This window comes from Enterococcus sp. E4-150, assembly GCF_035726465.1.
Classification (GTDB): Bacteria; Bacillota; Bacilli; order Lactobacillales; family Enterococcaceae; genus Enterococcus_B; species Enterococcus_B faecium.
The window spans coordinates 57672-110538 of record NZ_JAPRGK010000009.1; the positions used below are offsets into that span (position 1 = coordinate 57672).

Consider the following 52867-nt stretch of genomic DNA (forward strand, 5'->3'; position numbering starts at 1 on the left):
AATCAAAAAATATGCAGCCAACGAAGATGAGATGTTAGGTCACTACGAGCTTGTAGATGAATATACATCTGGTTCGAGAGTCGGCGGACCGGAAGGTAAAGATCCGAATTCCTATTATGAAGGAGAATATCACAAGCTTTCTGTTGTACAAGAGCCCAACATAGAAGGCACAGAGTATGATGAGTTGTATGTCAAACTGGAAATGCGAAATGAATTCAAGCCAATCCACATGAATATCAATAAACTAATTGAAGGAAGTAATATGCCAATCAATGGCGCAGAGTTTGAACTTTATGAAACAGATGGTAACGGACTGGAAATCGGATATCCAGTAGCGAAAGGGCTTTCTGGTGTGAACGAAGTGGAGGAAGAGAAAGGGAGGCTCACGTTCTATTCAGTAGATGAAGACGGGAAATATGTAATCGTGGATGGTGAGAAAGTTATTCATCCAATCGGAGAGCCAGATTCATTTGTTTATAAGGATAGTGAAGAAACTACTAACTATGCAGAATACAAAATCATTGAGAGCCAGAACCCAGAAGGTTTCAAAGAACCTGACGAAAATGACACATGGATCTTGCGAATTTACGATAATGGTATAGGGACTATCCAGCTCAAGCAAACAGGTGAAGAAAATTGGCAATATCTCACGTATACAACAGATGAAGAGGATCGTTTATGGGTAGCATTCACTGCTTACAATACGTTTGATTATCGGGAGATCCGAGTGAGAAAATTAGACCATGAAGGCCATACATTAGATGGTGCAGGTTTCGATATCAGGAAAGTGGGGGATTCTTCCTTCCCGCTGTATCGAGCATACACTGGTAATCCGTTAGAACCAGAAGAATCGAAACGTTTGCCTGGGATCGGATACTTCTATTCTCGTGCCGTAGGAGTAGAAAAGTATGTCGATTTAAATTACGACCAACCCCTGCATCTGTCTATCGGTGAATATGAGGTCTCGGAATCTGTCGCACCAAATGGGTATCGGCTATCTGATCAAGTGTTCCAGTTTGCACTGAATGAAGAAGGTAAGTTTATCATTGAAGATACGGTCATCGAAGACGAAACTGCTCCCTTGCCGGAAGGCTATGAAATCATCGATGGTGTACTACAAGTAACCTTAGAAGATGAACTAGCGCCAATCGATTTGGAACTTTTGAAAATTGACAGTATGAATAGCCGACGTCTCGAAGGCGCAGAATTTTCAATTGAGAAACAAAATAGTGCAGGAGAGTATGAAATCATCGAGGGAGGCTTGGCACCAGATCCAAACGATTCTTCCCTATTCAATGCTTCAGACTTGTTGGAAGGGGTCTATCGGATCAAGGAAGTGAAGTCACCTGACAGCTATAGAAAACTTCCAGGTTACTTTATTTTAGAAATTAGTTATCGAGAAGAACCTGACATAGAAAATGATCGGGTAGTTCCAGGAAAAGAAGCGGGTACACTAAAAGTTGAGATTTCGTATTATCCAAACGAAGAAGCAGAGACGCCTGATCTACAGCAAGAGTTAGAATATGAACTTTTGGAGACAAATCGAATCAGATTACAGCTTAGTGTCGGGAACGATCCTGAAAATCCGTTGCCTGCTACAGGAGGATCCGGACGATTATTCTATATCCTGCTTGCTGCATTCTTCATGGCGCTTGCAGGAGCAGCCTATGGTTTGTTTGTCAGACAATCTAAAAAGGAGGGAGCAAGGTAATGAAAAAGCTGTTGTGTTTGATGCTTCAATTACTTGTTTTACTACCGCTTGCAGCAGTCCTTCTTCCACAGGCGATGTCGGCAGAAGAATCAGGGGAAGATGTCGTGGAATTCGTGTTGCATAAACGGATGATTCGAGATATCGATTATAACGATCAATTTGAATACCATGAAAATGATGGCTTGGCTATCTCTGAGGAAGCAGGGGAAACAGCAGATATCATTTCACAGACGGTGCCACTAAATGGAGCGACATTTGCCATTTACGACATGACCGATTATTATCATGAAAAAAAAGCTGCTGAAAACATGACTCCTAAAGAATTCGTCCAGCAAATCGCTGAAACGAACAGAAACAATATCCGTCAGCTAATCACAGAAGAAAGGCTTGTCCAAATAGGGACTTCGGTAACAACTGGGAAAGATACGGTTGGCGGATTAGGAGACGGGATTGCACGTATCAAAGCACCTAAGAAAAACCAAGATCGGGATGCAGTTTATTTGATTTTCGAAGAATCGATTGATCCAGAAGTTGGATTGGATGTTGATATCGATCAGACAGCTATCCCAATTGCTGCTATTTTGCCAATTTATCACCCGACAGAATCAACCGAGGAACTGCAAGAGATTCATATCTATCCTAAAAATGTCGGTTATCTAAGAGATCCATACTTCTTCAAGTATGGACGTCAAAGAGGAACAACTGAAAAAGGAAAACCATTAGAAGGTGCTGTTTTTGCTCTATATCAGATGATAGAAGGGGAGAAATATTATTTAGATATGGCTCCTGCTAATGACTTGAAAAATCAATGGATCAAACCAGCAGACAATGATCCTTTGAATGACAAAAATGTAAGCAAATTCATTTCGGATAAAGAGGGCCTTGTTACGACAGGACAACGTTTCTTGCCTTCTGGCACCTATTATTTTGAAGAATTAAAAGGTGTGGAAGGTTACGAGATGGATGAAGCAAGTAAGAGAATCGAGGTCATCATCCCTGAATTTTGGGTGGATGCAAAAGGCCAACCACAATATGTAGTAGTTAACGGACAGGAGATGGCTGAATTAGAATCCGGGAAAGTTCCAGTCTCTGCCTATGAATCCGCAACACCACGTGTTTATAACGAGACCGTAAAAGAAACAACGGACAACCCGAAAGAGCCGAGTGGTCCAAGCAATCCAGGTCAATCAGGAAAATGGTCCGTATTCCCGCAAACGAATGAAGCAAGAACGTTGATTTCTTTACTAGGAATTCTTTTATTGTTAGGTGCTGTTTTATTAATAAAAAAAGAACGGGGAGAAAAAAATGAATAAAAAAATGATTGTCACGGGAATGAGTGTACTGTTACTCGTTACTGCGGGAATAGGGATTTTCGGGAACGGAAAACTAGTCCAAGCCGAAGAAGTCGCACAAAAACCAAGTGAAGTGACGATTACATTACACAAAAAAGGTTTCTCATCTGTTCCGGAAGAACGACCGAATAGCGGATTGGTTTCTACGGATTTTGGTGAAGAAAATATTCCAGGAGTCGATTTTGATTTGTTTGACGTAACGGAAGTATATTACGATTTGATTCGAGATAATCCTTTAACTCCGGAACGAGAAGACGGTCTTAATTCTGCCGAAGCGATTGAATGGATTCAAAAACGGCACACAGAAAGTTGGTTTTTAAAATATCGACTGACAAGTATTGACAAACAAACAACGAATGAAGCTGGAGAAGCGGTATTTTCTACCGTCCAAGTGACGGAAGAAGCACCTTCTTCTAGAGATAAAGTCTATCTTTTCTTAGAAACTTATTCGCCAGCTCATATTTCCAGAATCGCGTCTCCAATGGTTGTTATGATGCCAGTGATGATGCCTGATATGGTGGATGGTGTGTGGTATGGTTCTACATGGAAAGACACATACAATACAGATGTGCATTTGTATCCGAAAAACGAAATCAGAGAAGCAGATAAACAGATGAATGTAGAGGAAAGCGACCTTAGACAAGTAACGATTATTAATGAAGCTGGAGAACAAGAAACGATTTCTTATATTGATCTAGAAAGAGGAAAAACGGCTTCTTACACGATCACAGCACCTATTCCTTATTTCATCGATTCTGTCCTTGAAAACGGAAGCGCTGTTATCAAAAATTACAAAATCACAGATACGCCTACAGTTGGTCTAACTTATTATGATCAGGAAATAGAAGTGCGAGCCGGCGAGACGATTTTAACAAAAGGACAAGATTATATAGTAGAAGTAGTAAACAACGGGTTTGTCGTGACGATTTTGACAGAAGAAAATGGAGTAGCCAAAGTAGATACTTTAGGTAGATTAGCAGATGCACGTGGAGGAGATTTAACGATCACGTATAATTTGAAGGTTTCCACAGAACTAGAAGCGGATGATTTCCATAACAACACAGCGGTTATTGAAATCGGACGAAATGATGAATTTGATTATGAAGAAGGAGTAGAGCCGCCAGAGAAAGTCACAACAGGTGGAAGAAAGTTTGAAAAATATGATGCATCAAGCAGTGAATTGCTTAAAGATGCAAGATTCGAATTGTGGAATGAAGACCGTTCTGAATACGCAATATTTTATAAAGGGGAGTCGCCTTTAGCTGTTTATGAATCAGGAGCAGATAGAATTGAGTGGGCAACAAGCGGACAAGCAACAGAATTTGTCGCAGATGGAAATGGATACTTTGAGGTTCAAGGGTTAGATTATGGAACCTATCAAATGAAAGAGACCATGGCGCCAGAAGGTTATGTACTTCCAACAGGTGAGGCAGCCTTTACTGAATTTATCATCTCTTATGGAAGCTATAATGAAGAAATTCAGATCGTAGGAGTAGAAAATCCAGGGCCAGAAAGAGTACCGAATATGAAACGCGGGTCACTTCCTGCTACTGGTGGGAACGGGCTCTTGGCATTCTTACTAATCGGAATAAGTTTGATGATTGGAGCGTACAGCTGGTACCGTAAATCTAAAATGAAGTCTGAAGTATAAGCAACAAAAATAAGCTGCAGCAATCGGTTTTATAAAGGTTGCTGCAGTTTTTTTAAATAAGAAGGTGAAGAAAATGAAAAAGAAAACAGGTAATAGACCTCAAGCCCAAATCAGTCTTTTATTACAATTATTTATGGCAGTGATGTTTCTTGCCGGAGCTGCAGTTTTTACATATCCATTTTTAGCAGATGCTCTCAGCAATTATTTGGATCAAAGAAGGATCGAGAATTATCAAAAGCAGCTTGAACGCGATAAAGAAGAAAAACATGAGCAACAATTAGCAGTGCATGAAAAGAAAAATCAGACGCTTGCTCATACATCAGTAATCCCAGGAATGGGACAAGTCAAAGATCCTTTTGAGCAAGCGGTTAGAAATGTCCAAAATCCAGGAAAAGAATATTACGAACAACATATGATCGGAGCCATCTATATTCCGAAAATCAATGTTAGCTTGCCTTTATTTGATGAAACGAATGATCTTTTGTTAGATAGAGGAGCGACAGTCCTGCAAGGCACCTCTTTTCCAACTGGAGGAGAGAGTACACATTCCGTGATTACCGCCCATAGCGGTATTGCTGAGAAAAAACTCTTTACGGATCTTGAAGAAATGGAGCAAGATGACCGATTCTATCTTGAAGTGTATGGTCGGATGCTCGCTTATGAAGTCGTTGAGAAAATTGTTGTCCTTCCAACAAAAACAAATACATTAGCAATCAGAGAAAAGCAGGATCTAGTCACACTTATCACTTGTACACCTTACACCGTGAACACTCACCGATTACTAGTGACAGGAAGGCGAGTTCCCTTTACAGAAGAAGTCTCTTCAAAGATAGAACAGACAAAAAAATACCATCTTTATCGATTACTTATACTCCTTCTAGGTATATTGCTAGTGCTAACGCTTTTCGGTTATTGGTGTTATCGAAAATTTAAAAGACAAAAACAACTAAGGAAAAATAACAGATAATAGACCAATTATTAAGAATAACATAATAAATTTAAGCTGCTTGGAAGAGACAAACGCGATTAAATCGCATATTTCCAGTTTTTTTTAACGTTTGCTAAAATGACATTTTCCAGGTAAGCCAACTTGTTTCACAAGGGCTTCTTTGATATTGTAGTAGCAAGAAGAAAGATGGAGGGATTTTTTATGGCAAAAATCATGGTAGTCGAAGACGAAGAGATCATTCGACAATTGATCATGGAGGAACTTGAGAAATGGCAATTTGAAACCTTTGGAACGACCGATTTCAATCAAGTGTTCTCAGACTTTGAAAGAGAAGAACCACAGCTTGTAATACTAGATATTAATCTTCCCGTTTTGGATGGCTATTATTGGTGTCAAAAAATACGTGAAGTATCGAAAGTACCGTTCATTTTTATCTCCAGCAGGAATACGAATATGGATATGATCATGGCTATGAACATGGGGGCAGATGATTTTGTGACAAAACCTTTCCAAATCGATGTACTGATTGCAAAAATCAATGCATTACTTCGCCGTTCTTACAACTACACAGAATTATCTAGTGAAATGATGAGCCACAATGGCATTACGTTGAATGTTGACAACGGAAGTATGGAAATCAACGGAGAGATCATTGATTTGAGCAAAAATGAATATCGTCTATTATTTATTTTGATGAAGCACAATGGAAAGATCTTAAGTCGGGAAAAATTGCTGCGAGCACTGTGGGATGACGAACGATTTGTAGATGACAATACATTGACAGTCAACATAAATCGGTTACGCCGAAAAATCGAACAGGCAGGTATCCAAGGATATATCGAAACAAAAGTAGGACAGGGATATATCGTTCCCTGAAAGGATGAGCGGTTAAGATGAATTTTTTTAAATATTTGAAAGATCAGTGGACATTGATCTTGGGATGGCTGTTTTTTATTGCATTGACGATCTTTGTGATGTGGCTGGCGCCAAACATCAAAGTGGATTTGAGCACAATTGCTTATTTAGCTTTGATTGAGGGCGTCTTTCTGATTTTTTATCTGCTGGGTGGTTACTTGAGCAAGAGAAGATGGTGGGGAAAATTAGCCGACATACAAAAAACTTCCCCTTTGCAAAACTATTTGAGCGGTGGACGAACAGAAGAAGAAAAACTTGTGGAAGAATATATCAATCAGCTGATCCGTGAACACCAAGAAGTAATGCAATCAGCAATCAGTAATCAACAAGACCAAAAAGATTATATTGACTCATGGGTCCATGAAATCAAAGTGCCACTTTCCGCTTCTAAATTGCTAGTTCGTTCGATCGAGTTCGATATTGACGATCAAAAGTATACATTACTAGAAAATGAATTATCAAAAATCGATGAATACGTAGAACAAGTTTTGTATTATGCAAGACTCGACAGTTTCTCGCGGGACTACCTCATCCAAGAATATGGACTAAAAGGAATCATTCAGCCTGTGATACGCAGTCAGGCAAATTATTTTATCCAAAAAAATATTCGCTACGAGATTGTTGGTGAGGATCATACTGTTTTGACCGATGCTAAATGGATCGCTTTTATCTTCAACCAATTGCTTAGTAATGCCATCAAATATACGCCGGATCACGGAAACATCATTGTGAGCATAGAAAAGGAAGCACAAGGAGTCAGCCTTTCAGTTAAAGATTCAGGGATCGGTATCCCAGCGGAAGACTTGAAACGGATCTTTGATAAGGGATTTACTGGGAGAAATGGTCGACTTAGCAAAACACATTCAACAGGATTAGGACTTTATTTAGCAAAAAATCTGGCCGAAAAATTAGGTATCCATTTGACGGCTGAATCAACTGAAGGAAAAGGGACAACAATGACTTTATTTTTCCCAATCTTAAATTTTTATAATGAAAAACGTTAGAAAATCGTTAGAAACGAAAAAAAGTGCTTGTGTTGTTAACGTTTTCGCTGATAAGTTTCTTATCATGTGAAATAAAAGGAGATTGGTTATGGAAATTTTAATAGCATTAGTCCCTATGTTGGCATGGGGTAGTATTGGTTTAGTAAGTGGTAAAATTGGTGGCGATGCCAATCAACAAACACTAGGAATGACGATCGGTGCATTTCTGTTTTCTTTAGTTGTCTTTTTCGTTGTTAGTCCTGTAATCACCCCTTGGATTTTCTTGATCGGATTTTTATCCGGCTTAGCTTGGAGTGTTGGACAAAATGGACAGTTCCATGGAATGAAGTACATGGGTGTTTCTGTAGGGTTACCATTGTCTACTGGTTTTCAATTAATTTTGAATACGATTGCGGGAGCCGTTTTCTTCCATGAATGGACACAAACGAAAGATTATGTATACGGTATTATTGCTTTAGCTCTTCTTGTAAGCGGTGCGTATTTGACTGCCCGACAAGATGACGAAGGAAAAATAGATACAGATAATAAAATGCTTGATTTTGGTAAGGGTTTTAGAGCATTGATCTTCTCTACGATTGGTTATGGTGTATATACCATCATCGTCAACTGGGCGAATTTGGATGCGATGTCAATTATCTTACCTCAAAGTATCGGAATGATCTTAGGCGCAAGCTTCTTTGCTTTCCGTAAAGTTAAAGTCGATCAGTTTGTGTGGAAAAACATGATCTGTGGATTATTATGGGGCTTAGGAAACATCTGCATGCTTCTAACAGTCAAATCACTTGGTTTAGCTGTTGGCTTCTCACTTTCACAAATGGGGATCATTATCTCTACTTTAGGTGGGATTTTCATCCTTGGCGAAAGAAAAACGAAAAAAGAGCTCATTTATGTTATTGTTGGTTGCCTTTTAGTCATTTTAGGTGGTATCCTTTTAGGGTATATGAAAACAGTTTAATCGCTGTTTTCCAACCTAAAATGGGGAGGAACTTCAATGGATTTGTTTCGTAAGAAAGAGATCAATCTCAATCATACGAGTGAGATGAAAAAAGAACTAAAAACGTCTGATTTGATCATGCTTGGAATTGGTGCGATCATCGGTACGGGAATATTTGTGGTGACAGGGGTTGCGGCCAATCAAAATGCTGGTCCAGCACTGTCACTTTCATTTGTCTTAGCTGCAATCGTTGTCATTTTGTCTGGACTAAGTTTCGCAGAATTTGCTTCGCGAGTGCCAGTGATTGGTGGGCCATATGCCTATCTGTATGTTGTATTTGGTGAATTTGCTGCCTGGCTGACAGGGTGGTTGTTGATCGGGGAATTTTTACTAGCAGTTTCCTCTGTTGCTTCCGGATGGTCTGGCTATATGCAAGGTTTTTTGAAAAGTTTAGGGGCCGAACTTCCACAAGCATTAACTGGCGGGTACAATCCGGAAAATGGTACATACATTGACTTGATTGCGGTGCTCGTAGTGATATTCGTCACTTACATCGTGTCGCTTGAAGCCAAGAAAGCATTACGTTTGAATAATGCCATGGTATATGTCAAATTTGGTATCATCGCGTTGTTTATCATTGTAGGAATATTTTTCGTTAAACCTGATAACTGGCAGCCATTCATGCCTTTTGGTTTTTCCGGTGTGCTAGATGGTGCAGCTCTTGTGTTTTTTGCTTTCTTGGGATTTGATGCCGTTGCAATGGCAGCCGAGGAAGTCAAAAACCCGCAAAAAGATGTGCCAAGAGGAATCATTGGTTCGATACTGATTGCTACTGTCCTTTACATCATCGTGACGCTGATCTTGACAGGAATCGTTCCGTATACTGAACTAGGAGTCAATGACCCAGTGGCTTTTGCAATGAGGTATGTAGGACATGGAACAGTGGGCGCGGTGATCGCTGTAGGGGCAATTTTAACGCTACTGACGGTAACGATCTCGATGATGTATTCACTTGCTCGTTTACTGTTTGCTGTCAGCAAGGATGGCTTACTTCCTAAGTTTATGACAGAAATCGATCAAAAGCATCGTACACCGAAAAAAGCGACTTATGCCGCTGGTGTGGCAGCTGTATTCTTTGCCGGATTTTTCCCATTGAATGTATTAGCGGAACTAACGAATATCATGGCGCTCGCCTATTTGATGCTTGTTAGTCTAGGCTTACTGAAGTTGAGAAAAATGTTTGGCAAACCAAAAGCTGGAGAATTCAAAGTGCCATTCGTTCCGCTATTGCCAATCGTCTCCATCTTGACTTGTATTGTATTGATGCTTCGTCTGCAAACTGTGACATGGATCGTGTTCGGTATCGTAATGGTTATTGGACTGATCATTTATTTTGGCTATGGCTATGGACACAGCAAGATGAATGAGAAATAGACTCCAATGGAGAAGTTAGAAGAAAGATAAGAAAAACGCCCATCAACAGTTGTAATAAACTGTTGTTGGGCGTTTGTTTTAGTAACAAGCGAAAGGTGATCTATTGGGTTAAATCCAACAGTTTTTGTTTCAGATCTTCTTCCATGTGTCCAAGCTCTACTTCTGCATGACGACGTTTTTCTTTTCCTTCTTTTTGGATACGCAATGTCTCTTGGATTGTTTCGATCAAATCATTTTGAGTGGTTTGAAGGGTCTCGATATCCACGATTCCACGTTCATTTTCTTTCGCTGTTTCGATGGCTGAGATTTTCAGCATTTCTGAATTTTTCTTCAATAAGTCGTTTGTTGTTTCAGAGACTTGGCGTTGAGCAGTTACTGCATCTTTTTGACGAAGCAAGGTCAATGCGATCACGACTTGGTTTTTCCACAGCGGAATGGCTGTAGCGATAGATGCTTGGATCTTTTCAGCCAAGGCCTGATTTGTGTTTTGGATCAAACGGATTTGTGGTGCTTGCTGGATCGTGATCTGTCTAGCTAAGCGAAGATCATGCGTACGTTTATCTAGACGATCTAGGAATTGCGTGTAATCATTGGCAATCTGAACATCCATCTGATCGCCAGTTTCTTCTGCTCTTTTCATCGCTTCTGGAATGATCGTTGTTTGAAGTTCTTCCATTTTCAATTCTCCAGCAGCGATATAAATATTCAGTGCATCAAAGTAGTCTTTGTTTTTCTGGTAAAGCTGTTCTAACATCAGATTATCTTTTAGCAGACCGTCTTTTTCTTTATCTAATTTCACTGAAATCTTGTCAATTTGTGCACCAATCTTTTGATATTTTGCTGTCACTTCATAGATCGATTGTTTGACCTTCCCGAAGACACGCTGGAAGATGTTCCCTTCTCCGGCACGCAGTTCGTCAGGATTGGCTTCTTGGAGACGATACATCAGTTCAGTTAAGGAATCTCCTACAGGACCAATATCTTGTGCTTGCACATGATTCAACATCGATTGTGAGAATTCACTTAATTTTGCTTGGGCAGCCGATCCGTAGCTGATAACAGACTGTGCATCATTAGCATCGATTTTTGCTGCTAGCTGTTTAGCTTGTTCTTGGCGTTCCGCCGGTAGTTTGTCAATTAAACGAGCAGCTGTCTGTTGCTCTTGGAGCTGATCAATCTCCGCTTGTTGTGAAGTGGTCAGCGTATCTGTTGGAGTTGAAAACGGGTTGTTCAATAAATCTTCAAGTGTATCGTTAACTGGTGTAACATCTTTTGTTTCAGTCGGTTTATGATCCATAAAAAATTCCTCCTTGTTGAATCTGTTCTCGATTCTTACATGAATGTCTCTACTTTAGAAAAAGTACTCGAAACAGCCAGACATCATCTGAATGTTCCGAGTCTTCTTTTATGAACAAAAGAGTTAATCCTTTTGTTCTGGTTCATATTTATTATCACGCTTTAAGCTCTGTTTCGCAACAGATATCTCTACGTCGATATCATCTAGATCCTCAGCAACGAATTTTTGATAATCTTGTGCGATTAAAGCTGACAGCTGGTCGATGATCTGCGCGCTTTCTTCTAGTTTTTCATAGGTCTGTTTGTTTTTGATCTCATGGTCATTGATCTCATTATACTTATTTGTCAAATCAACTAGATTCGGCAGATGCGTATAAAGAAACTGACTTGCTTCATGCAGTCGGTTTGGTTCTTTCACCAATTCTTTGAATAAAGCTTTTGCTGCTTTGACTGGATCATGGCGGAGATCGATTGCTTTAAGTTTGGCTGTCTGCTGCATATTCATTTGCAATTGATTGATCTCATTTTTTGTTTGATTCATTGTTTGCCGAAAAAATGAAATTTCATTCGCTGTCATACCGCTTTTTTCATAGTGAGTTTCAAGTTCGTCAGTCAGTGCAGGAATTTCTTCTTGTTTTCCCTTTTTCCTGCGCGAACCAAAGAGTCCCCACAAAACTAAAACTACACCTATCAATAAAAGTCCTAGAACAAAAGAAAAACTATTGTTTCGGACAAAGAGAAATAGCAAGACCAATGCTAGAAGCCACGGCCAATTTCGTTTTATCATAATAAACCCTCCATGTCATTTATCGTTGAGTATTGAATTCTTTTCGTTATTCGATTACATACTTATTTTAGCATACGGACTACTAGAAAGAGTATCGGACTAAAGAAGGATTTTCTATATTTAGAGAAAATCTAAGGTTTATCTATGGTAAACTAATAAGGAGTTTTTGAGAAAAATTGAAAAATGAAAAAAAAGCAGTTATGATTACAAAGAAAGCAGGAGAAGATATGCTGAACAATGAGCAATTTGAAGAAAAAACAATCAGTCGCAAAGAAATCTATAGCGGAAAAATTATTGATGTTGCTGTAGACGAAGTTCGTTTGCCAGATGGAGGAACTTCGAAGAGAGAACTGGTATTTCATCCTGGCGGTGTTGGGATCATTGCTTTTGACGAACAAGATCGTCTGCTTCTTGTCAAACAATTTCGAAAACCTTTAGAAAAAGTGATTTTGGAGATTCCAGCTGGAAAAATCGATCCAGGAGAAGGACAAAATCCCGAAATGACAGCAGCTAGAGAATTAGAAGAAGAAACTGGCTATCGTGCGAAGTCGCTGAGCCATCTTACTTCGATGTATCTTTCACCAGGTTTTGCAAATGAAGTCCTTCATATTTATCATGCACAAGGGGTAGAGAAGGTCGAGAATCCTTTAGCACAAGATGAAGACGAAGTACTGGAGTTGTATCATCTAACTCTTGAAGAGGCGCAACAAGCGATGAAAGATCAGTTGATTTGTGATGCAAAGACGATTTATGCGATTCAATACTGGGAACTATTGACCAAAGGAAAGTAGAGGGATCGGCTTATGGCCAAAGGACCGCTTATTACGCGAAGCGAACTTCGCAAGCGACAACAAGCACAAGCAAGCGAGTCATTAAAAAAACAGCGAAAAGCAGAAACAGCTTATCAGCAAGAAGAAAAAAAGATTGCCAGCTTTTATCGTAAAGAAAGCAAAAAGAATAAACCAATCACGAAAACAAGGATCAGCGAACGGGAAAAGACGACCAAATGGAACTCTTTTTTGATGAAATCTCTTATTATTGTTATCCTAATGTTATGTGTGGTTTTTTTAGCAATCGCATTTATATAGAAAGAAGGAATTAAAAAGATGAAAATCGGTATTATCGGCGCAATGGAAGAAGAAGTAAAAATTTTGAGAGAGAACCTAAGCGAACCATTATCATGGGAACGCGCAGGCGCTTTATTTATTTCAGGTTCATTAGGTAACCACGAAGTGATCGTCGTACGTTCCGGTATAGGAAAAGTCTTAGCATCTATTACCACAAGTCTGTTGATCCAACAATACGGCGTGAACATGGTGATCAATACAGGTTCAGCTGGCGGAATCGGTGAAGGCTTACAAGTAGGTGACATCGTTATATCAGACAAAGTAGCTTATTTTGATGCAGATGCAACAGGATTTGGCTACAAACCAGGACAATTACCAGGAATGCCTCTATATTATGAAGCAAGCACATATTTGCGCAGTGAAATGGTTAAAGCAGCAAAAGCAACGAATTTGAATGCAAAAGAAGGATTGATCGTTACAGGTGATACATTTGTCGACTCGCCAGATAAAATCAAAGAAATCTTAACGAATTTCCCTGAAGCATTAGCTTGCGAAATGGAAGGAGCCGCTGTTGGACAAACAGCTCGTCAGTTCAATATCCCATTTTTGATCGTACGTGCAATGAGCGACACAGCAGATCACTCGGCGACACAAAGCTTTGACGAATTTATCGAAGACGCAGGCAAACGATCAGCAGAAATGGTGATCGAATTTGTCAAACATCTCGTATAAGGAGGACTAAGATGAACGCATTGATCTCGATTGACTACACATATGATTTTGTTGCAGAGGATGGAAAGCTGACTACTGGGACAGCAGGACAAGTAATTGAAAAAAAGCTGACTGCTCATACAAAGAAGTTTATTGATCAAAAGGATTTTGTCGTTTTTGCCATTGATGCGCATGATCCAAAAGATTCCTTTCATCCGGAAAACCGCTTATTTCCTCCGCATAATGTGATAGGAACGGGTGGACGGGAATTGTACGGCTCTTTAAAAAGTTTATACCAAGACTATGAGCAAGAGGAAAATGTTTATTGGATAGACAAACGGCATTATTCCGCTTTTAGTGGAACAGATCTAGACATCCGTTTGCGAGAACGCCAGATCACAGATATTTATTTGACCGGCGTATGTACAGATATCTGTGTGTTGCATACAGCAGTCGATGCGTATAATCTAGGATACAAACTCCATATTTTCAAAGATGCCGTGGCAAGTTTCGATCCCGTTGGACATGAATGGGCATTGAGACATTTTGAATCCACACTAGGCGCAGAAATTTTATAAAAAAACAAAGTAATTTGATAAAATAAAAAACACAAAATAATAAAAGAAGAGCATAAAACAAACGACTTTGTTTTATGCTCTTTTTTATACGTTATTTTAAAAAAATCTTATTCTTTTTACGTTAATAAATCTCTTTATTATCAACAACTTAAGTTATATTTTTTCTTTTTATAAAATACACTTATTATAATTTTGTTTTTTATTGACAGTAAAAATAAATTAGGTAATACTTTAAGTGAACGCTTTCTAATTTGTTGCGGGAGGAATACACTTGTTAAAAAAACGTATAAAATACAGTGCGCTAATGATGAATCTCCTTATGCTCAGTACCCCGGTTTTAATTTCTGTCGTTGAAGTTGCTGCTAACGAACAACAGTCTGTGAACGAAGGAAATGCACACGTGAACATTGAAGGGATGTCAACAATGGAGGAAGTACCAAGAACTAGTGAAGATATGGATACGGAAGAAGGAAATGATCCTATGATGAAAGAATCAGAAAATGAAAAGACAAAAAAGCAATCTGAAGAAGCAAATGAAGAGTGGAAAGGGGTTGTTTTCGGAGAAAGCACAAGTGCTAGTAGGTATGCCATTGAACCATTAGAAGACGGCGTGCGGCTCTCTTCCACGAATAACGGCGGAAAATTCCAGTCAAGCGGATCAGATGGAATGACCTATTATTATCAAGCAATCCCCAAAGACATCAACTTTAGGATGCGGGCGACGATCGAAATAGAATCTTGGACCTATACGAATGCCCAAGAAGGATTTGCTTTAATGGTAAGAGACGCAGTACCAAAAAATCATTTGTTTGGGCAGGCATTTTATTCAAATTCATTTGCCATACTAGGCAGTCGGATCGAATATGTCTGGGACTCGGATAGACAAGAAGTGGTCAACACGAGCGGCAGCAAATATACGATGCGACTTGGATTAGGGACACGGGCAATCACAGGAATATCATCTGAAGATCCGCAAGCTGCGCCAGCTCCTGGGAGTGTCTCAGTGGAAACAACACCTTTAGAGACTTCAGCAGGGTTCTTGGAAAAAGAAACAGGTTCTTATAATATATTCGGAAACGGTCATGGGAATCTGTTTCCGGCCACGAACTCGATTACTAAACTGGACGTAGAGATGAAAAAAACGAATACTGGTTTAGAGGCATATTATTACGATCCTGAAACAGGAGAAGAAATGGCTTCTGACATCATGTATGACTGGGAAAAATTATACGCTTCAGATGAATCGGTTATTTATGCAGGATTTGCTGCAGCAAGGAATATGACGATCAAGGTAGAAGGAATCGAAGTGGCTTACTCAGATCCTGCGACAGATCCTCCTGGACAAGAAAGGCCCATTCGCTTGATTGATCCGATTTACACTGTGACCTCTAGTAATCATTCAGGAAACCAAGACCATACTATGTCCTTTAGAGCAAATGCTGACGGATTATTAACAATCAAAAATCAAGCAACAGGAGAGGTACTTGAGAACGCAAAAGACTTGGCAATCACTGCAAATCGGGAATTTGATTATCAGACAAAACTGATGGAAGGAACGAACGAATTTACTTTCAGTTTTACACCAGATAAAAACTATCCGCCAGAAGAATACGTAGAGATGGCTAGTTATGAAACAAAAGAGATTCTGCATACAGTTGACTACCGTAAACCTAACTATTCGACAGTTTATGTAACACCGGAAGGGTCAGATACAGGAAACGGAAGCAGACAAAATCCGTTATCTCTGACGCAAGCATTGAGATACGCATATGCTGGGCAGACAATCGTCCTGGCTCCTGGAACTTATTCCTTTGAAAGAGGATTGACGATTCCAAAAGGAGTTAACGGGACAAGAGAAAACCCGATTCAATTGATTGCAGAGAAAAATCCAGAAAACAAGCGACCTGTACTTGATTTTAAAGGAACTGGAAATGGGATGACACTGTTTAGTCATTACTGGATTTTACGTGGGTTTGACGTTACAAATAGTGCCGCTATGCAAAAAGGATTGCAGATTTCTGGAAACCATAATTTGATTGAAGAGATCCATGCTTATCGGAATGGAAATACAGGAATCCAAATCAGTGGTAGCTCAAATGATCCTTTCGAAGCATGGCCAGCGCATAACTTAGTCAAGAACTGTACATCTTTTGAAAATGCCGATCCAGGATTTGAAGATGCCGATGGATTTGCGGCCAAACTGACAATAGGAGAAGGAAATGTATTTGACGGTTGTATCGCGTATCATAATGCAGATGACGGTTGGGACCTTTTTGCTAAAAATGAAACAGGTTCGATCGGAAAAGTAATCATCAAAAACTCAGTTGCTTATCGAAACGGCTGGGTACCGGGAATTGAGGGAGAAGGTAACGGTAATGGATTCAAAATGGGCGGTTCTTCTTTAACGGGCCCTCATGAATTGATCAATAGTTTGTCTTTCGAAAATCTTGCGAAAGGAATCGATTCCAATAGCGGAACAGATATTATCGTCAATAGCAGTACAAGTTTTAATAACGGTTCATATAATGTGGCTCTTTATACCTCTTCAGCAGGAAACACAGACTACCATGCTTCTGGTATCTTATCTTTCCGAACAGAGAATCTTGAGATGAGAGAGCAGATCCGCCCATTGAATCAAAACGAAGATCAAATCTACCACTCGTTGAACTACTATTGGAATGAACGAGAGAAACAATCAGAAAATACTCTTGGACATACCGTATCAAAAGATTGGATCGAATCTCTAAATACACATTCGCAAGAAGGGCAGCAGCCTGTTACTCGCTATGCGAATGGAAGCATCCATGTCCATGGATTGATGCAAATCAAACCGGAGAATCGTCAAACAGAAAAGGGAAGAGTAGATGGTCTTCCATTATCTGTAGGTGCTATTTTTGACGGAGAAACCTCACCGTCTTCGGAATATCCAGAGTATGCAATCGTACAAGAACCAAATCAGACAAAACCAAATGAACAAAATAATCCGATTATTATACAAGAAGCAAATGGTGTGGCGGAGAATGCAGAAGGAAATATCATTGAACTGAAGCCTTTTACAGTTTTTGTGTCAACTTTCACACCAAATCAAGGAACGCCTGTCTTTGAAGATATGCGTTATTTCCCAGAAAAGATCCAAATCGTTGAAACACAGTCAAGTGCTCAATTTTCTAATCATACCGCTATTTTTTCAGCACCTTCAAAAGGAGAATATACGCTAGAAGTCACTTATCGTTCGGAAATATTTGATGGGGAAAAATGGTCTGCTCATACAGAATCTGTTACCCAGCAAAAAGCGATCACTGTGCGAGAAACTGCCGATGTGCCCCCGGGAAATGACAAACCAGAAAGAGAAAATTCAGGAAATGAATCACCAAATGGAAAACCAAATGGAAAACCTTCTCATCCGGATAGGACAGCAAAAGAAAGTGAAAAAAATGGCACTCAAGGACTCCCAAAAACGGGAGAATTTAATAACCCGTTGCTAGCATTAGCTGGAGGAATTTTGTTAATCGGTGTAGTTGTTTATGTCATGAAACAGCGAAAAAATAAGTGGAATTTCTCCTTTTATGATGTAAAACAATTGACTGAGGAAAGTAAAAATAGAAGGAAATGAGACCAATAGATGTCTCACTTCCTTCTATCTTTTTATAGATGAGGTTCTCCTTGCTGCTTTTGATTGGCTGTTCTTATTACTTGATGCAGGACAGCTTTTTCACAACCTTTCCACTAAACGGTGTTCAATCAGCTGACCCTCGGTATTAGCTCAACAAACGGCAAAATATGAGGAACTATTTTGCCGTTTTTTTCTCTAATACTCAGGTCAGGACGCTGATTTCACAATCTCTGATATACGGTGTTCAAAAGCCAGTTTCTCGGTAGTAAGTCAAATTTATGCAAAAATGTGGAAAGCCATTTTCACAAAATTTTTCTTACTACTTGAAACTAAGCGGCTTTTTCACAACCTCTCGATAAACGGTGTTCAAAAGCCAGTTTCTCAGTAGTAAGTCAAATTTATGCAAAAATGTGGAAAGCTATTTTCACAAAATTTTTCTTACTACTTGAAACTAAGCGGCTTTTTCACAACCTCTGATACATGGTATTCCAGAAGTAACTTCTTCGAAAAATAAGCCGAAATGTCACAAAAATTTGAGAAGCAATTTTCCCCAATTCCTTCTTATTTCTTGAAGCTGACCACTTCTGGCACAACCTCTTACCAGATTCGCACTCTTTTTTCTGGCGCTAGATACATAGCGTCTTGTTCCGTGATACCAAATGTTTCATAGAATTCGTCAAGGTTTTTTGGTTGCACGTTTGCTCGGAGTTTAGCAGGGGCATGGACATCGATTTGCAGTAAAAGTTGTTGGTATTCTTTTTTTGCTTTTGTACGCCAAATCGTTGCCCAATTGACAAAGAATTCCTCGATAGAAAGATCTGATTCCGTTTTTGCTGCTTCCAATGCACAGCTTAGACCGCCTGCATCAGCAATATTTTCCGAAACGGTTAATTTTCCGTTTACTTTTCCGTCAGCAAAAGGCAGACCATCGAATTCTTCGATCATTGCTTGTGCTTTGTTTTGAAATTGTGTAAGATCTTCTTCTGTCCATCAGTTGTTCAAGTTGCCATATTCGTCAAATAAAGCGCCGTTATTATCAAATGCATGGGAAATCTCATGAGCGATAACAGCTCCGATTCCACCATAATTAGCAGAGCTTGATTGTTCTAGACTGTAAAATGGTGCTTGAAGGATCGCTGCCGGAAAGACGATCACATTCCGAAATGGATGATAATAAGCATTGACCGTGTCAGCACTCATTTCCCATTCTGAACGATCCACTGGTTTGTTCCATTTGCTGAAACGATCTTTTAATGTGAGTTTGCTGAAAACAAGAGTATTTGAAAGCAAAGTACCACCCTGATCTGCAGGTACTGTTTTGAACTGGTCGAATAATGCTGGGATCTTATCGGGGTAGCCTACTTGGATACCTAAGTTATTTAATTTTATGACGGCTTTTTCTTTTGTTGCATCCCCAAGCCAGTCATTTTCTTCTAGACGTTTTTTATAAACGGCGATCATTTTTTTCACCATTTGTTCTACGTCTTTTTTAGCAGCTTCGCCAAAATATTTTTTTCCGTAGTAATCGCCAACTACTTGATCGAATTGTCCAGAGGCAAGGTAATACGCTGCTTTTTTCTGAGGCATTGCTTCGTCTGTTCCAGACAATACGCGAGAATAGATTCCGCTGACTTGGCGGAATTCTTCTGATAGATAACCACTAAGAGAACGTACTGTTTTAATGATCATCCAGCTTTTGAATAACGGAAAATGAGCTTCTGTCAGGATGTCATTCAAATGATCGAAGTACACTGGATCAGTTACGATCACTTTATCTGGAGTTGTCCCAATCAAACCCGTGACAAGTTTTTTCAAGTCCAGTTTATCTGTGTATTGAATAAATGTATCAAAAGATTGCGGATTATACATTTTGCTGTAATCTGCGTTTTCTTCTGCACTTTTTACATGAGGAGCAATCAATTTATCAAATTGCACTGCTTGTTCCGTGATTGCTTCTGCCTGACTTTTTTCTTTGCCGGCAAGCTCTAATAACTGAACAGCCATATCAAAGAAAACGCCTATTAGTTGTGCACCGTTGGGATGGTCTGATGCATAATACGTCTTATCTGGAAGGAATAAAGAAGGCGGATAAGCAAAGAAGGCGTTCGTTTGCGCATTCTTCATATCTGCATCTACATCCAGATTAAATGGCAATGGTAATGTATCCAACAGCCATTCTGGAAATTGCTTATTCAATTCGTCGAAAGACTGCAATGATTCAACTTTTTCGATTATAGGTTGAAGTGGTTGAGCATGCAACTCATTTCTTCGGTCATAATCGTTTGCCAGTTGATAATATGCAAGGAAATGTTTCATTTTTTCTGAAGACACTTTTTCTGGATGGGCAAGCAGATCGTCTGTTTCTCCCATCAAAAGTTGGTCGATCCCGTCAACTAAATCTTGGAAACCGCCTGTAGCTGGTTTATCTGCAGGGATTTTTGCTGTTTTTTGCCATTCTTCATTGACTGCTTCATAGAAATCTTGTTTCAATCGTTCTTTGTTCATTCATCGATCGCTCCTTTTTTGTTTCGTGTGCCCATTATCTTACAAAATGAAGGAATTAACAAATAGAACATAAAAAATTGAAAATTCGAACAATCAAACTGATTTGTTTTTTTCAATCCTTCACTTATAATGAAAAAAAGGAGGCGATCCCAACTGAATCAAGTAGTGGATAAACCTTTATATTTCAAAGTAGATAAAAAAATTAAAAAATTAGCCAGCACTCAGCAGCTGCAGTCAAGAAAAAGTAAATTGCTTTTTTTAGCTCTGGTTTTTGAAGATCAAAGTTATGTGATTATCGATCAATCAGGACATCCGGTAGAATATTCTCCAGCAAAATATACTTATCAAGAGGGTCTTTCTTGTAAAAAATGGAAGCTGATCAATGAAGAGCCAATCGAGTTATCTAGATGGATCAACAGAAAAGAAGATATTCCCGTTTTGATCGAAGAAAAAAGGTCAGGAAAGGAACTCGCAAATTGCTGGGTGGGATTGCCAGAAGAACGTTTTTTGAGGTATAAGAAATGGGCTACCCCCTCAGGCTATCTTTGTGGTACTTACGCGGCAGCAGTTCTCCTTGCCTATTATCAAGACTATCGTAAGGGGTGGATGCTTCCAAATGAGATTCGCAAGAAAAATACGGCTGATTCGTTGGTTTTGACGAAGGCATTGCGTAGCCAGATCCAACCACTAGGACTTCCTACGATTCCTTTTCAGGTTAGTACAGGGATTTCTAGTTTTTTAAAGAAGAATGGCAATCATGAGCGTGCACGAGCAACTCTTCTAGGTTCATGGCAGCGAGCTACAAAACGTATACGTGAAGGCAAACCTGTGATGATTGGTATTTTGAAAGTACTTGGCAGTACATATGGCAATCATTGGGTGACAGCGTACGCTTATTTTGAAACTGAAACAGGAGAACGTTATTACAAAGTACACGACAACTGGGGCGATTATCATAAAGTCATTCCTGCCAGTTGGAGTAACGGAACAGTTTCACTTCCTTAAGAATTTGCTGAAATTAACAGAAAATCTTGGAAAAATATGTTAAACTATCGAAGAATAGAGAAGTTTTGGGGAGGACTACATGAGTAATAAGTATCAGGATGACACGTTGAAGATTTTTAGTTTGAATGGCAACCGTCCATTAGCTGAAAAAATCGCGAAAGTGTTCGGAACAGAATTAGGTAAAAGCGTCGTGAAGCAATTTAGTGATGGCGAGATTTCCATCAATATCGAAGAAAGTATTCGAGGGGATCATGTGTATATCGTTCAATCAACGAATGCACCTGTCAATGACTACTATATGGAACTACTGATCATGATCGATGCAATGAAGCGAGCAAGTGCGAAAACGATCAATGTCGTATTGCCTTACTATGGGTATGCTAGGCAAGACCGCACGGCGAAACCTCATGAACCGATCACTGCGAAATTGATCGCTAACTTGATCGAAGAAGCAGGGGCAACTCGAGTACTGACTTTAGATCTGCACACGGTTCAAGTACAAGGATTCTTTGATATTCCTGTAGATAATTTATTTACGATGCCGTTGTTTGCTCATTATTACCGTCAATTAGGTCTGACGGGAGATGACATCGTAGTTGTTTCGCCAAAAAACAGCGGTGTTCAGCGTGCACGTAGTCTTTCAGAATATTTGAACAGCACATTAGCCATCGTAGATCATGCAGATGATGCTTCAACTGAGGGTGGTTATGTGATCGGTGATGTTCAAGGAAAGACATGTATCATGGTAGATGATATCTTGAACACAGGAGCAACGCTTGCACGAGCAGCAAATGTATTAAAAGAAAACGGCGCAAAAGAAGTATATGCCTGTGCGTCACATGGATTATTGTCCGATCATGCGAAAAGTATTTTAGACAATGCACCAATCAAAGATATTTGTATCACTGATTCTGTTTTCACAGAAGAAAATCGTCATCCAGAAAACTTAACAATCGTTACATGTTCAGAATTAATGGGTGAAGCGGTCAAACGCATTCATGAAAATACACCGATGAGTCCGTTATTCCGTCTGGAAGAAAAAGAATTCGAATAAACAAAAAAAAGAGGGAAAGAAGTTGTGACAGAAGTGAGCAGCTTCAAGGAGCTGCGACAAGACTTTTGTCACAGCTCCTTTTTTCTATGCCCATGAAACGTCCTCTAGACAAAAATGAGCTCTTCTTTGGTTTGTTCGCTATTTTATGCTAGAATGTGCCTAGCAATAATTTGGAAGGGATGAATGAAGTGAAAACTATTTATCTGGATCATGCGGCAACTACCCCCATGCATCCACAAGTAATTGAAGCGATGACGGCAATCATGCAAGACACGTTTGGAAATCCTTCAAGCATACATGGATTTGGTCGCCACGCGCATGAAAAATTGGAAACAGCAAGACAAATCATTGCAGACAGTCTGCAAGCAAAATCTCACGAGATCATCTTTAACAGTGGGGGAACAGAAGGAGATAATACAGCTATCTTAGAAACAGCGTTCTCGCGTCAAAAAGAAGGCAGACATCTAATCACTACAGCTATCGAACATCCTGCTGTTCTTAATACCATGAAATATTTAGAGACAAAGGGGTTTGACGTTACATATCTGCCTGTAGATGAAAAAGGGAATCTGTCGATCGAAGAGGTCAAAAAAGCGTTACGAGAAGATACGATCTTGGTCTCTGTGATGTACGGGAACAATGAAATCGGAAATTTGATGCCAATCAAAGAAATCGGTGAACTTTTAGCGGATCATCCAGCTTATTTCCATACAGATGCGGTACAAGCGTACGGAAACCAAACGATCCATCCAGAAGAATTAGGAATCGATTTATTAAGTATCTCTGCTCATAAAATCAATGGGCCAAAAGGCGTCGGTTTCTTATATAAACGAGACGGAGTAAATATCCCTGCATTGCTTTTAGGCGGGGAGCAGGAAGAAAAGCGGCGTGCAGGTACAGAAAATTTAGCAGGGATCTGGGGTATGGCAAAAGCAGTTGAACTGCTGTCACCTGAAGAACGTGAAGCACGTAACAACAAATATAAAGGATTCCAGCAATTGATTCTTGATACATTAGAAGCAAACGAAATCCCTTATCAAGTAAATGGTGATTTAACGAATAAACTCCCTCATGTGTTGAATCTTCGCTTAATTGGCGAAGCAAATGATTTGCTACTGATGAAGCTTGATCTTAATGGGGTCGCTATTTCTACTGGTTCAGCTTGTACAGCAGGAAATATCGAGCCTTCACACGTATTAGAAGCAATGTATGGAGAAGATACACCGATACTAAAAGAATCCATCCGTATCAGCTTTGGTTTGGGAAATACCGAAGACGACATCCAGTATTTCCTTGATCAATTGGTTCGTGCTGTCAAAAAATAACTAGTGAAGTCATTCTTATATGAACAGATGTCTGAGAGAACGCCTTCATTTTTTAGGGAACTTAACTGAAAAACCTAGTAAAAATCAGGATAAACTTTTATAATAAAGAGAAACTAATTTTATCGAGGTGAAAATCATGGCATTTGAAACAACAGCAACGGTACTGGGCGCACCAATTAGCTATCGTTTGCATCCTGATGCAAAAAGATATACATTGCGCGATAATGGATTTACAGAAACAAACGGAGGCAATTATCAATTGATCCGACCATTAGATGCCACGCCGCAAAGCAAAGAAGGATTCAAATTAAAAATCACTGTATCAAAAGATATTCAAACATTGAAAATGTCGATCACTACAGCAAATGGATTGAAAGCAGTCAATATTTTCAAAGATCCAAAACAGAAAATGAGCCAAGATAAATTTTATTTTCTGATGGATGGGATGATTAGCCGTGGGTTATTCGAAAAAGTCGAATGATCTGTGGATATAAAAAGACAACTAGTTTTGAAACGGCCTATTGTTAGATGACTAACTTTGTAAGGACGACGCAAATTAGTTGTCTTTTTTATTTTTAAATTTAACACATGTTGTTATTTTTAATATTTTGCTGATTTATTGTTTCTAAGTAAAGAAATTTAAATTGAAACGATTGTTATTTAGGGAAAAAGGTATTTTTTGAAAAAAGAATCCCGTATAATGATTGTTGTGCAAACGCTATACAAAATGAAAAAGAAAAGAGGGATGTTTATGGAAAATGAACAGTCGGTCGTTTTAACGAATTGGAAGAGAAATTATTTGTTCTTTTTATCGGGACAGTTTTTGTCAGGAATCACTAGTATGGTCGTCCAATATGCGATCATCTGGTATTTGACAAGAGAAACCGGTTCGGCGACAATTTTGAGTTTTGCTACTTTACTAGGAATGATTCCCATGGTTTTACTAAGCCCATTTGTAGGACCGCTAGTGGATCGCTGGGATAAAAAAGCTCTTTTGATTGTCACGGATATTATTGTAGCGATTTTCGCGCTTATTTTAGCAGTAGTCGGAACGATTTCAGAATCCTTCCCGATTTGGCTAGTTTTTGTGTCTTTGTTTATGCGTTCGGTCGCACAAACATTCCAAATGCCAACGATCCAGTCGATTATGCCGACAATCGTTCCATCTTCTCACATAACAAGGACGAATGGACAGTTAGGAATGGTCCAATCAGCGAATTTCATCATTGCGCCAGCTCTAGGTGCGGCTTTGTTTTCAGTCGTTCCTGTCAATTACCTTATTTTATTAGATGTATTGGGGGCAGTTTTTGGTGTCGGCTTATTGATTTTTGTGAAGATCCCAAAAGTTTCTCCTGAAATATTGGAAGTTCCGCTTACTATTTTTAAAGATGCAAAATTTGGGCTGCAGCAATTGATGGATAATAAAGGGTTATGGTACATAACGATCAATGGTGCATTTGTGATGCTGTTGTTCATGCCAGCAATCAGTCTGTATCCATTGATGACGCTAGATTACTTTGGTGGTTCCGTTGGACAGGCGGGAGCAGTGGAAGTAGTCTACGCAGTCGGAATGCTCTTAGGCGGTGCACTGATCAGTTTTATAGGAACATGGAAAGACCGAATGAAACCTATTATTATAGCCTACATCATTATGGGCCTGACGATCGGTGCAAGCGGATTGGTTCCAAACGATAGTCAAGGGTTCTTGTACTTTCTTATCTTGAATGCAGGAGCAGGTTGTGCAACGCCATATTTCAATACACTGCTGATGGCAATGATCCAGCAGAGTTATGAATCGAATGTTTTAGGTCGTGTCTTAGGGAACTTCAACTCTTTGATGAACCTGGCAGGTCCAATTGGATTATTATTTGCAGGACCATTAGCTGATCGTTTAGGGGTAGAAAAAATGTTCTTGTTTTCCGGAATCGGGATTTTATTATGCGGAATCGTTTTATTTTTAACGTCAGCTGCCCGAAATTATGATAAAGAATTACAGAAAAAACTGGTAAAAGAACACCATGAGCAAAAAGACGAATAGTATGGAGTGGAGTTGTGACAGAAGTCTTGTTACAACTCCATTTCTGATCCTAATGTTCCTGTGGCAATAAGCCTACTCAAATGAAAAATATGAGTAATTATCTTTATTTGTTTAATACTTGATATAGGGCAGTTTTTTCACGACCTATCGTACTTCCTCTTTGCTTCATAGATTTCTTTGATTTGTTGCTCAGATAACGGAGCGCCAAATGGTAGTTTTTCCTTTAAGAGTTCTCTTTCCGGTGCGTCTACGCCTACATTGACATCGTTCTCGATAGGTACGCTGTAATGATGGATATGTCCATGAAGATTGCGGATAGTGTCGTTAGGCCCGAGCAACATCGGATAATGAGTCAAGTAATATTGTTGATGGTCGAATTTAACGATGGCACCTACATCATAAAAATAAAATTTGGGACTTCCGTCAGTAAGCCTAGGATCATTTTTTTCTAAATAACGGAAAAAAGCGCGACTGTCATGGTTCCCTTTGATCAAGTGGATTGTTCCTTGCAGTTGAGTGACCAGTTCCAAAATTTCTGCATTTGCTTTTTCATATTGCGGATGCATAGCAAGGTCGCCTAGATGATAAACATGGTCGGTTTCTTTTATTACTGCATTCCAGCTAGTGATCAACTGTTGGTTCATTTCATCCACATTTGCAAAGAGCCGCGGAGCAAAGTCGTTTTTTCCTAATAAGCGTTCATGGAAAAAGTGCATATCACTGGTAAAGTAATTCATGTATCTCTTGCCTCCCTTTTTTCTTAGAGTAAACAAAATCACTTATCTGAGCAACTCATAACATCTAAAAAGAAAAAGGTTGTAAATGAGACGTGTAGCTTTAAGCGATAAGAAGCAATTTTGAAAAATAGTTTTTCACAATTTACAAAATTATTCCTTATTGTCGAAAGGCTGGCTCTTTTTATGAGTATGCCAATTTTTTATATCGAATGCTCAAAAGATGAGTGATTTTTTGGTTGACTATCATGTTTGTGTACTGAATAGGTGCAGTAGAACAGTATTTTTACGACTTGATAATTAAGGGATGAAATTTTCAGAAATATGACGTATAATGTAAAATACTGAAAAGTTGCGACCTTCAACTCGTAGATGTTTCAGAATCTAATTGAAATGATGGTGATATCATGACAGACAACAGCAAAACACGCGTTGTCGTAGGGATGAGCGGCGGTGTCGACTCATCTGTAACAGCACTTTTGTTAAAGGAACAAGGATACGACGTGATCGGAATATTCATGAAAAATTGGGATGACACGGACGAAAACGGTGTATGCACGGCCACGGAAGATTATAAGGATGTAGCGAAAGTAGCTGCTCAAATCGGGATTCCTTATTACTCTGTGAATTTTGAAAAAGAATATTGGGATCGTGTATTTGAATATTTCCTAGCCGAATACCGCGCAGGACGTACACCTAACCCAGACGTGATGTGCAACAAAGAAATCAAATTCAAAGCATTCTTGGATTATGCAATGGATCTTGGCGCCGATTATGTAGCTACTGGACATTATGCGCAAGTCACTCGCGATGAAAACGGCGTGGTCCACATGCTTCGTGGAGTAGACAATAATAAAGATCAAACTTACTTCCTTAGCCAATTATCACAAGAACAGCTTTCAAAAACGATGTTCCCTCTAGGCGGCATGGAAAAATCAGAAGTACGGGCAATTGCTGAACGCGCAGGCCTTGCGACTGCTAAGAAAAAAGATTCAACGGGAATCTGCTTTATTGGTGAAAAGAACTTCAAACAATTTTTGAGCAACTATCTGCCAGCAAAAAAAGGAAATATGGTCACTCTTGATGGTGAAGTCAAAGGGCAACATGCTGGCTTGATGTATTATACGATTGGTCAACGTCAAGGACTAGGGATCGGTGGCGGAGGAGATTCGCAAGAACCCTGGTTTGTTGTAGGAAAAGATCTAGCGACAAACACATTATATGTGGGGCAAGGGTTCCATCATCCTGCATTGTATGCCACAAGCTTGGATGCAAGTGAAATCCACTTTACGACGAATGAACCAATGCCAAAAGAATTCAAGTGTACAGCGAAATTCCGTTATCGTCAGCAAGACGTTCCTGTGACAGTTCTCTTATTGGATGATAATCGTGCAGAAGTCGTATTCGACGAACCTGTACGTGCAATCACTCCTGGACAAGCAGTTGTATTTTATGATGGAATGGAATGTCTGGGTGGTGGTTTGATCGACCACGCATATCAAGAAACAAAAGTTTTACAATACGTTTAAGCGATATTAAATGAATCAAAACAGCTATGGCTAACAAAAGAAACACCTTTTCTTTTGGATAGCATAGCTGTTTTTTGCAATAAAATTAATTTTTATTCATTTTATACTTGAAATACTTGTGTAAAAAGTTCATAATATCCAATAATGTGAATAAAGTTGCTTTTTGTTAAGCAAGAGCAGTTGCAAAATAGAAGGGAATCTTTTGCAAGTGATTTGTTCAATTTTATAAGTGAGGGTGATGGAAATGGAAAAGAAATCAAAGGGTATTAGCAAATGGGGACTGGTTGCTCTGGTTGTCAGTTCGTCAATCGGAAGCGGTGTGTTTGGGATCACAAGTGATCTGGCTAGTTCTGCAGCTCCAGGGCCAGCGATCCTTTCATGGATAATCGTTGGGATTGGTATTTTAGCTTTGGTATTATCGCTGAATCATTTAGGAGAAAAACGTCCAGATCTAGATGGTGGTATTTTCGGTTACGCGGAAGCTTCATTTGGTAAATTAGGTGGCTTCATCAGTGGTTGGGGTTACTGGTTGTCTGCGTGGCTGGGAAATGTTGCTTTTGCAACGATGCTGATGAGCGCCATGGGAGAATTTTTCCCGATATTCAAAGGTGGACAAAATGTTCCTTCTATTTTATTTGCAAGTATTTTTATTTGGGGTCTGACTTTATTAGTAAACAATGGAGTTGAAGGAGCGAGCGTCATCAATACAATCGTGACGATCTGTAAATTAGTGCCATTATTCCTATTTTTAATATTTGTATTTATCGCATTTAAAGTGAATATATTCACTGCTGATTTTTGGGGTAACGTATCTGATAATCTAGTGAATGGAACAGGGCAGCAAGGAACGATCTGGTTGCAGATTAAAGGTTGTTTGATGGTTATGATGTGGGTCTTTGTAGGGATCGAAGGCGCAAGTGTTTTAGCCAACCGCGCGAAGAAACGTTCAGAAGCCCAGCAAGCATCGATCATTGGTCTGCTTTGTTTATTGTTTATCTATATCCTTGCTTCGATCTTGCCATACGGCGTCTTATCTCAAGAAGAGTTAGCAACTATTTCACAACCTGCTATGGCAAATATTTTAAAAGGAATCGTGGGAAATTGGGGAGCAGCGCTGATCAATATCGGCTTGATTATTTCGATCATTGGTTCTTGGTTGTCTTGGACGATGCTCCCAGCAGAAACAACGATGTTGATGGCTCGAGACGGTCTGTTGCCGAAAGGTTGGGGAAAAACGAATAAAAAAAATGCCCCAACTTATTCGTTAGTTGTTACTGCAATCTTGACTAATCTATTCTTATTGACTTTCTTAGTTACTGATTATGCCTATCAATTTGCCTATTCTTTATGTACAGCGGCAATTTTGATTTGTTATCTACTTGTCGGGATCTATCAAGTCCAGTTTTCTTTAAAAGAAGGAATCAAAAAACAAGTAGTGATCGGTGGGATTGCTGTAGTTTTTGAATTGATGGGCATCATTTTAGCAGGATTTTCTTATGTCCTTTTATGTAGTATTGCCTATCTTCCTGGTTTTTGCTTCTACTGGATCGCTTGTCGTGAAACCAAACATCAAATTACGGGAAAAGAAAAAGTAATGATTGGGCTGATTTGTGTGGCCGCACTGCTTTCAATCGGGTTGCTTGCTGTAGGCTGGATCAAGATATAAGGGGGAAAGAAACATGGAAATCGCAAATTTCGGTGTAGAAGAATGGCTAAATAAATGGGAAAAGAAAGCGGTATATGATATTGCACAAAGTTCGATCGAAGCATTGACATTAGACGAACTCGTTGGCTTAGATGGGACTAGCGTAAGTGAATTTTTCGAAAAACGCAAAAACGAACCATTGGACTATGGCTGGATCGAAGGATCAGATGTTTTCAAACAAGAAGTCGCTTCTCTTTATCAAACCGTCGATCCGGAAAACATCTTACAAACGAATGGAGCGACTGGTGCTAATCTTTTAGCTCTATACGCGTTAGTGGAAGCAGGAGACCATGTTGTTTCGATGCTTCCTACTTATCAGCAATTATATGACATCCCCCAATCTTTAGGTGCCGCTGTTGACTTTGTTCATTTGAAGGAAGAAGAAGATTGGCAGTTTGATTTAGAACAGCTAGAAGCCTTAGTCAAACCTGAAACAAAAATCATCTGTTTGAATAGTGCAAACAATCCTACAGGCACATTGCTAGATCGGAAAACTTTAGAAAAAATCGCAGAAATTGCTCGTACAGTAGATGCATATGTATTGATAGATGAAGTATATGCGCCTTTAACGGATAAAGGTGAATTCTTGTCGATCGTAGATGTCTATGAAAAAGGTATAGCAACCAATTCCTTATCCAAGACCTACTCCATTCCAGGTATTCGTATTGGCTGGACAGCTACTGGACCTGAGTTGGCAGAAGTTTTTCGAAAGTATCGAGACTACACGATGATTTGCGGCGGAGTCCTGTCAGATGATCTTGCTGTACATGCATTGAAGAATAAAGAAAAAATATTGGAGCGAAACAAAAAGATCATTACAGAGAACCTTATGATTTTAAAACAATGGGTAGCCAATGAACCGAAAGTTGAACTTGTCGCTCCCAATTACGTCTCTACTTCTTTCATTAAATTAGCCATCGAAGAAGATGACCAGACATTTTGTATCAATTTATTAGAAGAAACAGGAGTACTATTAGTACCAGGAAGTGCCTTTGATTTACCGAAGCATGCCCGACTAGGTTACTGTTGTAAAAAAGAAACCTTGGAAAAGGGATTATTCCTCTTATCTGAGTTCTTGAAAAAACAGGCCTAAACAAAAACACTGCAAGGACAGTCTGTGACAACTGTTCAAGCAGTGTTTTTCATTTACGCTTATTGTCTATGAGAAGGAGAGTGCCCTGAAGATATGGAGACTCCTGAAGCTTTTTCTTCTGCAGTTTCTTGCTGATGGATCTCTTGTGTATTGTGTCGTACAAGCAAGAAGTTGACCAAAACAAGAAGAGAAGTCGAAAGAAAAACGCCACGATAACCAAATGCACTGGAAACACTGGAGCCGATCATAGGCCCTACTACGTTACCAGTTGCTTGGAAAGATTGGTTATAACTGAAGATCCGTCCAGCAGCTTGATGAGGCGAATATTTTGTGATCAATGCTTGGACAGCAGGGAGCAGACAAGCATCAGAGATACCAATCAAAAAACGTAAGGCAGCTAATTGCCAAACATTCGTGACGAATGCCATTGGGATATAAACCAGAATCGCAAAACCCAAACCAATCGCAAGTATTCTTTCACTCCCAATCTTGTCACCTAAGCGACCAAATCTTGGAGCGGCTATCAAAGTGGCAATCCCAGGTATCGAAGCGATGATTCCGCTGATCAACGTAACATTCCCATGTCCATGCAGCAATTGACGAATGTACAGACTGATGATTGGACTAATGGAATTGTTGGATGCTTGGATGATCATCGTTGTGACGAACATACCGATGACGACGTGTGGATATTTCAAGTCTTTGAAAATCTGTTTGGCAGAAACCATGTTTTCTTTTTTCACTGGGACAAATTTTTCATGGACGAAAAACAGACTCAACAAGAAGACGAAAAATAAGATGATCCCTGTAATGAAAAAGGTAGGGCGATAGCCAAACGCTGAAGCAGAGATCCCGCCAAGAAGCGGTCCAAGTAATGTTCCTGTAACAGAACCAGTTGCTAAGGTTCCAAGAACTTGACCACTTTTTTCTTTTGGCGTCCCAGTTGCGACAAGGGCAGTGGCATTACTGATATAACCAGAAAAAATCCCTTGAAGCAGACGCAATGCGACTAATTGATACACACTAGTCACGCAACCCATCAAAGAAATGACGATTGCCATTCCTAATGAAGCACGCAACAGCATCAATTTTCTTCCTTTTTGGTCGGCTAATTTTCCCCACCAAGGAGAGATCAGCGTAGTCACCAAGAAAGTAGATGAAAAAGTCAATCCGCTCCAAAAGTTCAATTGTGACGTACTATAATTACCTAACGTATCTATGTAAAGTGACATAAAAGGCATGACTAAACTAAATCCGATACCAGCCATAAATGTTCCAAACCATAAGACAAACAAGTTTTGTTCCCAAGTTTCTCTTTTCCTAAATAATTTTTCCTTTATTCTTGCAGCCAATTAGACTCCTTCTTTCTGAAAATTTTCATCTACAGCTCTTTATTATAAACTACAATATGTAGTTTATCAATGAAAATCTCTTTTTTCTCTTTCTTTTTCGTGGTAAACTGAAAGAGTGAAGGATTTATTTTATGAGAGGAAACATGGAGATGAAAAAAAGAAATCTGTCTCAAGAGAAAATAATCGACTGCTTTCGAGAACTAGCAGAAGAGATGGATGTTCAGCAAATAACCTTTCAGCATTTAGCCAAACGCTTGGATATCAAGGCTCCCTCGCTGTATAACCATTTCAAAAATATTCGTGATGTCAAAACAGCGTTAACAGCAAAACTTCTGCAGGAACTTAATGACCAGCTGCGTCGGGCTCTTGTGGGAAAAAGTGGTCAGGAAGCACTGCAGATCTATGCAGAAACTTATCGATCCTTTGCTTTTTCAAATCAAGCAGTGTATGAGTTACTGATCAGTGTACCGCATACCAATGAAGCTGTTTTATTAGATGGAATCCATGAAACGAATCAGATCATTTTGCAGATATTTGAGGCTTTTCAATTAACGAAAGAAGAAAAAGTTCATCGAAGCAGGGAACTTCGTAGTATGATCCACGGTTATCTTTCCTTACGTTTTTTAGGATACTTTACAAAAGAACCAATAATCGATCCAGAAGACAGCTATTTTTGGATGATCAATGACTTTATCGCTACTTTGCCTTAAACAATCAGATTCATTTGTAACAATTTTAAGATGTTCATTAAATGACCCTTTTATAAGAGAAAATTCTTGCAACTTTCTTGAAAAGTGACTAAGATGAGTCTAGAAAAGCTGAAAGAAGGAGCACGAGTATGTATCAAGTAATTACCATGTTCGGGGACAATGAGCCTTGGTGGTTTTTTGAAGACTGGGAAGAAGATATTGAAGCAGAAGAAACATTCGAGTCTTTCGAAGAAGCACGACAAGCGTACGAAAAACAATGGAACGAAATCCATCAAAATTATGAATATATCAATGCAAAAAGTAACTTTCTCAGCGCCTTTTGGAATGACGGAGATGAGCGCTGGTGTGAAGAGTGTGACGATGATTTACAGCAATACAAGGGACTTGCGTTGTTGAAAAATCATCAGCCCATCACAGTAGAAAGCAGAAAGGAATTTTATGAAACAACTAATTCTAGCGGAAAAACCAAGCGTTGCGAAAGACCTAAGCAAGGTGCTTGGTGCTAATCAAAAGCACAAAAATTATTATGAAGGACCCAAGGTGATCGTCACTTGGGCCCTTGGTCATTTATTAGGATTGAAAATGCCGGAAGATCTGAATAAGGAATGGCAGAGCTGGCAAATGGACACGTTGCCAATGATCCCTAAAAAACTAGGAATCAAACCACTTCCTAAAACAGGACATCAATTAAAAGCAATCAAGCAGCTGGCTCAGCGAAAAGATGTCTCAGAAGCAGTCATTGCGACAGATGCCGGAAGAGAAGGGGAACTTGTTGCTCGCTGGATCTTAGAGTATGTGCATTTCAATAAATCAGTGAAGCGGTTATGGATCTCTTCTCAAACAGATAAAGCAATCAAAACTGGATTCAAGCAACTAAGACCTGCGAAAGAATATGATGCATTGTATGAATCTGCTCTTGCCCGGGCAAAAGCGGACTGGCTGGTAGGATTGAATGTGACCAGAGCCTTAACTGTGAAGTACGCGGATAATTTATCAGCAGGCCGTGTGCAGACACCGACACTAGCATTAGTGAGAGACCAAGAAAAGAAAATCGAGCAGTTCCGTCCACAAACGTATTTCACGATCACGTTGCAAGCTGGAAAAGAACAAGCCAAAATGCTTCAAAAAAATCAATTTGCTTTAAAAACACAAGAAGAAGCACAAAAACTTGTTCAATTGATCAGTACAAGCAAAGGAACTGTCACAGAAGTCCAAGAAAAATTAAAAACGGAATCTGCGCCATTGCCTTATGATTTAACAGAGATCCAAAGAGAAGCCAATCAACGCTATGGCTATTCTGCAAAGAAAACATTAAGTCTTGTACAAAGTTTGTATGAGACCCATAAGATCGTTACTTATCCGCGTACAGACAGCAAATATCTGACAAATGACATGAAAAGTACGATGAAAGAACGATTGCAAGCAGTCAGCGACTTTGCTCCTGAGGTCAAGCAGTATTTGAAAAACGGAGCCATCGTCCAACAGACAAAAGTATTCCAAGACAGTAAAGTGACCGATCACCATGCACTTTTGCCAACTGAAAACAGAGCACGTTATGAAAAATTAAGTAATGAAGAGCAAAAAATCTATCAAATGATTGTCTCTCGTTTTTTAGGACTGTTTGCTCAACCCCATAAAGTCAGCCAAACAAAAGTTACGGTTGAATTTGGTAAAGAACGATTCATTTTTCGGCAAAATCGTGTCGTCCAAGCAGGATGGAAAGGCGAAACTGAAACTGAGACGGAAACAGTCAAATGGGAAAAAGGAATGAGAATCAATCCCGATTTCACCATCAAAAAAGAACTATCTGCACCGCCTAAACCATTGTCAGAAGCAAGCTTGCTTGGTCAAATGGAAAAATACAGTCTGGGAACCCCAGCTACGCGTGCAGAGATTATCGAGAAACTAATCAAATCTGAACTGATGGAACGTACCCCTCAAGGACTGCAAGTATCTCCTAAAGGTAAGCAATTATTAGTATTGGTAAATCCCTCTTTAGTAACACCAGATTTGACAGAAAGCTGGGAAAAAGACCTTGAAGCTATTGCTGCAGGAAAGAAACAAGCAGGAACCTTCTTGAATGGAATCGAAAAAGAAACAAAACGCTTGGTGAATGAGATCAAATCAAGCAAACAAGAATATCAAGATTTCTCGATTACCCAAAAGAAATGCCCAGAATGTGGGGCCAATCTGCGCGAGAAAAACACACGTGACGGCAAAATCTATGTCTGCACCAATTCAGATTGCAACTACCGCAGAAGAAAAGATCCAAAAGTCTCTAATCATCGATGCCCGCAATGTCACCGGAAAATGGAAATCATCGAAGGTAAAAACGGTGCTTATTTCCGTTGTAAATACGATGGAACGACAGAAAAAATGCTTGATAAAAAAGAGCAGAAGAAGAAAATGACCAAACATGAAGAACGACGCTTGCTGAAAAAATATGCACAAGCAGAAGAACCAGAAGAAAGCCCATTAGCAGCAGCACTAAAAGCAGCAATGAAGAAGTAATAAGATATGAAAGAGGTTGTGATAGAAGTGGTCAGCTTCAAGAAATAAGAAGGAATTTACGAAAATTGCTTCTCAAATTTTTGTGAAATTTCGGCTTATTTTCGAAGAAGCTACTTCTGGAACACCATTTATTCGGAAAAAAGGACTGTGACAAGACTTTTGTCACAGTCCTTTTTCATTTAAAAAAATGTTTACTTCATTTGACGTATATTATTGGTGAGGCTTCAATTCATTTGGCTTCACTTTTTCTGTTTCTCTTATGATATAAACAGGACGCTGTTTCGTTTCTAAGAAGATTTTCCCGATATATTTCCCGATGATTCCAAGACATAACAATTGGATTCCACCAATGAACAGGAAGATCGAGACCATGGAAGGCCATCCTGATGTAGGATCACCAAACAACAATGCCCGCAAAATAATGAACAAAATTGCAATACCAGAACCGACACAAGACAAAGCGCCGATAAATGAAGCAATCGTTAACGGTGCATCCGAGAAGTTCACGATACCATCAATCGAGTAGTTGAATAATTTCCAGAAGGACCAAGATGTTTCGCCAGCCACACGTTCGCGGTTTTCATAAGAAATATATTCTGTTTTAAATCCGACCCAGCTAAATAATCCTTTTGAAAATCGGTTGTATTCTGTTAATTCTAGGACGGCATCCACCATTTGACGAGTCATCAAGCGGAAATCACGAGCGCCATCGACCATTTCTGTATCGCTGATTTTATTGATCAACTGGTAGAATTTTTTCGCAAAGAAACTGCGTATCGCAGGCTCGCCTTCACGAGTCGAACGCCGGGTGCCGACACAATCGATATCAGAAGTAGTGATCCGGTTGATCATCTCAGGAAGCAGTTCGGGCGGATCTTGCAGATCAACATCCATCACGGTCACTAAATCTCCTGTAGAAGCTTGCAATCCAGCGTACAGAGCCGCTTCTTTCCCAAAATTTCTGGAAAATGAGACAAAGCGGACATAAGGATAAGCTGAGGCTAGCTTCTTGATTGCTGCTAACGTACCGTCTTTTGATCCGTCGTCAATAAACAAATATTCGAACTCATGGGCACCTTTGAATTTTTCAACCTCATCAAAAAAAAGAGGAACAGTTTTTTCTTCATTAAAACATGGGACAACAATTGATACTTTCATCGTTTCTATCCTTTCAATCGTATGTTTATATATGGTTTACATTCAAAATTTAATAAACCTTAAATAACACCTTTAAAATTTGATTTTACGTAAAAGAACAGGTATTCTTTTTGTAAACTAACGTATTTAGTTTACCATGTTTCCTCGGTTTATCAAACTTTTAAGAACAATTTTTATTAGTTGGCAAGTAGTTTTGGATAGAGAAAAAGGAGGAAGTTCCAGTCTATTGACTAGGAGCAAACAAAATGAAAATACACACACCTATCGGCTTTTTATGGTTAGATGCAGATGAATCCGGATTGACTGCTGTATCTTTTCAGCCAATTTCAGAAAGCGAATCAGCGAATCAGCAAATTTTAACGCGCACACAAGAACAGTTTGAAGAATATTTTGCGGGAAAAAGAAAAGAATTTGATGTTCCTTTATCTATAAAGAGAGGTACGCCTTTTCAGCAAAATGTCTGGAAAGCTTTGTCGACCATTCCTTATGGAGAAATCCGAACGTATAAAGAAGTAGCTGTTGCTGTTGATAGTCCGAAAGCTGTGCGAGCGATTGGGCAGGCAAATCGAACCAATCCATTGCCAATCGTTATTCCTTGTCATCGAGTGATCGGGCAAAATGGAAAACTGACAGGATATATGGGAAACGCAATAGATGGGGTTGAAATCAAACGCCAATTGTTGTTGTTAGAAGGATATCTGCAAAATTAAAAACAGTTGTGATTCGGACATTGTTCCATGCGAGAATCACAACTGTTTTTTCATGTTCATTCTAAACTTTGATCAGCCAAATAAATAGTAAAGCCATCACTGTTTGGAGAAGCCCGACAGCTAATCCATAAGATAAGAAGCGTGTACCTTCTTTCATGAATTTTGCAAAGTCTAAACGCAGACCAATTGCCGCTAAAGCAGTGATCTCAAACCAGCTGCTGATAAAATGTGCCGATTGGTCAATAACTACAGGTAAAGAAAACAAGCTGTTGACCAAACAAAAGATCACAAACCCTAATACATACCAAGGAAGTGGTAATTTTCGTTTTTTCTGCGTATCAGTTGGCGTTTCAAACAGAGCTGGTTGTTTCTTGTGCATGAATTTTTCAAACAGATAGACAACAACAACGAGCATCATAATACGTAGAATCTTAAATAGCATGGCGAATTCGACAACAGAATTGTCAAGTAAGCTTGCCCCAGCGACTACTTGACCAACAGATTGGAGTGTACCACCCAAAAGTGCACTTTTTTCAATGAGATTTCCACCAAACAACTGTAATCCAAGAAAAGGGAGAGTCAACATCATCACAGTACCCAGTAGATTGACTAGTGTGATGATCTGTCCTTTTTCTTCCTCTTTCGCATGGATGGAAGGGGCGATCGAAGCAATAGCAGAAGAACCACAAACAGCGTTTCCTCCAGCCATCATCAAAGAAGAAGTATCGCTGAATTGCAGTTTTTTACCAATCAAGTAAGCACCGATGATAGTGACTGACATTTGCAGTAACACAAAAACAATTCCTTTTATACCAATTTGAGCAATCGTTTGAGCTGTGACAGTTGCACCTAGTAAAAAAACAGAGAATTCTAATAGTTTGCTTTCAGCAAATTTTGTGCCGATTGCTAGAACAGGCTGTTTAAAAAAAGTATTTCCTAATAAAATACCCAATAAAATAGCAATAGTCGCTCCACCTAACTGTGGCAGATAAATAGCAAGAAGCCTGCTGAAGGCAGCGATGGAAAAAGAAAGCAGTAAACCGGGTAAGATTTCGCGGACCGCTGAATCCTTTACAGATTTTATTGGATGTGACAATGATTTCATTTGATCGGTTCCTTTCGTCAATAAATACTAAAAGCATACTCGAACATAGTAGCACTAAACCAGTATTTTGACAAAAGAACAAGAGGTCGTGACAAAAGTCTTGTCACGACCTCTTGTTTCGAATAAACGGTGTTCAAAAGCCAGTTTCTCGGTATTAAGCCAAATTTATGCAAAAATGTGGAAAGCCATTTTCACAAAATTTTTCTTAATACTCGAAACTAAGCGGCTTTTTCACGACCTCTTGGTAAACGGTGTTCCAGAAGTAGCTTCTTCGGAAATAAGCCGAAATTTCACAAAAATTTGAGAAGCAATTTTCGTAAATTCCTTCTTATTTCTTGAAGCTGACCACTTCTTTTACGACCTCTTGGTAAACGGTGTTCAAAAGCTTGCATCTGCGGTAATAAGCCCAACCAGTACAAAAACATGAACAGCTGTTTTTGTTTGGCCGTTCTTATTACTTGATGCAGAACAGCTTTTTCACAACCTATTGAATCGATTATTAAGCGATTTTTTTAGAAACAAATTTTCCATGTTTGCTATGTTCTTTAATTAAGAAACGTACGTAATGAGCAAGAACGTAGAAGACAACTACACTTGCAAACAGACATTCCGCAACTTTTAAGAAATCCAATACGCTACTATAGATACCTAAACTGTTGAAGTAATGAACAGTAGTAAATATAGCTGTTGCAGAGATAACAAGCGGGAATGTAAAGGCTGCATAGCTTGGATAAAAACGAAGCTTGAACAAACGTGGAAGCATAGACAGCACAACGAAATACAATACTTGAGATAAAGCGAACAATGCTACGACAAGATAAAAATTAGGTTCAGCAAAGTTTTTAAGATAACCTGTTAGGCAAAGAGAACCAGGCGCTGCAACGATCGTAATCAGCGGACGTGTCGGATGAGCCATATTTCTTACGAAAAAGACACGTTTGATGATGATCGGCAATAAGAACGCATAGCAGATCAATGAAATCCAAAAGAAAATTTTTCCAATAAGTGGGAAGAAGTTCCCGGCAGTTACAGTGATGACCCCAAATCCAACGTAAATGATAAACCAGCTTGGATAAATTGCTTCAATTGAAAGATCAGCTTTGATAACATGGTGATAATTGAAATAAAAGACAAGGATCACTTGGAAGATAACAGCGCACAGCCAAATGAATTTGACAATTGGTGCAATACTTTCATATGAAACAAAATAAGTACAAATAACCATGAGTGACATCGTAAAAGTTGGTGAAACGGAGGCGATGATTGGATCATGCAACGTTTGTTTCGTGTGTTCGAATAAGATAAACAATTTAACAAAAATGAATATCATAAGAATCATAGAGATACCGCCAGTTAGATTGCCTAAAGCAACATGGTGATAGTCTTTAAACAAATTTCCAAGGGAAGCTAACCCAAGGATCAACCCGCAGATCGGGATCGGAATAATTTTCAAAAAGTTCTTCATATATAATATTCTCCTTTTTATTTAATAGATTTTAGTACCAAGATGAACGAATACATTGTAAAATGAATAGGAATGTATGATTACGAGCAAGCAGACAGCTGATTGTCTTCATCTAAGTTACTAGTTGGATCAGCAACTGTTTTGTTGTACATTTCTATTATAGATGGTTTTTTGTATATTTAAATCAAATAGTTTTTATAGTAATTATCATAAAAAGTTATGGAAGTGGTGCCATGTTTAAGTTATTAACGACTTTTCGAGCAGTATATGAAACAAGAAATTTTTCCAGAGCAGCAGAAGTACTGTTTTTATCTCAACCAGCAGTCTCGAATCAAATCAAACAGTTGGAGCGGGAATTGAATATCGATCTTTTTCAACGTAACGGAAGAAAAGAGATGCTTCCAACTAAGCAAGCCGACTTATTATATGAACGGACACTGGTTTTGTTAGAAGAATGGGAAGAAACTCAGCAAAAATTGCTCAATGAACAAAATGAAGAAGAAGTATGTCGGATCGTTGCTTCCCACACCTTTGCTGTCTATCTTTTGCCTCAGTTGATGAAACATCTGATCAAAAGGTTTCCTAAAGTGCATTTTGAGATCGAAATCGCGAATTCTCATGAATCATTAGAACAAGTAGCGAAACATGAATCCGATTTTGGTTTTATCGAAAAGCCATTAGAGACTTCCGGCGTACAAAGATACTCTTTGATGGAAGACCAGCTAGTCATCGCTGGGGACCCAAAAAGCAAATTGTGGCTTGTAAGAGAAGCAAACTCTGGTGTTTTTCATTACACGCAGCGTTATTTTGAAGAGATGAATATCCAAGATAAGAAGATGATCGTGAAAAGTAACGATGTAATTGTTGCGTTGCTGAAGGAAGGAATCGGTCGCTCGATTTTGTCTAAGCGCTCTGTTCCAGAAAATGTGCCAATGACTCCGTTGAATTTCCATCGATATTTTTATTTCATCCAACGAACCAATCTGGTTTCTGATCAGCTGCTAGAGATTGCCGAAGAGATCCTTCGATACAATGAAAGCACAGAAACTTCTCACAGCGAGGAGAATCTCAGCTGGTAGATAATTGCATGTATCAAAAAAAGTTCTATGATACACTAAAGATAAGCAGTAGGCTTTTGTACTGCATTTGCTCAAGCAACTGCACAAACGGAAAGTTAATTTTTCCCAAATGTCTATGGAAAGACTTTCCATTATCTAACTGGACCGCTATAATAATCAGCAGTATGGTTTTTAAGAAAAGGGATGAAACATGGAAAAAAAATTAAAAGCTTCGAACGATAATCGTATTGATTATGGCGTGATTTTACCAGTCTTTCTGTTATGTTTGATTGGTCTGCTCTCATTATATGTAGCACTTAGCCATGATCCGAACAATCCAGCAGTCTTGAAAGGCGTAGGTATGCAAGTTGTGTGGTATTTAGTTGGAGCGGCAGCAATCGTTGTCATCATGCATTTGAATTCCAAATGGATCTGGAAACTGACTCCTTACCTTTATGGTTTGGGGTTAGTGGTAATGGGACTCTTGCTCAAATTCTATGATCAGAATTTAGCTGCTTCAACAGGGTCTAAAAACTGGTTTCGATTCGGTGCGTTTACTTTCCAGCCAGCAGAGTTGATGAAGATTGCGTACATCTTGATGATGGCACTGATCGTAACTAAACATAATACGCAAGTAAAAGAACGGACGATGAAATCGGAATTTTGGCTGATTGGGAAGCTCTTGATCGTGACAATACCGGTTTTAGCATTGATCATGGCCCAAGATGACTTTGGAACGATGCTTGTCTTTCTTGCGATCTTTGGCGGGATTTTCTTGATGTCTGGAATCTCTTGGCGCATCATCGCACCTGTAGTAATTTTGGCAGTAGTCGTTGGAGCAGGAACGATCTTCTTGGTTACGACTGAAGGCGGAAGAGACTTGCTTTACAAAGTTGGCTTCAAATCTTATCAGTTTGCACGTATTGATTCATGGCTGGACCCTTTCCATGATACGTCAGGAATGAGTTATCAGCCGGCCCAAGGACTTTTGGCAATTGGTACCGGTGGCTTGTTTGGTAAAGGATTCAACGTAAGCAATATTTATGTGCCTGTTCGTGAGTCCGATATGATTTTTACCGTTATCGGTGAAAACTTCGGCTTTATCGGTGGTGCATTCGTCATTTTCTTGTATTTTATTTTAATCTATCGTATGATTCGGGTGTGTTTCGATACGAATAATGAATTTTACGCCTATATCGCAAGCGGTTTGATCATGATGCTGCTGTTCCATGTCTTTGAGAATATTGGAGCAAATATCGGATTACTTCCTTTAACAGGGATCCCATTGCCTTTCATTAGTCAGGGAGGATCTTCGATTTTAGGGAACATGATCGGTATCGGGTTGATATTATCGATGAGATACCAAAATGAAGCACCTGCAAGATCTTCAAGGAGGTAAGAAAATTGTACACCTTTTACTGGTACCCGAAATGTTCAACATGCAAAAAAGCCAAAGCGTGGTTAGACCAGCATGGCGTTAGTTATCAAACTGTTGATATGATCAAAGAAGTACCGAAGGCCTCAACGATTGAGACTTGGCTAGAAACGAGTCAAGTACCAATCCGTCGCCTGTTCAACACAAGCGGGATGAAATATCGGGAACTTGGACTGAAAGATCAAGTAGGCGAGTTTACGGCTTCAAAAGCGAGCCAAGTCTTATCGACAGATGGTATGCTGATCAAGCGGCCACTGATCTTACGAGAGGACCAGCTTGTTGCAATTGGATTCAATGAAAAAATTTATGAAGGAGAACTGATATAAAATGGCAGGCAAGCATTTGAAGAAAAAGGACAACCTTTGGATCTTATTTAATGGAAAAGAATACTGTGTTGGTTTGACAAATGAAGCGCAAGAAGAACTTGGAGACATCACGTTTGCCAATCTGCCAAAAGCAGGACAATCGCTAAAAAAAGATGAACCTCTGATCGAAGTTGAAGCGGAAAAAGCGGTCAATGAATTTGCCAGCCCGCTAACGGGTACAGTTTCTTCTGTTAATGATAAAATCGGTGAAGATATCAATATCTTGAATGATTCAGATGAAATGAATGCGTGGATCTTAAGTTTCAAAGATGTTGATCCAAAAGAATTTGACGAATTATAAAATCAGAAAATCACTTGAAAAAAGTTGACACTGATTCTTCCAGTTGCTATAATCATAAGCAATCCTATATGAAACGAGAAAGCTTTGAAAAGAAGAGTACATGTCACGGACGTTTGAAGAGAGCCCTGTTTGCTGAAAATGGGTAACGAAAATGAGATGGAAGATGGTCTTAGAGCAGAGTAAGCGAGCGTAAGCAAACTTACTACGGGAGTGCCCGTTACAGCGCGACAGTATACGGAAAGAAGCTAAGTCCAAGTACTGGAAGAGGCTGTTATTGCGAAGTAACGGTAAATCAAGGTGGTAACACGGAAGTTCAAGCTTTCGTCCTTTTGCTTAAGGCAAGAGGGCGAAGGCTTTTTTGTTTGAAAAATCATAAGAGAAAGATGTGAATGGCATGTCATTAATCCAACTAACGAATGTCAAAAAGACATTCAATGGGAAAAACGGAAACATCCAAGCCGTCAATGACGTTTCACTAAACGTTGAAAAAGGGGATATTTATGGAATCGTCGGCTATTCTGGCGCAGGAAAAAGTACATTAGTCCGTCTCCTGAATGGACTTGAGCTTCCCACGAGCGGCGAAGTGATCGTAAACGATCAAGATATTACAAAATTAAAAAACAAAGAATTACGTACATTCCGAAAGAAAATCGGTATGATCTTCCAGCATTTCAACCTGTTATGGTCAAGAACTGTACTTGAAAATATCCAGCTGCCGCTGGAATTAGCTGGCGTACCAAAGAGCAAACGTAAAGAACGGGCAGAAGAACTGTTGCGTTTAGTCGGGTTAGAAGGACGCGGACAAGCATATCCTTCACAACTTTCCGGCGGACAGAAACAACGCGTCGGTATCGCACGAGCATTGGCAAATGATCCTGAGATCCTGCTTTGTGATGAGGCTACTAGCGCATTGGACCCGCAAACAACAGAAGAAGTATTAGACTTATTGTTAGCGATCAATAAGAAATTGAATTTGACCATCGTCTTGATCACACATGAAATGAATGTGATCCGCAAAATCTGCAACAAAGTCGCTGTGATGGAGTTGGGGAAAGTCGTAGAAGAAGGAGACGTATTGACTGTCTTCAGACAACCGAAAAAAGAAGTAACCAAACGCTTTGTACAACAAGACATCGAACCAGAAGCTGATTCGACAGAACTATTAGCTGAACTCATCAAAGAAAATCCAAGCGGCCGTTTGGCAACTTTGACCTTTAGCGAAAGAAATGCCAACGAGCCAGTCATTTCCCAAGCGATTCGACGCTATAACATCGATGTCAACGTTGTGTATGGAAAGATCAAACAAGTGAAAGAAGGTTCCTTTGGTTCATTGACTGTCTTGATGACTGGTGAAACCAAAGAATTAGATCAAGCAGAAGTGTTCATCAAAGAACAAGGAGTAGGAATTGAGGTGATCCATCGTGGATAAAAGCTTTTCAGAAACATATCTAGATTTTAAACAAATCAACCCGGAAACGATGAATCAGGCTATCCTTGATACACTATATATGACATTAATCTCAATGGTCTTAGTGACGATCATCGGATTAGTTTTGGGATTGATCCTTTACTCTATTGGACGCAAAAACAAACCGTATGCTCGAATCATTTATGGAATCGTATCGATCATCAGTAATATTTTCCGGTCAACGCCATTTATGATCCTGATGGTTTTGATCATTCCATTTACTAAAGCAATCGTAGGCACTATGCTAGGTGCGCAAGCAGCCATTCCAGCTCTTGTTTTATCCGCAGCACCATTTTATGCCCGTCTAGTAGAGATTGCTTTTCGTGAAGTCAGCCCTGGTGTACTGGAAGCAGCAGATGCAATGGGAGCAAGTTACTGGGAAATCATCTGGAAGGTCTTGATACCTGAAAGTATTCCCGCATTGATTTCTGGATTAACAGTTACAACGATCTCGATGATCGGATTTACTGCGATGGCCGGCGCGATCGGCGCAGGTGGACTTGGAGGTCTTGCTTGGCAGGAAGGCTACCAGCGTGGTAATCTGACAGTGACATTCGTTGCGACTTTAATTATTTTACTAATCGTATTTATCGTTCAAGGAATCGGTGATTTCTTAACTAAGAAAACAGACAAAAGATAATAGGATATAGGGGGATGTAGGATATGAAAAAGAAAATTTTTGGATTTGCAGCAGCGCTTTTGCTGACTGTAGGATTAGCAGCATGCGGTAACAACAGCGACAGCAAAGATTCAGCAAATAAAGCAGACGACACGACATTGAAAGTCGGCGCTTCACCGACACCGCACGCAGAGATTTTGGAACATGTGAAACCATTATTGAAAGATGAAGGAATCGATCTTGAAATCGTCAAATTCGATGACTATGTATTACCGAACCAATCTTTGGAAGAAGGCGACATTGATGCCAATTACTTCCAGCATATTCCTTATTTGAACAAAGAAATCAAAGAAAAAGGATATGACTTTGTCAATGCCGGTGCTGTCCACATCGAACCAATGGGCTTGTACTCTAAAAAAGTCAAAGATGTTTCCGAATTAAAAGATGGTGCAACAATCATTACTTCAAATTCTGAATCAGACTGGGGACGCATCATCACAATTCTACAAGATGCTGGCTTAGTCAAAGTCAAAGATGGAGTAGATCTGGAAACAGCAACATTCGATGATATTGAAGAAAACCCTAAGAACTTGAAGTTCAACCATACGATCGACCCATCACTTTTAGCTTCTACGTACCAAAATGATGAAGGTGACCTAGTTGCAATCAACGCAAACTTCGCTTACGGCGCAGGGTTGAATCCATTAGAAGATGCCGTATTGCTTGAAAAGGACAACTCTCCTTACGTGAATATTATTGCGACTCGTAAAGGTGATGAAGACAGTGACAAAATCAAAAAACTGATTGAAGTGCTTCACCGCAAAGAAGTCCAAGAATGGATCACAGACAAATGGGGCGGCTCTGTTAAACCAGTAAAGGCTGATGCAAAATAAGGTATGGAACAAAAAAGATGAGAAATAAGTCTGCAATGGCTTATTTCTCATCTTTTTTATACCTATTCTAATTTAGAAATCAAAATTGTTTAATAATAAATAAAAGATATTTGATTTTAGTAAGGAAGGTCATTGCGCTTCATTCTCAATTAGTCTAAAATGAGTGAGAACGAAAGAGAATTTGGGGGTATAATGCATGTCTGTCTTAGAAATAAAAAATCTACATGTGTCGATCGAGGAAAAAGAAATCCTTAAAGGTGTAAACCTAACAATGAAAACCGGAGAAATCCATGCCATCATGGGACCTAACGGCACAGGAAAATCTACCTTATCTGCCGCTATCATGGGCAATCCAAACTATGAAGTAACAGAAGGCGAAATTTTGTTTGACGGGAAAAATGTTTTAGACTTGGAAGTAGATGAACGTGCGCGACTTGGCTTATTTTTAGCTATGCAATATCCAAGTGAGATACCAGGTATCACGAATGCGGAATTCATGCGTGCAGCGATCAATGCGAAACGTGATGAAAACGACAAAATTTCTGTTATGGCATTTTTGAAAAAGTTAGATGAAAAAATGGCTTTACTAAATATGCCAGAAGAAATGGCTGAACGTTATCTGAACGAAGGTTTTTCTGGCGGAGAAAAGAAACGGAATGAGATCCTGCAATTGTTGATGTTAGAACCAACATTTGCAATTTTAGACGAAATCGATTCAGGTCTGGATATCGATGCTTTGAAAGTCGTTGCTAAAGGAGTAAATGAAATGCGCGGAGACAATTTCGGTGCATTGATCATCACCCACTATCAACGATTATTGAACTATATCACACCTGATGTCGTTCACATCATGATGGAAGGCCGAATAGTCATGACAGGGAATGCTGACCTAGCTAAACGTCTGGAAGCAGAAGGCTACGCTGGTATCAGTAAAGAATTAGGAATCGACTATAAAGAAGAAGAAGCGTAAGGGGGAGCAAGAATGAAAGAAAAAAACTGGCTCGATTATCTTGACGCGGTAAATGATTTTTCTTTAAGTAAAGGCGAACCTGATTGGATGAGAACCTTCCGTCAAGACGCACTAGCGAAAGCAGATGAACTGCCATTGCCGCATATCGATCGGGTGAAATTCCATCGCTGGTCGTTATTTGATGTGAAAGAAACACAAACCATCAGTGAAACAGGCACGATTCCGGCATTTGATGCAATGAAAGACAATCCTGTGCTTGTCCAACAAGGTTCATGGACGATTTTTGAACAACTGCCTGTGGAATTAGCAGAAAAAGGAGTCATTTTTACCGACTTGTTCACTGCAATGATCGAATATCCAGAACTAGTCCAAGAATATTATATGAAAAAAGCAGTAAACATGAACGAAGACCAATTGACTGCACTCCATGTAGCTTTTATGAACAGCGGTATTTTCCTGTATGTACCTAAAAATGTCGTGATCGATGAACCACTCGAGTCCTTATTCATTCAAGATGGCGCATCCGATGAGCACTTCTTCAAGCATGTGTTGATCGTGGCAGATGAACATAGTGAATTTTCTTATCTGGAACGTTTCCAGACAACCAAAGAACAAGTAGCAAAATCATCAGGTAATATCATCGTGGAAGTCATCGCTAAAGCTGGTTCAAAAATCAAATATTCAGCCGTAGATCAATTAGGAGAAAATATTACTTCTTATATGAATCGCCGTGGGCACATTTTACGAGATGCTTCTGTCGACTGGGCAATTGGTGTCATGAATGACGGTCATGTGATCGCTGACTTTGACTCAGATTTAGCAGGAGAAGGTGCACACGCAGAAGTCAAAATCGTGGCAATCAGCTCGGGCAGACAAATCCAAGGAATCGATACGCGAGTAACCAATAAAGCCCCTCATACGATCGGGCATATTTTGCAACACGGAGTGATCCGAGAAAAAGGAACATTGACCTTTAACGGTATCGGCCACATCTTGAAAGGGGCAAAAGGTGCAGATGCCCAACAAGAAAGTCGTGTCTTGATGCTTTCTGATAAAGCACGTGGTGATGCGAATCCTATTCTTTTGATCGATGAAAACGAAGTAACTGCTGGACATGCTGCCAGTGTAGGACGAGTTGATCCAGAAGAAATGTACTATCTGATGAGTCGAGGATTGCATAAAGAAGAAGCAGAGCGCTTAGTGATTCGAGGATTCCTCGGTTCTGTCTTAACAGCAATCCCTGTAGAACAAGTTCGGAAAGAATTAGTCGAAGTAATCGAAGGGAAGTTGAATGGATGATCGATGCTAAAAAGCTACGCAATGATTTTCCTATCTTATTTCAAGACGTCAATGATGAACCTTTAGTTTATCTGGATAATGCAGCGACGACCCAAAAGCCAAAACAAGTACTCCAGGCATTAGCGCACTATTACGAACACGATAACGCCAATGTTCATCGCGGTGTCCATACGTTAGCAGAACGCGCGACCCATGATTATGAACAAGCAAGAGAAAAAGTACGGGCGTTCATCCATGCAAAAGAAACAGCAGAAGTGCTGTTTACTCGTGGTACGACGACAAGCTTGAATTGGGTAGCCAGAAGCTTCGGCGACCGCTATATCAAAGCAGGAGACGAGATAGTGCTCTCTTACATGGAACATCATTCTAATGTTATCCCGTGGCAGCAGTTGGCAAAACGAACAGGTGCTGTCTTGAAATATATCGAACTAACAGAAGAAGGCTTCCTGGATATGGAGGATGCAGCGAAAAAGATTACGGACAAAACCAAAATCGTCTCCATTGCTCATGTATCCAATGTCTTAGGTGTCATCAATCCTGTTCAAGAATTAGCTGAACTTGTCCATGAAAACGGCGGGGTCATCGTAGTAGATGGTGCTCAATCTGTCCCGCACATGGCCATTGATGTCCAAGCACTAGACTGTGATTTCTTTGCTTTCAGCGGACACAAAATGTGCGGACCAACAGGTATTGGTGTTTTATATGGTAAACGAAAATGGTTAGAAGAAATGGAACCTGTTGAATTTGGTGGCGAAATGATCGATTTTGTCGAATTATACGACAGTACATGGAAAGAACTACCTTGGAAATTCGAAGCAGGGACACCAAATATCGCCGGCGCTATCGCATTAGGCCATGCAATCGATTATTTGCAAGAACTCGGCATGGATAATATCCATCGATATGAAGAAGAACTAGCCGCTTATGTGTTGCCAAAATTACAAGCAATTGATGGATTGACTGTTTATGGTCCACAAGACCCGAATTTTCGGACAGGAGTCGTTGCATTCAATTTGGATGGGTTACATCCCCATGATGTCGCGACAGCTTTAGACATGGAAGGGGTAGCCGTCAGAGCAGGTCATCATTGTGCGCAACCGCTATTGAAGTACCTTGAAGTATCAGCGACTGCTCGCGCGAGCTTTTATTTCTACAACACAACGCAAGACGCCGACCGTTTAGTTGAAGCAATCATGGCAACAAAGGAGTTTTTCCAGCATGGGACTATCTAAATTAGACAATTTATACCGTCAAGTGATCTTGGATCATTCTTCCCATCCGCATCATCGTGGAAGCTTGACTGACTCGACAAGTAAGATCGAATTGAACAACCCCACATGTGGAGATGTGATCGAATTGCAAGTCGATGTAAAAGACGGAATCATCAAAAATATCGCCTTTGACGGCAGTGGCTGCTCCATCAGTACGGCAAGTGCCTCGATGATGACAGACGCCGTCATCGGAAAATCAATAGAAGAAGCAGAACATTTAACTGTAGACTTTCTACAGCTTGTCCAAGGAAAAGAAGTCAAAGATCCCGACCAATTAGGCGATGCTGCTATGCTTGGTGGTGTAGCTAAATTTCCAGCTCGGATCAAATGTGCGACACTTGCCTGGAAAGCATTAGGAAAAGCAATGGAAAACGATGGTACCGCAGCTTTCCATCATTACCACAAGGAAGAGGAGTGAGAACATGGGCGTACCAGAATTAGAAGAATATAAATTCGGGTTTCACGATGATGTCGAACCGGTTTTCAGTACAGGAGAAGGCTTGACAGAAGAAGTGATCCGTGAGATGTCAAGAATCAAAGGCGAACCAGAATGGATGCTTGAATTCCGTCTGAAATCTCTAGAAACATTTAACAAAATGCCAATGCAAACATGGGGCCCCGACCTTTCAGACATCGATTTCGATGCCATCAAATATTACCAAAAACCAAGTGACAAACCCGCTCGTGACTGGGAAGACGTACCAGAAAAAATCAAAGATACATTTGAAAAGATTGGTATCCCAGAAGCAGAACGAGCTTATCTAGCCGGTGCTTCCGCACAATATGAATCAGAAGTCGTGTACCATAATATGAAAGATGAATTCGAAAAGTTAGGAATCGTCTTTACTGACACTGACTCTGCTTTGAAAGAATACCCTGAATTATTCAAAGAGTACTTTTCAAAACTTGTACCGCCAACTGACAACAAATTAGCAGCGCTGAATTCAGCCGTATGGTCAGGTGGCACCTTTATTTACGTGCCAAAAGGCGTCAAAGTCGATGTTCCATTACAAACTTACTTCCGGATCAATGCGGAAAACACGGGACAATTCGAACGTACGCTGATCATCGTTGACGAAGGAGCAAGCATCCACTATGTCGAAGGTTGTACGGCACCTACTTATTCAAGTAACAGCCTGCATGCCGCCATCGTAGAAATCTTTACAAGAAAAGATGCGTATTGCCGTTATACAACGATCCAAAACTGGTCAGACAATGTGTACAACTTAGTAACCAAACGAGCAAAAGCATACGAAGGCGCAACCGTTGAATGGATCGACGGAAACCTAGGTGCAAAAACAACGATGAAATACCCAAGTGTTTACTTAGATGGAAAAGGCGCACGAGGCACCATGCTCTCCATCGCCTTTGCAGGAGCAAACCAAATCCAAGATACGGGTGCAAAAATGATCCATAATGCACCAAATACATCTAGCTCTATCGTCTCTAAATCAATCTCAAAAGACGGCGGCGAAGTAAACTATCGAGGACAAGTAACCTTCGCCAAAAACAGTGCGGGTTCGATCTCTCATATCGAATGTGACACAATCATCATGGACGAATGGTCGAAATCCGATACGATCCCATTTAATGAGATCCACAACAGCCAAGTCTCTTTAGAACACGAAGCCAAAGTCTCAAAAATCTCAGAAGAACAACTCTATTATCTGATGAGCCGAGGCCTGACCGAATCTGAAGCAACTGAAATGATCGTCATGGGCTTTGTTGAACCATTCACCAAAGAACTTCCAATGGAATATGCAGTCGAACTCAACCGATTGATCAGTTATGAGATGGAAGGGTCTGTTGGATAATAACTATTTCATTGCTCGAAACGTTGATATTAAAGCGTTTCGAGCATTTTTTTATTTGCATTTTAATAGTTGGCTACGTTTTTGGCTACGTTTGGAATTATTCGCCCATAAATTTTGCAAATCGGTCACCTGTTTTCTTAATAGATTGTGGTGTGACATGAGCATAGATATTCATGGTAGTTTTAATATCTTTGTGACCTAATCGTTCTTGTACTTCTTTTATCGACGCACCACTTTCAAACAATAAGCTACAGTGGGTATGCCTAAATCCATGTGGAGTAATTTGAGGCTCCATCGGTGTCTTTTTGTAAATCCAGTCTAACCAATCGTTTACTACTTGGGGGTAGTACAGCTTGTTTGTGTTTGTAGTGAAAAGAAACTGCTTTGGTGAATTCGTGTTATAGCCATATAAGATCATTATTTTCATTTGTTCTTGTTGCCAAATACGCAGTTGTTTAAGTGTAAAATCATCAAGCTGAATCGTTCTTGATGAATTTTTAGTTTTAGGTACTTGTAGAACTACTTGATTAAACTCGTCTTGAGCGATAGTTTTACCAATTGTTATTGTTTTATTGAAATAGTCTATATCTTCCCATTGAAGCGCCAATGCCTCGCTTTTACGCATTCCTGTATAAGCTAATAAACGGAAAAAAGTGTACAGTTTAACTGAATTATTTTCTTTAGTATTCTTTAAAAATAGTTGTAATTGATCTTTCGTATAAAACTTCAAGGGTTGTTCTTCTTCAATTTTTCTTGGAAGCAATGTTTTAGACATAGGATTATCTTTACAGACTTCCATTGCTACTCCAAATTTAAATATTTGAGCAGTTGTTTTTCTCAAGAAACCATATTGTTTTAATGTTTTGTGCCATTCATTAACCTGTTTTTGACAATAACTAACACTTATTTTATCCAATCGTAATTCCCCAAAAGCAGGTAATATATGGTTCTTGCAAAAACGTTGAGCAACGGCAACGGAAGATGGTTTTACTCTCGTTCTGTAGTTATCAATCCATAATTCATATAACTCTTGAAAAGTTGTAACATTGATTTTAAACTCTTGTTTTTCTTTAAAGTCTACAAGTAGTCTATTAAGTGCTATTTGTGCCTCAGCTTTTGATTTGAATCTTCTACGCTTTGTACGTATATCTTTTCCAGTCTTGGGATCTTTTCCTAAATAAGTTTCAAATCCCCAATATTTTTCGCCATTTTGTAATTTATAACTAAAAAATGTGGCCATTTGATTGATAAAGTCCATATAATTGTGTAAAAGATAAAAGGCCATGTAACAGCCCTTTTACGGTACAATGTTTTTAACCACAAAAACATACCCAGGAGGACGTTACATGACCCAAGTACATTTTACACTGAAC

At 39.5% G+C, this 52867-nt stretch carries 45 protein-coding genes, 1 pseudogene and 1 other annotated feature (1 of these 47 running past the window's edge); of the genes and pseudogenes, 37 read left to right on the forward strand and 9 right to left on the reverse strand.

Annotation, left to right across the window (positions count from 1 at the left end; genetic code table 11):
• The 8 genes from OZ002_RS08970 to OZ002_RS09005 form a co-directional block, all read left to right on the forward strand.
• On the forward strand, positions 1–1711 hold the 3' end of the coding sequence (locus OZ002_RS08970) for a SpaA isopeptide-forming pilin-related protein (RefSeq protein WP_252704095.1). Its footprint begins 2798 nt before the window's first position; only the last 1711 of its 4509 coding nucleotides appear in the window; the start codon falls outside the window, past its left edge; its stop codon occupies positions 1709–1711.
• Positions 1711–3024 carry a pilin N-terminal domain-containing protein gene (locus OZ002_RS08975; protein ID WP_002331659.1) on the forward strand — a complete coding sequence of 438 codons (1314 nt, stop codon included), beginning with the start codon at positions 1711–1713 and terminating at the stop codon, positions 3022–3024. The genes OZ002_RS08970 and OZ002_RS08975 overlap by 1 nt, the downstream gene beginning before the upstream one ends.
• The gene (locus OZ002_RS08980; RefSeq protein WP_325083151.1) at positions 3017–4714 is read left to right on the forward strand and encodes a SpaH/EbpB family LPXTG-anchored major pilin; all 1698 of its coding nucleotides are present in this window, start codon (positions 3017–3019) and stop codon (positions 4712–4714) included. The genes OZ002_RS08975 and OZ002_RS08980 overlap by 8 nt, the downstream gene beginning before the upstream one ends.
• 73 nt (positions 4715–4787) lie before the next feature.
• Complete coding sequence (locus tag OZ002_RS08985) at positions 4788–5681, forward strand: class C sortase (RefSeq protein WP_002331657.1); 894 nt, start codon at positions 4788–4790, stop codon at positions 5679–5681.
• 183 nt (positions 5682–5864) lie between these two features.
• Entirely contained in the window at positions 5865–6539 is a 675-nt protein-coding gene (sapR, locus tag OZ002_RS08990; RefSeq protein WP_325083153.1) for a two-component system response regulator SapR, read from the forward strand.
• Positions 6540–6556: 17 nt separating this feature from the next.
• Positions 6557–7582: a two-component system sensor histidine kinase SapS gene (gene sapS / locus OZ002_RS08995; RefSeq protein ID WP_002286770.1), complete on the forward strand. Its 1026-nt coding sequence runs from the start codon at positions 6557–6559 to the stop codon at positions 7580–7582.
• Positions 7583–7670: 88 nt separating this feature from the next.
• Positions 7671–8537 (forward strand): GRP family sugar transporter, encoded by an 867-nt coding sequence (locus OZ002_RS09000; protein WP_002286769.1) that lies wholly within the window; start codon positions 7671–7673, stop codon positions 8535–8537.
• Between the two features lie 36 nt (positions 8538–8573).
• Positions 8574–9950 carry an amino acid permease gene (locus tag OZ002_RS09005; RefSeq protein ID WP_002286768.1) on the forward strand — a complete coding sequence of 459 codons (1377 nt, stop codon included), beginning with the start codon at positions 8574–8576 and terminating at the stop codon, positions 9948–9950.
• Positions 9951–10050: 100 nt separating this feature from the next.
• Here OZ002_RS09005 and OZ002_RS09010 read toward each other — a convergent pair whose 3' ends face one another.
• Together OZ002_RS09010 and OZ002_RS09015 are read right to left on the reverse strand one after the other, a co-directional pair.
• Complete coding sequence (locus OZ002_RS09010; protein ID WP_002286766.1) at positions 10051–11247, reverse strand: toxic anion resistance protein; 1197 nt, start codon at positions 11245–11247, stop codon at positions 10051–10053.
• A gap of 123 nt (positions 11248–11370) precedes the next feature.
• A complete protein-coding gene (locus OZ002_RS09015) occupies positions 11371–12033 on the reverse strand; it encodes a 5-bromo-4-chloroindolyl phosphate hydrolysis family protein (protein WP_002286764.1) in 663 nt (220 codons plus the stop codon).
• 227 nt (positions 12034–12260) lie between these two features.
• On the opposite strand from OZ002_RS09015, the gene OZ002_RS09020 reads away from it, so the two are divergent.
• From OZ002_RS09020 to OZ002_RS09040, 5 genes are all read left to right on the forward strand, one after another.
• Positions 12261–12824 (forward strand): NUDIX hydrolase, encoded by a 564-nt coding sequence (locus OZ002_RS09020; RefSeq protein WP_002325125.1) that lies wholly within the window; start codon positions 12261–12263, stop codon positions 12822–12824.
• Positions 12825–12836: 12 nt separating this feature from the next.
• Complete coding sequence (macP, locus tag OZ002_RS09025; RefSeq protein WP_002286760.1) at positions 12837–13121, forward strand: cell wall synthase accessory phosphoprotein MacP; 285 nt, start codon at positions 12837–12839, stop codon at positions 13119–13121.
• A gap of 18 nt (positions 13122–13139) precedes the next feature.
• The gene (locus tag OZ002_RS09030; protein WP_002291218.1) at positions 13140–13832 is read left to right on the forward strand and encodes a 5'-methylthioadenosine/adenosylhomocysteine nucleosidase; all 693 of its coding nucleotides are present in this window, start codon (positions 13140–13142) and stop codon (positions 13830–13832) included.
• Between the two features lie 11 nt (positions 13833–13843).
• On the forward strand, positions 13844–14389 hold the full coding sequence (locus OZ002_RS09035) for a cysteine hydrolase family protein (protein WP_002291217.1): 546 nt from the start codon (positions 13844–13846) through the stop codon (positions 14387–14389).
• A gap of 271 nt (positions 14390–14660) precedes the next feature.
• On the forward strand, positions 14661–18002 hold the full coding sequence (locus tag OZ002_RS09040; RefSeq protein ID WP_125179215.1) for a right-handed parallel beta-helix repeat-containing protein: 3342 nt from the start codon (positions 14661–14663) through the stop codon (positions 18000–18002).
• Between the two features lie 597 nt (positions 18003–18599).
• Here OZ002_RS09040 and OZ002_RS09045 read toward each other — a convergent pair.
• Positions 18600–20507, reverse strand: a pseudogene (locus OZ002_RS09045) (M13 family metallopeptidase).
• A gap of 129 nt (positions 20508–20636) precedes the next feature.
• Between OZ002_RS09045 and OZ002_RS09050 the strand changes: the two are divergent.
• The 5 genes from OZ002_RS09050 (at position 20637) to efmA (ending at position 25929) form a co-directional block, all read left to right on the forward strand.
• A complete protein-coding gene (locus OZ002_RS09050) occupies positions 20637–21512 on the forward strand; it encodes a dihydrolipoamide dehydrogenase (protein ID WP_002286745.1) in 876 nt (291 codons plus the stop codon).
• Between the two features lie 79 nt (positions 21513–21591).
• Positions 21592–22566 carry a ribose-phosphate diphosphokinase gene (locus OZ002_RS09055; RefSeq protein ID WP_002286741.1) on the forward strand — a complete coding sequence of 325 codons (975 nt, stop codon included), beginning with the start codon at positions 21592–21594 and terminating at the stop codon, positions 22564–22566.
• Between the two features lie 179 nt (positions 22567–22745).
• A complete protein-coding gene (locus OZ002_RS09060; RefSeq protein WP_156249095.1) occupies positions 22746–23891 on the forward strand; it encodes a cysteine desulfurase family protein in 1146 nt (381 codons plus the stop codon).
• Positions 23892–24027: 136 nt separating this feature from the next.
• Positions 24028–24372, forward strand: coding sequence for a DUF1831 domain-containing protein (locus OZ002_RS09065; RefSeq protein ID WP_002286736.1), 345 nt, complete (start codon positions 24028–24030; stop codon positions 24370–24372).
• Positions 24373–24642: 270 nt separating this feature from the next.
• Positions 24643–25929 (forward strand): multidrug efflux MFS transporter EfmA, encoded by a 1287-nt coding sequence (gene efmA / locus OZ002_RS09070; protein ID WP_002291207.1) that lies wholly within the window; start codon positions 24643–24645, stop codon positions 25927–25929.
• Positions 25930–26066: 137 nt separating this feature from the next.
• Here efmA and OZ002_RS09075 read toward each other — a convergent pair whose 3' ends face one another.
• On the reverse strand, positions 26067–26666 hold the full coding sequence (locus OZ002_RS09075; RefSeq protein ID WP_156249096.1) for a metallophosphoesterase: 600 nt from the start codon (positions 26664–26666) through the stop codon (positions 26067–26069).
• Between the two features lie 404 nt (positions 26667–27070).
• Between OZ002_RS09075 and mnmA the strand changes: the two genes are divergently transcribed.
• From mnmA to OZ002_RS09090, 3 genes are all read left to right on the forward strand, one after another.
• Entirely contained in the window at positions 27071–28192 is a 1122-nt protein-coding gene (mnmA, locus tag OZ002_RS09080) for a tRNA 2-thiouridine(34) synthase MnmA (protein ID WP_113832947.1), read from the forward strand.
• 244 nt (positions 28193–28436) lie between these two features.
• Complete coding sequence (arcD, locus tag OZ002_RS09085; protein WP_002331652.1) at positions 28437–29858, forward strand: arginine-ornithine antiporter; 1422 nt, start codon at positions 28437–28439, stop codon at positions 29856–29858.
• A 13-nt stretch (positions 29859–29871) separates the two neighbouring features.
• Positions 29872–30990 (forward strand): aminotransferase, encoded by a 1119-nt coding sequence (locus tag OZ002_RS09090; RefSeq protein ID WP_002331651.1) that lies wholly within the window; start codon positions 29872–29874, stop codon positions 30988–30990.
• Between the two features lie 59 nt (positions 30991–31049).
• On the opposite strand, the gene OZ002_RS09095 is transcribed toward OZ002_RS09090, so the two are convergent.
• The gene (locus tag OZ002_RS09095; RefSeq protein ID WP_002325116.1) at positions 31050–32342 is read right to left on the reverse strand and encodes a multidrug efflux MFS transporter; all 1293 of its coding nucleotides are present in this window, start codon (positions 32340–32342) and stop codon (positions 31050–31052) included.
• Between the two features lie 149 nt (positions 32343–32491).
• Between OZ002_RS09095 and OZ002_RS09100 the strand changes: the two genes are divergently transcribed.
• The 3 genes from OZ002_RS09100 to OZ002_RS09110 all read left to right on the forward strand — a co-directional run bounded on the left by OZ002_RS09100 (position 32492) and on the right by OZ002_RS09110 (position 35563).
• The gene (locus tag OZ002_RS09100; protein ID WP_156249097.1) at positions 32492–33052 is read left to right on the forward strand and encodes a TetR/AcrR family transcriptional regulator; all 561 of its coding nucleotides are present in this window, start codon (positions 32492–32494) and stop codon (positions 33050–33052) included.
• Positions 33053–33180: 128 nt separating this feature from the next.
• On the forward strand, positions 33181–33558 hold the full coding sequence (locus tag OZ002_RS09105; protein WP_002306018.1) for a DUF1033 family protein: 378 nt from the start codon (positions 33181–33183) through the stop codon (positions 33556–33558).
• On the forward strand, positions 33491–35563 hold the full coding sequence (locus OZ002_RS09110) for a DNA topoisomerase III (protein ID WP_125179217.1): 2073 nt from the start codon (positions 33491–33493) through the stop codon (positions 35561–35563). Before OZ002_RS09105 ends, OZ002_RS09110 begins: the two co-directional genes overlap by 68 nt.
• Positions 35564–35773: 210 nt before the next feature.
• On the opposite strand, the gene OZ002_RS09115 is transcribed toward OZ002_RS09110, so the two are convergent.
• Complete coding sequence (locus OZ002_RS09115) at positions 35774–36721, reverse strand: glycosyltransferase family 2 protein (protein ID WP_002289773.1); 948 nt, start codon at positions 36719–36721, stop codon at positions 35774–35776.
• A 245-nt stretch (positions 36722–36966) separates the two neighbouring features.
• Between OZ002_RS09115 and OZ002_RS09120 the strand changes: the two genes are divergently transcribed.
• Positions 36967–37431 carry a methylated-DNA--[protein]-cysteine S-methyltransferase gene (locus tag OZ002_RS09120; RefSeq protein ID WP_002298278.1) on the forward strand — a complete coding sequence of 155 codons (465 nt, stop codon included), beginning with the start codon at positions 36967–36969 and terminating at the stop codon, positions 37429–37431.
• Positions 37432–37492: 61 nt separating this feature from the next.
• On the opposite strand, the gene OZ002_RS09125 is transcribed toward OZ002_RS09120, so the two are convergent.
• On the reverse strand, positions 37493–38536 hold the full coding sequence (locus OZ002_RS09125; RefSeq protein WP_123840176.1) for a YeiH family protein: 1044 nt from the start codon (positions 38534–38536) through the stop codon (positions 37493–37495).
• A 499-nt stretch (positions 38537–39035) separates the two neighbouring features.
• Entirely contained in the window at positions 39036–40001 is a 966-nt protein-coding gene (locus OZ002_RS09130; protein ID WP_002291188.1) for a TDT family transporter, read from the reverse strand.
• 233 nt (positions 40002–40234) lie between these two features.
• On the opposite strand from OZ002_RS09130, the gene OZ002_RS09135 reads away from it, so the two are divergent.
• The 12 genes from OZ002_RS09135 to sufB all read left to right on the forward strand — a co-directional run bounded on the left by OZ002_RS09135 (position 40235) and on the right by sufB (position 51494).
• Complete coding sequence (locus OZ002_RS09135; RefSeq protein ID WP_002291186.1) at positions 40235–41080, forward strand: LysR family transcriptional regulator; 846 nt, start codon at positions 40235–40237, stop codon at positions 41078–41080.
• 190 nt (positions 41081–41270) lie between these two features.
• On the forward strand, positions 41271–42458 hold the full coding sequence (locus tag OZ002_RS09140; RefSeq protein WP_125179218.1) for an FtsW/RodA/SpoVE family cell cycle protein: 1188 nt from the start codon (positions 41271–41273) through the stop codon (positions 42456–42458).
• Between the two features lie 5 nt (positions 42459–42463).
• Entirely contained in the window at positions 42464–42820 is a 357-nt protein-coding gene (locus tag OZ002_RS09145) for an arsenate reductase family protein (protein WP_002295166.1), read from the forward strand.
• A gap of 1 nt (position 42821) precedes the next feature.
• Positions 42822–43160, forward strand: a complete 339-nt coding sequence (locus OZ002_RS09150) for a glycine cleavage system protein H (protein ID WP_002291179.1) — start codon at positions 42822–42824, stop codon at positions 43158–43160.
• Positions 43161–43235: 75 nt separating this feature from the next.
• Positions 43236–43492, forward strand: a binding site (T-box leader).
• Positions 43493–43554: 62 nt separating this feature from the next.
• Positions 43555–44589 carry a methionine ABC transporter ATP-binding protein gene (locus tag OZ002_RS09155; protein ID WP_002304234.1) on the forward strand — a complete coding sequence of 345 codons (1035 nt, stop codon included), beginning with the start codon at positions 43555–43557 and terminating at the stop codon, positions 44587–44589.
• Positions 44582–45268, forward strand: a complete 687-nt coding sequence (locus OZ002_RS09160) for a methionine ABC transporter permease (RefSeq protein WP_002287674.1) — start codon at positions 44582–44584, stop codon at positions 45266–45268. Before OZ002_RS09155 ends, OZ002_RS09160 begins: the two co-directional genes overlap by 8 nt.
• Before the next feature lie 23 nt (positions 45269–45291).
• Positions 45292–46140, forward strand: a complete 849-nt coding sequence (locus OZ002_RS09165) for a MetQ/NlpA family ABC transporter substrate-binding protein (protein ID WP_002287678.1) — start codon at positions 45292–45294, stop codon at positions 46138–46140.
• Between the two features lie 196 nt (positions 46141–46336).
• Complete coding sequence (gene sufC / locus OZ002_RS09170; RefSeq protein WP_002306034.1) at positions 46337–47110, forward strand: Fe-S cluster assembly ATPase SufC; 774 nt, start codon at positions 46337–46339, stop codon at positions 47108–47110.
• A gap of 12 nt (positions 47111–47122) precedes the next feature.
• Positions 47123–48409, forward strand: a complete 1287-nt coding sequence (gene sufD, locus OZ002_RS09175; protein WP_002287681.1) for a Fe-S cluster assembly protein SufD — start codon at positions 47123–47125, stop codon at positions 48407–48409.
• On the forward strand, positions 48406–49641 hold the full coding sequence (locus OZ002_RS09180; protein WP_002306036.1) for a cysteine desulfurase: 1236 nt from the start codon (positions 48406–48408) through the stop codon (positions 49639–49641). The genes sufD and OZ002_RS09180 overlap by 4 nt, the downstream gene beginning before the upstream one ends.
• Positions 49628–50098: a Fe-S cluster assembly sulfur transfer protein SufU gene (gene sufU / locus OZ002_RS09185; RefSeq protein WP_002287684.1), complete on the forward strand. Its 471-nt coding sequence runs from the start codon at positions 49628–49630 to the stop codon at positions 50096–50098. Before OZ002_RS09180 ends, sufU begins: the two co-directional genes overlap by 14 nt.
• Before the next feature lie 4 nt (positions 50099–50102).
• Positions 50103–51494, forward strand: a complete 1392-nt coding sequence (sufB, locus tag OZ002_RS09190) for a Fe-S cluster assembly protein SufB (RefSeq protein WP_002287686.1) — start codon at positions 50103–50105, stop codon at positions 51492–51494.
• Positions 51495–51591: 97 nt separating this feature from the next.
• On the opposite strand, the gene OZ002_RS09195 is transcribed toward sufB, so the two are convergent.
• A complete protein-coding gene (locus OZ002_RS09195; protein ID WP_002295169.1) occupies positions 51592–52734 on the reverse strand; it encodes a tyrosine-type recombinase/integrase in 1143 nt (380 codons plus the stop codon).
• Positions 52735–52867 lie beyond the last annotated feature (133 nt).

Coding starts and splice junctions, on each gene's coding strand:
- OZ002_RS09075 (WP_156249096.1), bottom strand. CDS start 26,666: ATGAATTACTTTACCAGTGATATGCACTTTTTCCATGAACGCTTATTA.
- OZ002_RS09150 (WP_002291179.1), top strand. CDS start 42,822: ATGGCAGGCAAGCATTTGAAGAAAAAGGACAACCTTTGGATCTTATTT.
- OZ002_RS08980 (WP_325083151.1), top strand. CDS start 3,017: ATGAATAAAAAAATGATTGTCACGGGAATGAGTGTACTGTTACTCGTT.
- arcD (WP_002331652.1), top strand. CDS start 28,437: ATGGAAAAGAAATCAAAGGGTATTAGCAAATGGGGACTGGTTGCTCTG.
- OZ002_RS09155 (WP_002304234.1), top strand. CDS start 43,555: ATGTCATTAATCCAACTAACGAATGTCAAAAAGACATTCAATGGGAAA.
- OZ002_RS09090 (WP_002331651.1), top strand. CDS start 29,872: ATGGAAATCGCAAATTTCGGTGTAGAAGAATGGCTAAATAAATGGGAA.
- OZ002_RS09030 (WP_002291218.1), top strand. CDS start 13,140: ATGAAAATCGGTATTATCGGCGCAATGGAAGAAGAAGTAAAAATTTTG.
- sufC (WP_002306034.1), top strand. CDS start 46,337: ATGTCTGTCTTAGAAATAAAAAATCTACATGTGTCGATCGAGGAAAAA.
- macP (WP_002286760.1), top strand. CDS start 12,837: ATGGCCAAAGGACCGCTTATTACGCGAAGCGAACTTCGCAAGCGACAA.
- sufB (WP_002287686.1), top strand. CDS start 50,103: ATGGGCGTACCAGAATTAGAAGAATATAAATTCGGGTTTCACGATGAT.
- OZ002_RS09115 (WP_002289773.1), bottom strand. CDS start 36,721: ATGAAAGTATCAATTGTTGTCCCATGTTTTAATGAAGAAAAAACTGTT.
- OZ002_RS09065 (WP_002286736.1), top strand. CDS start 24,028: ATGGCATTTGAAACAACAGCAACGGTACTGGGCGCACCAATTAGCTAT.
- OZ002_RS09135 (WP_002291186.1), top strand. CDS start 40,235: ATGTTTAAGTTATTAACGACTTTTCGAGCAGTATATGAAACAAGAAAT.
- OZ002_RS09010 (WP_002286766.1), bottom strand. CDS start 11,247: ATGGATCATAAACCGACTGAAACAAAAGATGTTACACCAGTTAACGAT.
- OZ002_RS09125 (WP_123840176.1), bottom strand. CDS start 38,536: ATGAAATCATTGTCACATCCAATAAAATCTGTAAAGGATTCAGCGGTC.
- OZ002_RS09020 (WP_002325125.1), top strand. CDS start 12,261: ATGCTGAACAATGAGCAATTTGAAGAAAAAACAATCAGTCGCAAAGAA.
- OZ002_RS08985 (WP_002331657.1), top strand. CDS start 4,788: ATGAAAAAGAAAACAGGTAATAGACCTCAAGCCCAAATCAGTCTTTTA.
- OZ002_RS08975 (WP_002331659.1), top strand. CDS start 1,711: ATGAAAAAGCTGTTGTGTTTGATGCTTCAATTACTTGTTTTACTACCG.
- mnmA (WP_113832947.1), top strand. CDS start 27,071: ATGACAGACAACAGCAAAACACGCGTTGTCGTAGGGATGAGCGGCGGT.
- sapS (WP_002286770.1), top strand. CDS start 6,557: ATGAATTTTTTTAAATATTTGAAAGATCAGTGGACATTGATCTTGGGA.
- OZ002_RS09055 (WP_002286741.1), top strand. CDS start 21,592: ATGAGTAATAAGTATCAGGATGACACGTTGAAGATTTTTAGTTTGAAT.
- efmA (WP_002291207.1), top strand. CDS start 24,643: ATGGAAAATGAACAGTCGGTCGTTTTAACGAATTGGAAGAGAAATTAT.
- OZ002_RS09015 (WP_002286764.1), bottom strand. CDS start 12,033: ATGATAAAACGAAATTGGCCGTGGCTTCTAGCATTGGTCTTGCTATTT.
- sapR (WP_325083153.1), top strand. CDS start 5,865: ATGGCAAAAATCATGGTAGTCGAAGACGAAGAGATCATTCGACAATTG.
- OZ002_RS09140 (WP_125179218.1), top strand. CDS start 41,271: ATGGAAAAAAAATTAAAAGCTTCGAACGATAATCGTATTGATTATGGC.
- OZ002_RS09035 (WP_002291217.1), top strand. CDS start 13,844: ATGAACGCATTGATCTCGATTGACTACACATATGATTTTGTTGCAGAG.
- OZ002_RS09100 (WP_156249097.1), top strand. CDS start 32,492: ATGAAAAAAAGAAATCTGTCTCAAGAGAAAATAATCGACTGCTTTCGA.
- OZ002_RS09165 (WP_002287678.1), top strand. CDS start 45,292: ATGAAAAAGAAAATTTTTGGATTTGCAGCAGCGCTTTTGCTGACTGTA.
- OZ002_RS09005 (WP_002286768.1), top strand. CDS start 8,574: ATGGATTTGTTTCGTAAGAAAGAGATCAATCTCAATCATACGAGTGAG.
- OZ002_RS09195 (WP_002295169.1), bottom strand. CDS start 52,734: ATGGCCACATTTTTTAGTTATAAATTACAAAATGGCGAAAAATATTGG.
- OZ002_RS09000 (WP_002286769.1), top strand. CDS start 7,671: ATGGAAATTTTAATAGCATTAGTCCCTATGTTGGCATGGGGTAGTATT.
- OZ002_RS09110 (WP_125179217.1), top strand. CDS start 33,491: ATGAAACAACTAATTCTAGCGGAAAAACCAAGCGTTGCGAAAGACCTA.
- OZ002_RS09060 (WP_156249095.1), top strand. CDS start 22,746: ATGAATGAAGTGAAAACTATTTATCTGGATCATGCGGCAACTACCCCC.
- OZ002_RS09120 (WP_002298278.1), top strand. CDS start 36,967: ATGAAAATACACACACCTATCGGCTTTTTATGGTTAGATGCAGATGAA.
- sufD (WP_002287681.1), top strand. CDS start 47,123: ATGAAAGAAAAAAACTGGCTCGATTATCTTGACGCGGTAAATGATTTT.
- sufU (WP_002287684.1), top strand. CDS start 49,628: ATGGGACTATCTAAATTAGACAATTTATACCGTCAAGTGATCTTGGAT.
- OZ002_RS09050 (WP_002286745.1), top strand. CDS start 20,637: ATGAAAAAAAGGAGGCGATCCCAACTGAATCAAGTAGTGGATAAACCT.
- OZ002_RS09180 (WP_002306036.1), top strand. CDS start 48,406: ATGATCGATGCTAAAAAGCTACGCAATGATTTTCCTATCTTATTTCAA.
- OZ002_RS09105 (WP_002306018.1), top strand. CDS start 33,181: ATGTATCAAGTAATTACCATGTTCGGGGACAATGAGCCTTGGTGGTTT.
- OZ002_RS09130 (WP_002291188.1), bottom strand. CDS start 40,001: ATGAAGAACTTTTTGAAAATTATTCCGATCCCGATCTGCGGGTTGATC.